This is a genomic window from Sphingobium sp. LMC3-1-1.1 (assembly GCF_040676285.1).
Taxonomy (GTDB): domain Bacteria; phylum Pseudomonadota; class Alphaproteobacteria; order Sphingomonadales; family Sphingomonadaceae; genus Sphingobium.
The window spans coordinates 113,546-167,979 of the sequence record NZ_JBEGHQ010000003.1 but is presented as its reverse complement, the minus strand read 5'-3'; the positions used below and the strand labels follow the sequence as shown (position 1 = coordinate 167,979).

Annotated in this window: 49 protein-coding genes (1 of these 49 cut by a window edge); 29 read left to right on the top strand and 20 right to left on the bottom strand. The window is 63.9% G+C overall.

From position 1 onward, the window contains the following. Positions 1–248 precede the first annotated feature (248 nt). Complete coding sequence (locus MRBLMC3_RS07635) at positions 249–1,736, top strand: lipopolysaccharide biosynthesis protein (RefSeq protein ID WP_363827274.1); 1,488 nt, start codon at positions 249–251, stop codon at positions 1,734–1,736. Positions 1,737–1,742: 6 nt separating this feature from the next. Here the strand turns inward: MRBLMC3_RS07635 and MRBLMC3_RS07630 are convergent, their stop codons facing one another. Beyond that, complete coding sequence (locus MRBLMC3_RS07630) at positions 1,743–2,171, bottom strand: CBS domain-containing protein (RefSeq protein ID WP_133654521.1); 429 nt, start codon at positions 2,169–2,171, stop codon at positions 1,743–1,745. A 74-nt stretch (positions 2,172–2,245) separates the two neighbouring features. On the opposite strand from MRBLMC3_RS07630, the gene MRBLMC3_RS07625 reads away from it, so the two are divergent. Both MRBLMC3_RS07625 and MRBLMC3_RS07620 read left to right on the top strand, forming a co-directional pair. Further along, positions 2,246–2,545 (top strand): hypothetical protein, encoded by a 300-nt coding sequence (locus MRBLMC3_RS07625; RefSeq protein ID WP_363827272.1) that lies wholly within the window; start codon positions 2,246–2,248, stop codon positions 2,543–2,545. Next, on the top strand, positions 2,538–2,912 hold the full coding sequence (locus MRBLMC3_RS07620) for an acyl-CoA thioesterase (RefSeq protein ID WP_133654519.1): 375 nt from the start codon (positions 2,538–2,540) through the stop codon (positions 2,910–2,912). Before MRBLMC3_RS07625 ends, MRBLMC3_RS07620 begins: the two co-directional genes overlap by 8 nt. Positions 2,913–3,006: 94 nt before the next feature. Here MRBLMC3_RS07620 and MRBLMC3_RS07615 read toward each other — a convergent pair whose 3' ends face one another. The 4 genes from MRBLMC3_RS07615 to hisS all read right to left on the bottom strand — a co-directional run bounded on the left by MRBLMC3_RS07615 (position 3,007) and on the right by hisS (position 7,377). Then, entirely contained in the window at positions 3,007–3,807 is an 801-nt protein-coding gene (locus tag MRBLMC3_RS07615) for a DUF4167 domain-containing protein (protein ID WP_363756444.1), read from the bottom strand. Between the two features lie 318 nt (positions 3,808–4,125). Continuing rightward, positions 4,126–4,953 carry a peptide chain release factor N(5)-glutamine methyltransferase gene (gene prmC / locus MRBLMC3_RS07610; RefSeq protein ID WP_363827269.1) on the bottom strand — a complete coding sequence of 276 codons (828 nt, stop codon included), beginning with the start codon at positions 4,951–4,953 and terminating at the stop codon, positions 4,126–4,128. Positions 4,954–5,008: 55 nt separating this feature from the next. Further along, positions 5,009–6,100: a peptide chain release factor 1 gene (gene prfA, locus MRBLMC3_RS07605; protein ID WP_414714632.1), complete on the bottom strand. Its 1,092-nt coding sequence runs from the start codon at positions 6,098–6,100 to the stop codon at positions 5,009–5,011. Then, positions 6,100–7,377, bottom strand: coding sequence for a histidine--tRNA ligase (gene hisS / locus MRBLMC3_RS07600; RefSeq protein ID WP_363827266.1), 1,278 nt, complete (start codon positions 7,375–7,377; stop codon positions 6,100–6,102). Before hisS ends, prfA begins: the two co-directional genes overlap by 1 nt. Before the next feature lie 152 nt (positions 7,378–7,529). Here hisS and MRBLMC3_RS07595 point away from each other — a divergent pair, with 152 nt between their 5' ends. Both MRBLMC3_RS07595 and ppa read left to right on the top strand, forming a co-directional pair. Beyond that, a complete protein-coding gene (locus MRBLMC3_RS07595; protein WP_363827263.1) occupies positions 7,530–9,449 on the top strand; it encodes a M61 family metallopeptidase in 1,920 nt (639 codons plus the stop codon). Positions 9,450–9,492: 43 nt separating this feature from the next. Further along, the gene (gene ppa, locus MRBLMC3_RS07590) at positions 9,493–10,026 is read left to right on the top strand and encodes an inorganic diphosphatase (protein WP_363739777.1); all 534 of its coding nucleotides are present in this window, start codon (positions 9,493–9,495) and stop codon (positions 10,024–10,026) included. Between the two features lie 92 nt (positions 10,027–10,118). Here ppa and MRBLMC3_RS07585 read toward each other — a convergent pair whose 3' ends face one another. After that, on the bottom strand, positions 10,119–11,582 hold the full coding sequence (locus MRBLMC3_RS07585) for a PLP-dependent aminotransferase family protein (protein ID WP_363756446.1): 1,464 nt from the start codon (positions 11,580–11,582) through the stop codon (positions 10,119–10,121). Positions 11,583–11,671: 89 nt separating this feature from the next. On the opposite strand from MRBLMC3_RS07585, the gene MRBLMC3_RS07580 reads away from it, so the two are divergent. Together MRBLMC3_RS07580 and MRBLMC3_RS07575 are read left to right on the top strand one after the other, a co-directional pair. After that, positions 11,672–12,274: a YczE/YyaS/YitT family protein gene (locus MRBLMC3_RS07580; protein ID WP_363827260.1), complete on the top strand. Its 603-nt coding sequence runs from the start codon at positions 11,672–11,674 to the stop codon at positions 12,272–12,274. Between the two features lie 127 nt (positions 12,275–12,401). Next, positions 12,402–12,908, top strand: coding sequence for a DUF1993 domain-containing protein (locus MRBLMC3_RS07575; RefSeq protein WP_363827257.1), 507 nt, complete (start codon positions 12,402–12,404; stop codon positions 12,906–12,908). 25 nt (positions 12,909–12,933) lie between these two features. Here MRBLMC3_RS07575 and MRBLMC3_RS07570 read toward each other — a convergent pair whose 3' ends face one another. After that, the gene (locus tag MRBLMC3_RS07570; protein WP_363739769.1) at positions 12,934–13,416 is read right to left on the bottom strand and encodes a hypothetical protein; all 483 of its coding nucleotides are present in this window, start codon (positions 13,414–13,416) and stop codon (positions 12,934–12,936) included. 85 nt (positions 13,417–13,501) lie between these two features. Between MRBLMC3_RS07570 and gyrB the strand changes: the two genes are divergently transcribed. From gyrB to MRBLMC3_RS07555, 3 genes are read left to right on the top strand one after another with little or no spacing between them, the layout of a single operon-like run. Continuing rightward, positions 13,502–16,009: a DNA topoisomerase (ATP-hydrolyzing) subunit B gene (gyrB, locus tag MRBLMC3_RS07565; protein WP_363827254.1), complete on the top strand. Its 2,508-nt coding sequence runs from the start codon at positions 13,502–13,504 to the stop codon at positions 16,007–16,009. Between the two features lie 4 nt (positions 16,010–16,013). After that, entirely contained in the window at positions 16,014–16,568 is a 555-nt protein-coding gene (locus MRBLMC3_RS07560) for a DNA-3-methyladenine glycosylase I (RefSeq protein WP_363827252.1), read from the top strand. 19 nt (positions 16,569–16,587) lie between these two features. After that, complete coding sequence (locus MRBLMC3_RS07555; RefSeq protein WP_363827289.1) at positions 16,588–17,094, top strand: membrane-like protein; 507 nt, start codon at positions 16,588–16,590, stop codon at positions 17,092–17,094. Positions 17,095–17,250: 156 nt separating this feature from the next. Here the strand turns inward: MRBLMC3_RS07555 and MRBLMC3_RS07550 are convergent, their stop codons facing one another. Beyond that, the gene (locus MRBLMC3_RS07550; protein WP_363739763.1) at positions 17,251–17,982 is read right to left on the bottom strand and encodes a hypothetical protein; all 732 of its coding nucleotides are present in this window, start codon (positions 17,980–17,982) and stop codon (positions 17,251–17,253) included. A gap of 229 nt (positions 17,983–18,211) precedes the next feature. Here MRBLMC3_RS07550 and MRBLMC3_RS07545 point away from each other — a divergent pair, with 229 nt between their 5' ends. The 6 genes from MRBLMC3_RS07545 to MRBLMC3_RS07520 all read left to right on the top strand — a co-directional run bounded on the left by MRBLMC3_RS07545 (position 18,212) and on the right by MRBLMC3_RS07520 (position 25,685). Continuing rightward, complete coding sequence (locus tag MRBLMC3_RS07545; protein WP_363739802.1) at positions 18,212–18,661, top strand: DUF3576 domain-containing protein; 450 nt, start codon at positions 18,212–18,214, stop codon at positions 18,659–18,661. A 111-nt stretch (positions 18,662–18,772) separates the two neighbouring features. Next, positions 18,773–21,289, top strand: coding sequence for a leucine--tRNA ligase (gene leuS, locus MRBLMC3_RS07540; RefSeq protein ID WP_363827249.1), 2,517 nt, complete (start codon positions 18,773–18,775; stop codon positions 21,287–21,289). A 103-nt stretch (positions 21,290–21,392) separates the two neighbouring features. Beyond that, positions 21,393–21,887 carry an LPS assembly lipoprotein LptE gene (gene lptE / locus MRBLMC3_RS07535; RefSeq protein WP_363739759.1) on the top strand — a complete coding sequence of 165 codons (495 nt, stop codon included), beginning with the start codon at positions 21,393–21,395 and terminating at the stop codon, positions 21,885–21,887. Then, positions 21,884–22,921, top strand: a complete 1,038-nt coding sequence (holA, locus tag MRBLMC3_RS07530; RefSeq protein WP_133654504.1) for a DNA polymerase III subunit delta — start codon at positions 21,884–21,886, stop codon at positions 22,919–22,921. Before lptE ends, holA begins: the two co-directional genes overlap by 4 nt. 97 nt (positions 22,922–23,018) lie before the next feature. Continuing rightward, positions 23,019–23,423, top strand: coding sequence for a peptide-methionine (R)-S-oxide reductase MsrB (gene msrB / locus MRBLMC3_RS07525; RefSeq protein WP_133654503.1), 405 nt, complete (start codon positions 23,019–23,021; stop codon positions 23,421–23,423). A gap of 171 nt (positions 23,424–23,594) precedes the next feature. After that, positions 23,595–25,685: a transglycosylase domain-containing protein gene (locus MRBLMC3_RS07520; RefSeq protein ID WP_363827246.1), complete on the top strand. Its 2,091-nt coding sequence runs from the start codon at positions 23,595–23,597 to the stop codon at positions 25,683–25,685. 80 nt (positions 25,686–25,765) lie between these two features. On the opposite strand, the gene MRBLMC3_RS07515 is transcribed toward MRBLMC3_RS07520, so the two are convergent. Next, positions 25,766–26,770 carry an aspartyl protease family protein gene (locus tag MRBLMC3_RS07515; RefSeq protein WP_363827243.1) on the bottom strand — a complete coding sequence of 335 codons (1,005 nt, stop codon included), beginning with the start codon at positions 26,768–26,770 and terminating at the stop codon, positions 25,766–25,768. Between the two features lie 257 nt (positions 26,771–27,027). On the opposite strand from MRBLMC3_RS07515, the gene rho reads away from it, so the two are divergent. Together rho and MRBLMC3_RS07505 are read left to right on the top strand one after the other, a co-directional pair. Further along, entirely contained in the window at positions 27,028–28,284 is a 1,257-nt protein-coding gene (gene rho / locus MRBLMC3_RS07510; protein ID WP_133654500.1) for a transcription termination factor Rho, read from the top strand. 121 nt (positions 28,285–28,405) lie between these two features. Further along, entirely contained in the window at positions 28,406–29,125 is a 720-nt protein-coding gene (locus tag MRBLMC3_RS07505) for a YjbE family putative metal transport protein (RefSeq protein ID WP_363739800.1), read from the top strand. 59 nt (positions 29,126–29,184) lie between these two features. Here the strand turns inward: MRBLMC3_RS07505 and MRBLMC3_RS07500 are convergent, their stop codons facing one another. Together MRBLMC3_RS07500 and MRBLMC3_RS07495 are read right to left on the bottom strand one after the other, a co-directional pair. Beyond that, entirely contained in the window at positions 29,185–30,153 is a 969-nt protein-coding gene (locus MRBLMC3_RS07500; RefSeq protein WP_363756460.1) for a quinone oxidoreductase family protein, read from the bottom strand. Positions 30,154–30,166: 13 nt separating this feature from the next. Next, complete coding sequence (locus MRBLMC3_RS07495; protein ID WP_133654499.1) at positions 30,167–30,865, bottom strand: dienelactone hydrolase family protein; 699 nt, start codon at positions 30,863–30,865, stop codon at positions 30,167–30,169. A 149-nt stretch (positions 30,866–31,014) separates the two neighbouring features. On the opposite strand from MRBLMC3_RS07495, the gene MRBLMC3_RS07490 reads away from it, so the two are divergent. The 7 genes from MRBLMC3_RS07490 (at position 31,015) to pepN (ending at position 39,502) form a co-directional block, all read left to right on the top strand. Further along, positions 31,015–31,275: a DUF6489 family protein gene (locus tag MRBLMC3_RS07490; protein WP_133654498.1), complete on the top strand. Its 261-nt coding sequence runs from the start codon at positions 31,015–31,017 to the stop codon at positions 31,273–31,275. A gap of 19 nt (positions 31,276–31,294) precedes the next feature. Then, the gene (gene mnmE, locus MRBLMC3_RS07485) at positions 31,295–32,578 is read left to right on the top strand and encodes a tRNA uridine-5-carboxymethylaminomethyl(34) synthesis GTPase MnmE (RefSeq protein WP_363827286.1); all 1,284 of its coding nucleotides are present in this window, start codon (positions 31,295–31,297) and stop codon (positions 32,576–32,578) included. 58 nt (positions 32,579–32,636) lie between these two features. Then, a complete protein-coding gene (gene mnmG / locus MRBLMC3_RS07480; protein WP_363827239.1) occupies positions 32,637–34,487 on the top strand; it encodes a tRNA uridine-5-carboxymethylaminomethyl(34) synthesis enzyme MnmG in 1,851 nt (616 codons plus the stop codon). Then, complete coding sequence (rsmG, locus tag MRBLMC3_RS07475; RefSeq protein ID WP_363827236.1) at positions 34,484–35,122, top strand: 16S rRNA (guanine(527)-N(7))-methyltransferase RsmG; 639 nt, start codon at positions 34,484–34,486, stop codon at positions 35,120–35,122. The genes mnmG and rsmG overlap by 4 nt, the downstream gene beginning before the upstream one ends. Then, positions 35,119–35,901: a ParA family protein gene (locus MRBLMC3_RS07470; protein ID WP_363739742.1), complete on the top strand. Its 783-nt coding sequence runs from the start codon at positions 35,119–35,121 to the stop codon at positions 35,899–35,901. The genes rsmG and MRBLMC3_RS07470 overlap by 4 nt, the downstream gene beginning before the upstream one ends. A 14-nt stretch (positions 35,902–35,915) precedes the next feature. Then, on the top strand, positions 35,916–36,818 hold the full coding sequence (locus MRBLMC3_RS07465; RefSeq protein ID WP_414714633.1) for a ParB/RepB/Spo0J family partition protein: 903 nt from the start codon (positions 35,916–35,918) through the stop codon (positions 36,816–36,818). Between the two features lie 86 nt (positions 36,819–36,904). Further along, positions 36,905–39,502 (top strand): aminopeptidase N, encoded by a 2,598-nt coding sequence (gene pepN / locus MRBLMC3_RS07460; protein WP_363827234.1) that lies wholly within the window; start codon positions 36,905–36,907, stop codon positions 39,500–39,502. Positions 39,503–39,511: 9 nt separating this feature from the next. Here the strand turns inward: pepN and MRBLMC3_RS07455 are convergent, their stop codons facing one another. From MRBLMC3_RS07455 to MRBLMC3_RS07440, 4 genes are read right to left on the bottom strand one after another with little or no spacing between them, the layout of a single operon-like run. Further along, positions 39,512–40,120: an ABC-type transport auxiliary lipoprotein family protein gene (locus tag MRBLMC3_RS07455; protein ID WP_363739798.1), complete on the bottom strand. Its 609-nt coding sequence runs from the start codon at positions 40,118–40,120 to the stop codon at positions 39,512–39,514. Positions 40,121–40,133: 13 nt separating this feature from the next. Continuing rightward, complete coding sequence (locus tag MRBLMC3_RS07450) at positions 40,134–41,096, bottom strand: MlaD family protein (protein WP_363739739.1); 963 nt, start codon at positions 41,094–41,096, stop codon at positions 40,134–40,136. A gap of 3 nt (positions 41,097–41,099) precedes the next feature. Further along, positions 41,100–41,948, bottom strand: coding sequence for an ABC transporter ATP-binding protein (locus MRBLMC3_RS07445; protein ID WP_363739738.1), 849 nt, complete (start codon positions 41,946–41,948; stop codon positions 41,100–41,102). Beyond that, positions 41,948–43,057, bottom strand: a complete 1,110-nt coding sequence (locus MRBLMC3_RS07440) for an MlaE family lipid ABC transporter permease subunit (RefSeq protein WP_363739796.1) — start codon at positions 43,055–43,057, stop codon at positions 41,948–41,950. Before MRBLMC3_RS07440 ends, MRBLMC3_RS07445 begins: the two co-directional genes overlap by 1 nt. Before the next feature lie 99 nt (positions 43,058–43,156). Here MRBLMC3_RS07440 and MRBLMC3_RS07435 point away from each other — a divergent pair, with 99 nt between their 5' ends. Then, entirely contained in the window at positions 43,157–43,831 is a 675-nt protein-coding gene (locus MRBLMC3_RS07435) for an HAD family hydrolase (RefSeq protein ID WP_363739736.1), read from the top strand. Positions 43,832–43,852: 21 nt separating this feature from the next. On the opposite strand, the gene MRBLMC3_RS07430 is transcribed toward MRBLMC3_RS07435, so the two are convergent. After that, a complete protein-coding gene (locus MRBLMC3_RS07430) occupies positions 43,853–44,794 on the bottom strand; it encodes a 2-hydroxyacid dehydrogenase (protein WP_363827233.1) in 942 nt (313 codons plus the stop codon). Further along, positions 44,791–46,128, bottom strand: coding sequence for a cystathionine gamma-synthase family protein (locus tag MRBLMC3_RS07425; protein ID WP_363827230.1), 1,338 nt, complete (start codon positions 46,126–46,128; stop codon positions 44,791–44,793). Before MRBLMC3_RS07425 ends, MRBLMC3_RS07430 begins: the two co-directional genes overlap by 4 nt. Positions 46,129–46,354: 226 nt before the next feature. Between MRBLMC3_RS07425 and MRBLMC3_RS07420 the strand changes: the two genes are divergently transcribed. Then, on the top strand, positions 46,355–48,766 hold the full coding sequence (locus MRBLMC3_RS07420; RefSeq protein WP_363827283.1) for a ligase-associated DNA damage response DEXH box helicase: 2,412 nt from the start codon (positions 46,355–46,357) through the stop codon (positions 48,764–48,766). Positions 48,767–48,829: 63 nt separating this feature from the next. On the opposite strand, the gene MRBLMC3_RS07415 is transcribed toward MRBLMC3_RS07420, so the two are convergent. Continuing rightward, a complete protein-coding gene (locus MRBLMC3_RS07415; RefSeq protein ID WP_363827227.1) occupies positions 48,830–49,390 on the bottom strand; it encodes a thiamine phosphate synthase in 561 nt (186 codons plus the stop codon). Between the two features lie 17 nt (positions 49,391–49,407). Between MRBLMC3_RS07415 and MRBLMC3_RS07410 the strand changes: the two genes are divergently transcribed. Next, entirely contained in the window at positions 49,408–50,154 is a 747-nt protein-coding gene (locus tag MRBLMC3_RS07410) for a YggS family pyridoxal phosphate-dependent enzyme (protein WP_363827219.1), read from the top strand. On the opposite strand, the gene MRBLMC3_RS07405 is transcribed toward MRBLMC3_RS07410, so the two are convergent. Beyond that, a complete protein-coding gene (locus MRBLMC3_RS07405) occupies positions 50,132–52,900 on the bottom strand; it encodes a TonB-dependent receptor (protein WP_363827217.1) in 2,769 nt (922 codons plus the stop codon). The genes MRBLMC3_RS07410 and MRBLMC3_RS07405 overlap by 23 nt on opposite strands. Positions 52,901–53,088: 188 nt before the next feature. Next, on the bottom strand, positions 53,089–53,748 hold the full coding sequence (gene pdeM / locus MRBLMC3_RS07400; protein ID WP_363827215.1) for a ligase-associated DNA damage response endonuclease PdeM: 660 nt from the start codon (positions 53,746–53,748) through the stop codon (positions 53,089–53,091). A gap of 53 nt (positions 53,749–53,801) precedes the next feature. Here pdeM and MRBLMC3_RS07395 point away from each other — a divergent pair, with 53 nt between their 5' ends. Continuing rightward, on the top strand, positions 53,802–54,434 hold the 5' portion of the coding sequence (locus MRBLMC3_RS07395; RefSeq protein WP_363827212.1) for a rhodanese-related sulfurtransferase. Its footprint extends 216 nt past the window's final position; only the first 633 of its 849 coding nucleotides appear in the window; the start codon lies at positions 53,802–53,804; its stop codon lies off the right edge, out of view.

Here is a 54,434-nt window from a genome sequence, read left to right as displayed (position 1 = left end):
AGAACCTCACAACATAAACCGGACAGCTATCCCACCCCGTTCCTTGCGTTCCGGGGGACCAGCGTCCGTCTATGTCGGCGACCGCCGCTTCCGCCGTCCCAGTGGGGCAGCGCCGCGTCGGTGAAGGGCATATATGGAGGGCTTCCCGAACCGTCAAACCCTTTTTGCAATTTTATTTCAGAATTTCTTGGGACTTGGCCGATAGGACGGATTCAGGGCGCATGGACGCCCGGAAAATGGGAATGACAATGGGTTTGCAGGACGCCGACGCGGATGACGCGGCTTTTGGCACAAGGATCAGAAGCGCGATTCTCTGGCGATCGGGAAGCCAGATCGTGGCGCAAATGGTGAGCTGGGTCGTCACGTTGGCCGTGATCCGGCTGCTCGATCCCAGGGATTATGGCCTGTTCGCCATGACCCAGGTGATCTTGAATTTCGCGACCTTTCTCAACGGCTATGGTCTGGTGAGCGCTCTGGTCCAGTCAGAGACGCTGGATCGCCATCGCCTGCGGCAGGCCTTCGGCATCATGCTGTTGCTGAACGGCGGGCTGGCGCTGATGCAGCTCGCCATCGCGCCATGGGCCGCGGACTATTATGACCAGCCCAAGGTCGCCGAACTGCTGCGTGTGCAGGCGCTGCTCTATCTTTCCACGCCCTTCATCTCCATTCCCGAAGCGATCATGGGCCGAGCGATGGATTTCCGGCGGCCTGCGCTGGTGAACCTGATCGCGGCCATGGCGTCGGCGGCGGTGGCGCTCACCGGCGCGCTGTCCGGCTGGGGCGTGTGGACCTTGGTGTTTGCCCCGATCGCTGGCTTCTGGGTCAAGGGCGTGGGCTATATGCTGGCGACCGGCTTCAAGCCGATTCCCAGCTTCGATTTTCGCGGCACCGGCGCGATGGTGGCCTATGGCGCGTCGCTGCTGGGCGGACAGCTTTTCTGGATCGTGCAGAGCCAGGCCGACATCTTCATCGGCGGGCGCGTACTGGAACCGCATCAACTCGGCCTTTACGCCGAAGCGCTGTTCCTGACGCAGATCTTCGTCAGCAAATTCATCCCGCCGCTCAACGACGTGGCTTTCCCCGCCTATGCGCGGATGCAGAAGGATCCGTCGCGAATCGCATGGTCCTTCTGCAAGGCGGTACGCCTGCTGCTGTTGATTTCCTGCCCGGTCTATCTGGGCATGGCAGTGACGGCCGGACCGCTGGTGGAAACGCTGTTCGGCGCCAAGTGGCGCGACATGGCGCCTTTCGTGGCGGTCCTGGCGCTCGCCATGCCGTTCATGACCTTGCAGGTGATGTTCGCTCCCGTCAGCAATGCGCTGGGTCGTCCGGGGACAACGGCGCGCATCGCGGCGGTCGGGGCGCTGCTGATGCCGGCCGCCTTCTTCATCGGGATCCGGTTCGGGGCGATCGGTCTGGCATGGGCCTGGCTTTGCGCCTTTCCGATCCTCACGCTCATCACCGCGCGGCTCGCGGGCGCGCCGATGGGGCTGCGGTTGATCGACCTGATGCGGGCGGCCGCGCCGGGACTGGGATGTTCGCTGTTGATGGCGGGGGCGGTGGTCGCCGTTGACCGGCTCCTGCCCGCGCTCCCCGCGCCCATCCGGCTGGGAATATTGGTGCCGACCGGCGCCCTTGCCTTCGGCGCGGCCTTGATGCTGTGCGCGCGGGGGACGTTGATGGAACTGGTCGCGCTGGTCACAAGGCAGGCGCCGCCGGTCGAAGTGCCCGCCTGAGGCGGATCAGGCGGTCTGGATATAATCGCGCAGAGCCGCCGCTTCCGATTCGATCGAATCGATGCGGAACTTCACGAGATCGCCTATCGACACCAATCCCACCAGCGTGCCGTCGACGACCACCGGCAAATGGCGGATGCGGCGCTTCGTCATCAGCGAAAGACAGTGGATGACAGGCGTCCGATCATCCGTGGTGATCGCCGGCGCGGTCATGATCTCCCCGACCGGGCGTTCCAGCACCGCCGCGCCCTCCTGCGCTACGCGATAGACCAGGTCGCGCTCGGAAAAAATGCCGACGACCGTGCCATCATCCACCACCGGCACGCAGCCGATCCGCCGTTCGGCCAGCCGTTGCACCACAGACAGGACTGTATCGCTCGATTGCACCTGGACGACATCCTGTCCCTTGCGCTTCAGAATCGTCGCGATCGTCATGATCCACCTCCCTGCCTGCCGACTAAATGCCTCGGTCCCTTGATGATCCCACTTTCACACCCCAAAGGAAAGGGATGACGCGCAAACAAGGCCTTGATGATCCAGAGATCGCCAGGATCGCATGGGGACGATACCGGCGGCTCATGGGATGGATGACGCTGGGCGGTGCGCTGTGCGTGGGCGCGGCGCTGCTTTTGCTGCATATGTGGGCCGGTCCCATGCCGATCCACATGATCATCGCGACAGTATTGGGCGTCTGGTTGACGTTCATGCTGGGCACCGGCCTGATGGCCCTGGCGTTTCTGTCCAGCGGAACGGGGCATGACGAACAGGTGATTGACCGGATGAAAGAAGAGGGGCCAACCGATGACTGACGAAAGAGGCGAAGTGGTGTTGCGGGTGGTGCCTCACATCACCGACATCAATGCCAATGGGCATATTTTCGGCGGTTGGGTGCTCAGCCAGATGGACATAGCGGGCGGCATCGTCGCCACGCGAATCGCACAAGGGCCCGTCGCAACGGTAGCGATTGAGAGCATGACCTTCATCGCCCCGATCCTGCTGGGGGATATCGTATCGGTCTATGCCCAGGAGGAAAGGCGGGGGCGGACGTCCGTCGCCATCCGCATCGACGTCATCGCGACGCGGGGACGACAGGGAATGAAGGTCGAACTGACGAGCGGACTGTTCACCTTCGTCGCCCTGGATGGAAATCACCGGCCGCGTCCGCTGCCGGCCTGATCTCCAAGGCTGCACCGGAAGCAAAAGGGGGACAGCGCGACGGCACTGTCCCCCTTTTTGGTCTCATTTCCGCCCGATCAGGCAGGAGCGAGCCTTATTCGGCCGCCTCCGCCGCGGGCCGGGCACGGCGGGTCCGCTTGCGCGGTGTTTCCGCAGCAGGCTCCGCATCATTGTCGGCGCGAGCGATCGAGGGCGGCAAAACCGCCAGATCCAAACCGCCCTGGCCTTCTTCCTTTGCCGCCGCCTTGCGGGGGCGACCGCGACGCGCGCGCGGCGCCTCTGCCTCGGGCTGCGGTTCAGAAGCGGGTTCAGCCGCGCGGAACGGTTCAGGCGCCACTTCCGGCTGCCGCTGTTCCACGCTTTCCTCGAACGGCGCTTCTTCTACCGATGGACGCTCCCGGCGCCGTTCGTTGCGGTCGTTCCGGTCGTTGCGTTCATTGCGATCGCGGCGACCCCGGTCGTTCCGCCCCTCGCGATAATCGCGCTGCTCGTCCCGACGGCGATCGAAATCCTGCCCGCGGTCGCTCGCCTGATCGGCGCGCATATCCTCGCCCGCTTCCTCGCCGACATCGAAATCGTCGAAACCATCGTCGAAATTATCGTCCCGGGGACGGAACCGCTGCTGCTGCTCCTCCTGACGGGCGCGATTGTCGGCCAGCACGCGGAAATAATGGTCGGCAAATTGCAGATAATATTCCGCATTCACCCGATCGCCCGTCATCTGGGCATCGCGCGCCATATTCCTGTATTTTTCAAGAAGCTGGGCCGCATTGCCGCGAGCGCGGTTGTCGATCCGGTTGCCACTGTCACCGCCGCCCCGATTGCCACCGTTGGGCCGGCCATTATTGTTGTTCCGGCCGCGATTCCGGCGACCGGCCTGCCTGTTGTTGATCAAGAGCTGATCCTTGCGTTCACTTTGCCATCATTCACGGAAAAACACTGTTCTGTCGCCATCCTTCAACACGGCCTGGCCATCAGGCCGGATAAGGCTCCGCCAGGCAGGGGCCGAGCGATCGGCCTATGCCCTTGACCTGCCAGAGGCGCTTGCGCAGCAGCGCCATCGTGACTTTGAAGGAGCGGGAAAACGGCCTTTTCTTGTCGCGGCCCCACGGGGCAGATCCTCAGGATAGTGCCGTCCCTAAGCTCCATGTAGTGGCTTCCCGGCCATAAACCAAGCAATTTTCGCTTGTGCCGGCGCAAATCCTTTGCGCGGTCAGGCGGATCGCCCCAGGGTCGCGACCAGGCAGCGGTCATGGCCGGCCAGATCGTGGCGGACCGCAACGCTAAGTCCTTGATCAGCAAGCAGGGCAGAGACGCTGTGCCGCTGATCATAGCCGATCTCGATCGCGGCCATCCCGTCCCGCGCCAGCAGCCGGGGCAGCATCGGCGCGATCCGGCGATAGTCGTCCAGACCCTCCGCGCCCGCGAAAAGCGCGCTTTCAGGTTCATGCAGGACATCGCCCGACAGCGCGACGTCGCGGGCGATATAGGGCGGATTGATGAGGATCAGGTCGAACGGGCCGTCCATTCCCTCCGCCCAGTCACCCTGGCGGAAATCGGCCCGTGGGCTGAGGCCCAGATTGTCGGCATTGCACCTGGCAACCGCCAGCGCAGCGGGAGAAATGTCGATGCCCACGCCGCTTGCCTGCGGCCATTGGCTGAGCGCGGCGAGCAGCAGCGCACCGGAGCCGGTACCGAGATCAAGAATGCGGGCGGGGCTTCGCGCGCCGAAATGCCCGATCGCGGCCTCGATCAGCGTCTCGCTGTCGGGGCGCGGGATGAGGACATCGGGCGTGACGTGCAGGCTGATCGTCCAGAAATCGCGCACCCCGGTGATATAGGCGATCGGTTCGCCGGTCAGCCGCCGCTGGAGCAGCAATTCGAAAGCGGGTGGGACGCTGAGGTCGCGCTGCCGCATCAGCAGTTCGTTGCGATCGATCTCCAGCGCGTGGGCCAGAAGCAGTTCGGCATCGAGCCGCGGGGTGGCGCTGATGGAGGAGAGGCGCTCGGTTGCTTCTCGCAGGGCGGGGGCAGCCCCCATGTTCGTCATTTCCACGATCGCGGGAAAAACGCATGTCGCTTGGCGGAGCGCAGCGTCACGCCACGCCGTCCAACTGGGCGAGACGCGCGGCTTCATCCTCTGCCACCAGGGCGTCGATGACCTCCGACAGGCCCGGTCCTTCCAGGATTTCCGGCAAGCGGTGCAGTGTCAGGTTGATGCGGTGGTCCGTCACCCGTCCCTGCGGGAAATTATAGGTGCGGATGCGTTCGGAACGGTCGCCGGAACCGACCATCGCCTTGCGCGCGCCGGCCTGTTCGCTCTGGGCGCGTTCACGCTCCATCTCGTATAGGCGGGCGCGCAGCACCTGCATCGCCTTCGCCTTGTTCTTGTGCTGGGACCGCTCGTCCTGCTGCGTCACGACGATGCCGGAGGGCAAGTGCGTGATCCGCACTGCGGAATCGGTGGTGTTGACGTGCTGGCCGCCCGCGCCCGATGCGCGATAGATGTCGATCTTGAGGTCACCGTCAGCGATCTGGACGTCGACATCTTCCGGTTCCGGCAGCACGGCGACGGTCGCGGCCGAGGTGTGGATGCGCCCGCCGCTTTCGGTGGCGGGGACGCGCTGGACGCGGTGGACGCCGCTTTCGAATTTCAGCTTGGCGAACACGCCGATGCCGGTGACGCTGGCAACCACTTCCTTGAACCCCCCGACTTCGGAGGCGTTGGCGGAGATCATCTCCATCTTCCAGCCCTGCGCGTCGGCATAGCGCTGATACATGCGGAACAGGTCGCCCGCGAACAGCGCGGCTTCGTCTCCGCCAGTGCCTGCGCGGATTTCCAGCATGGCCGGACGGGCGTCGGCGGCATCCCTGGGCAGAAGCTGGAGCGCAAGGGCACGCTCGGCGTCGGGAAGCTTGCCCTTGATGAGCTGCATCTCCTCCTGCGCCATTTCGCGCATCAGCGGATCGGCGTCCGCATCCTCGCCGCCCGCCATATATTCAAGCGCGCTCAATTCCTGGCGCAGGCGACGGACCTCATGGGCAGCCTTGGCCACCGGCTCGATCTCGGCATATTCCTTGGACAGCCGCACGAACTCTTCCGGTGCGAGGTCGGCACGCGTCATCGACGCCTGCACCTCGTCCCGGCGCGCCTCGATCTGCGCGATGCGTTCGGCGGAGATGTGCATCAGAGCGCCGTCAGCTTCCCTATCAGGGCGTCCAAGGCAACGGCTTCCTGCTCGCCTGTGCCGAGATTGCGTAAAGCCGCCTCGCCCCGCGCCAGTTCATCATCGCCCAGAATCACGGCCCAGGCCGCACCCGATGCATTGGCCCGCTGCATCCGCTTCTTCATATTGCCGCGATAGCCCATGTCGCACGCGACGCCGGCGCGGCGCAGATCCGCAATGATGCCGGTGGCCCTGATCTCCGCGGCTTCGCCCATGGGGATGACCGCGACGGCCGGTCCGGCGATCTCCGGCGCATCCACCAGCATAGCCAGCCGCTCGATCCCCGCCGCCCATCCGACCGCCGGGGTCGAGGGGCCACCGAGATTCTCGATCAGCCCGTCATAGCGCCCGCCGCCCAGCACCGTGCCCTGCGCACCAAGACGATCGGTGATGAATTCAAACGCGGTATGACGGTAATAATCGAGGCCGCGCACCAGCCGGGCATTGCGCTCCCACGCCACGCCTGCCGCGTCGAGGCCCGCCGTCACCTTCTCGAAGAAGCTGCGCGCTTCGTCGGTCAGATAGGCGTCGATGTCCGGCGCGCTGTCCGCCACCGGCCGGTCGCGAGGATCCTTGCTGTCGAGGATGCGCAGCGGATTACGGTGCAGGCGATCGATGCTCTCTTCCGACAATTCGCCGCGATGCGCCTCGAAATGGGCGATCAGCGCGGCGCGCCAGGCTTCACGGCTCGGCCCGTCGCCGAGCGTGTTGAGATTGAGCGTCACGCCTTCCGACACGCCCAGCTCACGCAGCAACTGGTCGGCCAGCACCAGCAGTTCCACGTCCGCGCCCGGCTCGCCTGCGCCGATGATCTCCGCATCAAGCTGGTGGAACTGGCGGAACCGGCCCTTTTGCGGGCGTTCGTAACGGAACAGCGGACCGTGGGTCGCCACTTTAAGCGGCGCATATTGCTGCCAGCCTTCGGTGATATAGGCGCGGGAGATGCCGGCCGTGAATTCGGGGCGCAGCGTGATGCTGTCGCCGCCGCGATCCTCGAACGTGTACATTTCCTTGGAAACGACGTCCGTGCTTTCGCCCAGAGAGCGGGCGAACACCGCCGTCGATTCGAACACGGGCACTTCCACCCGCTGGAAGCCGTAGAGCCTGCGTACCCGGTCGAAGGTCGCGACCACATGGGCGAAACGTTCCTGGAACGCTTCGCTCGTGCCGCCCAGCATGTCCTGCGTGCCGCGCACCGGATTAGGGGTCTTTGGGCGCGGGGTTTCGATCTTGGCCATGGGGCAGCGCCTTTAACGATAAAGACGCATCAAGGAAACGCGCTTTTTTGTCGTAAAATATGTCAAGTAGAGTTGGGGGTGGACGAGAGCGGAATGGCTCGCCATTCTGTTGTTATACGGTCGTTCGACCGAGCGCTTTTTCGGAGATGTTCATGATCCGCAGCCTTGCTGCCGCCCTTTTCCTTTCCACGGCGATCGCAACCCCGCTCATCGCGCAGGATGCGATCCGCTCCAAACCCACGGCGCTGCCGGTCGACAATGCCGCGCCGACGCCCAAAGATGCGCCCTATCCGGGCGGCGCCATCCGGCTGGAGGTCGACGCCACCGACACGGTGCAGCGCATCTTCCGCGTCAAGGAAACCATCCCCGTCGTCCAGGGCGGGCCCATGACGTTGTTGATGCCGCAATGGCTGCCCGGCAATCACGCGCCGCGCGGGCAGATCGAGAAGCTGGACGGCCTCAGCTTCACCGCCGACGGCAAGCCGCTGGCATGGAAGCGCGACCCGCTCAACGTCTTCGGCTTCGTGATCGACGTTCCGCAGGGGACGAAACAGGTCGTCGCCTCCTTCCAGTTCCTTTCCGCCACCCAGCCCAATCAGGGCCGCGTCGTCGTCACGCCCAAGATGCTCAACATTCAGTGGGAGTCGGTGTCGCTCTATCCGGCGGGTTATTATACCCGCCAGATCCCGATCCAGGCGACCGTCACCTATCCCGATGGCTGGCAGGCAGCGACCGCGCTGCGCGGCAGGAAGACCGGATCGACCGTCGCCTATGAGACGATCGATTATGAAGCCTTGCAGGATTCGCCGGTGTTCGCCGGCCTCTATTTCAAGCCCGTCGACCTTGGCCATAATGTGACGCTCAACATCGTCGCGGACGATGCCGACGAGCTGGATGCCAAGCCCGACCAGATCGCCAAGCACAAGAAGCTGGTCGATGAAGCGGGCGCCCTTTTCGGTACCTATCATTTCGACCATTATGACTTCCTGTTCGCCATCACCGACGAAATGGGCGGCATCGGGCTGGAGCATCACCGCTCCTCCGAAAATCAGGTGGAACCGGGCTATTTCAAGAAATGGGGCGATGGCGATGCGCTGCTGGACCGCAACCTGCTGCCGCATGAATTCACCCATAGCTGGGACGGCAAGTTCCGCCGCCCCGACCTGCTGTGGACGCCCGATTTCAACGTGCCGATGCAGGACAATCTGCTCTGGGTCTATGAAGGGCAGACGCAATTCTGGGGCTATGTGCTCGGCGCCCGTTCGGGTCTGTTCAGCAAGCAGGAAACGCTCGACGCCTATGCCCATATCGCGGCCAGGCTGGACACGGCGCGGGGCCGCGAATGGCGGCCGATGGAAGACACCACCCATGACCCCATCATCTCCGCCCGGCGTCCCAAGGGTTGGTCGAGCTGGCAACGGTCGGAGGATTATTACAATGAGGGCCTGATGATCTGGCTGGAGGCGGACGCGATCATCCGCCAGCAGACCAGGGGCGCCAGGGGCCTCGACGATTTCGCCAGGGCTTTTTTCGGCATCAATCCCGGCGACTGGGGGCAGGTCGTCTATAATCGCGGGGATGTGATCAAGACGCTCAACGCGGTCGCGCCCTATGACTGGGCCGGTTTCTTCCAGAAATATGTCGACAGCACCACCAGGGAAACGCCCAAGGGCGGCTTCACCCTGGGCGGTTACAAGCTGGTCTATGGCGACACGCCGGGCGCCATCACGAAGGCGGCCGAAGGGTCGGGCAAGTTCACCGACCAGAGCTTCGGCATCGGCCTGATCGTCAAGAATGACGGGGAGATCAGCAATGTCGTCTGGGACAGCCCGGCCTTCAAGGCAGGCCTTGCCATCGGTTCCAGGATCGTCGCGATCAATGGCGACGAATATTCGGGCGACGTTTTCAAGGCGGCGATCAAGGCCGGAAAGCCGCTGCAGATCATACTTAAGCAGGACAAATATTATCGCACTTTGACCCTCGCATATTCAGGCGGCCTGCGCTATCCGCGCCTCGAAAAGACAGGAGAGGGTGAAGGCAGCCTGGACCGGCTGCTGAAACCGAAAACATAATCACCCGTAGCGCCAACGCGTATCGAAAAAGGCTTGAAGTCCCATGAATATCGAACTGATCCCGGTCGGCGACGATCCGCCCAACAGCCTGAATGTCATCATCGAGGTTCCGGTCGGCGGCGAGCCCGTCAAATATGAGTTCGACAAGGCTTCCGGCGCGCTGTTCGTGGACCGCATCCTGCATACGCCGATGCGCTATCCGGCCAATTACGGCTTCGTGCCGCACACCCTGTCGCCCGACGGCGATCCGCTGGACGCGCTGGTCATCGCCCGCTCGCCCTTCGTGCCCGGCTCGGTCGTGCGCGCCCGTCCCATCGCCGTGCTGAACCTGGAAGATGAAGCCGGCGGTGACGAGAAGCTGGTCTGCGTGCCCGACAACAAGACTTTTCCCTATTACCACAATGTGGGTGAAAAGGACGATCTGCCCGGCATCGTGATGGAGCAGATCGAACATTTCTTCACCCACTACAAGGATCTGGAAAAGCAGAAATGGGTGCGGATCGGCACCTGGGGCGGCGCGGAAGACGCCCGCCGCATCACGCTGGAGGCGATTGAACGCTACAAGGCGGGCAAATAAGCCGACTGGCTGCAGCTTCTGCGAAAAAAGGGCCGCGCGGACATTCCGCGCGGCCCTTTTTCCATATGTCCAGGGGAGGCGGTGATCTCAGGTCAGATGAGCCGATCCGCCTCCAGCGCGGCGGCCACCGAATCACGACCGCGCGGCGTGCGGGCATGAAGCCGCGCATCGGCTTCGGCCAACCGCTCCACGCCCATCGTCAACTGCTCCTCCGGCAGGGTGAAGGGCAGGCGCAGAAAGCGCTCGAATGCCCCGCTCACGCCAAAGCGCGGCCCCGGCGCGACACGCACCCCGTGGCTCTCGGCAATGGCGGCCAGCGCCGTCGCCTCCCCCCGCGGCAGTTCCGCCCATAGCGACAGGCCGCCGGCGGGGGATTCGGCACGCCAATGCGGCAGGTGCCGCTCGATCAGAGCCAGCAGATGGTCCCGGCGTCCGCGCAGCATCGCCGCCCGTGGACCAAGTCCTTCATCACCGTCGATCAAATGCGCGACGGCAAGCTGTTCCACCACCGGGCTGGCCATGTCCATCGTCGTGCGCAGGCGGCCCAGCGCCGCCACGGTCTGAGGATCGGCGCGAATCCACCCGACGCGCAATCCACCCCAGAAGATCTTGCTGGCAGAGCCCAGGGTGATGACCTGCCGTCCCGAAGGATCATGCACGGCGACCGGCGGCGGCGGCATATTGTCCAGGCCCATTGCCGCCATGGTCTCGTCGATGATCAGCGGCATGTGGCTGCGCGTCGCCGCCGCCACCAATGCGCGGCGGGTGGCCGGGTCCATGCTGCGCCCGGTCGGATTGTGGAAATCCGCGATGATATAGGCGAAACGCGGGCTGGTCTGGCGAAAGGCCGCCTCCATCGCGTCGATGTCCCATCCCTGCGCCGGCAGGCCGACCGGCACCGGCACGACATGGGCGCGCTGCAGGGCCTGGATCGCATTATGATAGGTTGGATGGTCGATCACCGCCCGGTCCCCCGGCCCCGCCAGCCAGTGCAGCAGCAGCGAAAGTCCCTGCTGTGCACCATTGGTGACGATGATCTGGTCGGGACTGGTCGGGCATCCGCGCCGCTCATAATAGGCCGCGATCGCCCGGCGCAACGGCGGCAGGCCCAAAGGATCATAGCCCAGTTCGCCCAGAAAGGCGGGCAAGGCCTCCACCGCCAATTGACAGGCGCGACCAACGCCAGGCGCAGCCGGCAGTGCGGCATGGGTCCAGTTCAGTATATCCACACCATCGGTCAGTTCGATCTCCGGCAGGGCCTGTTCCATCCGGCCGGGCGGCAGGCGCGTGACGCTCCCCGATCCCTGCCGGCTTTCAAGGAAGCCCTCGTCGCGGAGCCGGTCGAAGGCGGCGGCAATGGTCGTGCGGCTCAGCCCCAGCGCGGCGGCCAGTTCCCGTTCGCCGGGAAGACGGACGTTCAGGCCGACGCGCCCGTCCAGCACCAGCATCCGCAGCGCCTGCGCCAATTGGCGATAGGCCGGTTCGGCGCTGCCCTCTGCACGCCAGGCACCCAGCAGGCGAAGCAGGGAAGGGGGCCGCAGAAGAGAAGTGGACATGGCAAAGGCTTCCGATCCAGAGAACGAAGAGGCCAGTTATCCGATAATGGCTGTTTTGTAAAAGGCCATTTTGCTCGATGTGAAAAGCCATGATGATGCCGCGCCGCCTTTTCCAGCTTTTCTGGGGCCTCAACCTTTATGGCTTTGCCATGGCCGTGATGCTGCGCGCCAATCTCGGCCTTGATCCCTGGGATGTGCTGCATCAGGGGCTCGCGTCGCGGCTCGGCCTGAGCTTCGGCATGACGGTCAATCTGGTCGGCGCGGCGGTCCTGCTGTTGTGGTGGCCGTTGCGCCAGCGGCCGGGCCTGGGCACCCTCTGCAACATAGCGGTGATCGGGACGGCCGTGGACCTCAGCCTCATGATCCTGCCGACGCCGGACGGCTATGCCATGCGCTGCATCTGGCTGGCGTCGGGGATCGTCCTCAATGGCATTGCGGGTGGCGCCTATATCGGCGCGGGGCTGGGACCGGGACCGCGCGACGGATTGATGACCGGCTTCTGCCGCCGGACGGGATGGCCGGTCAAATGGGTGCGCACCAGCATCGAAATCGGCGTGCTGGCGATCGGATGGCTGATGGGCGGCACGGTTGGGCTCGGGACTTTGCTCTATGCGGCGACGATCGGCTGGATCGTCCACCATGCCCTGCCCTTCTTCACCATCGCGCCGCGGGAAGCGCCCGTCCTCCTCTGAACCCTTTGCCCCCTGACCGGCCGGCACGGAGACCCGCCGGCCGGTCCTTTTATTTCACCTGGGTATCGACAGCGGCACCAGCCGCCATATCTATGGCATCCTATCGGCACGATATGAGGAGAGCCTAGTGGCCACCGATCTATATGATCTGACCGTTCCCGCCTTCATCCGGGGTCTGCGCAACCTGTCCGCGATCCTGGACAAGGCCGCCGCCTATGCCCAGGAAAAGGGAATCGATCCGCTGACCCTGACCAGCGCGAGGCTGATCGAGGACATGGCGCCCCTCACCGCCCAGGTCCAATTCGCCAGCGACAGCGCCAAGGGCGCGATCATCCGCATCGGCCAACTTGACCCGCTGCCCATGCCCGACACCGAACAGAGCTTTGCCGAGTTGCAGCAGCGGATCGCCAAGACGATCGCTTTCCTCGAATCCGTGCCTCGCGAACGCATCGACGGGCAGGAGGATGCGCAGGTCGTGCTCAAGACCCCACGCGGCGATTTCCCCTTCACCGGCCGCAACCATGCGTTGGGCTTTGCGCTACCCAATTTCTATTTTCATGTGACAACCGCCTATGCCCTGCTGCGCCAGGCGGACGTGCCTCTGGGCAAGCTGGACTATCTGGGCGGCATCTAGGCGCAGAACCTCGACGCTCTCTTCCCTAGCCCGCGATCAGCCGGATCGCGGCGCTCGACACCCAGCCGCTGGGGCAGGGGCCGTCATAGGGCTGCTTGCGATCCGCCGGTTCAGCGACGCCGCAATCGATCGGCGCCGTCGCATTGTCGGCCGGGGGTTCGGGAGCCAGCACGATCCCCAGCCACTTCTGGTCGAGGCTGCGGGTGCAGATCCAGGCGCGGCTGCCCTCCGCCATCCGGGCGGTTTCCCGGGCGTCGGCAAAGGGCGCGGCACGCACCGACGCGCCCCTGGCGCCGACGCGCACCGCCTGGCCCATGGCGCCGCAGGCGTCGAGGCGCGGACCGTCCTCTCCGATGGTCACGGGGCGGACGAGATGCGATTCCAGCCGGGTATCGGGCATCTCGTCCCGCGGCGCACCCGCCAGGGAACTGTTGGGCAGTTCCTCCAGCACGTCGCTGCTCTTGGAGCAGGCGGCAAGCATCAGGGCCAGGGCTAGGATCATGCGCATAGGCGCGTGATAGACCTTGCTTCGGGCAGGCGATAGCCGCCATGTTTCGCTTTAGTTTGCTGGACCTTTTCCCTATATGCTCGGCATGAGCGAGGAAATTCAGAACAGCCCCAACAACAACGCCTATGGCGCCGACAGCATCAAGGTCCTGAAAGGTCTGGACGCCGTTCGCAAACGCCCGGGCATGTATATCGGCGACACCGACGACGGCTCGGGCCTGCACCACATGGTGTTCGAGGTCAGCGACAATGCAATAGACGAGGCGCTGGCCGGCCATTGCGACCGCATCCTCATCACGCTCAATCCCGACGGTTCAGTCAGCGTCGAGGATAATGGCCGCGGGATCCCCACCGACATCCACAAGGAAGAGGGCGTGTCGGCGGCAGAGGTGATCATGACCCAGCTCCACGCTGGCGGGAAGTTCGAGAATACCTCGGACGACAATGCCTACAAGGTGTCGGGCGGCCTGCATGGCGTCGGCGTTTCCGTGGTGAACGCGCTCAGCGAATATCTTGACCTCCATATCTGGCGGGACGGCAAGGAGCATTATATGCGCTTTGCCTATGGCGACGCCGTCGCTCCGCTCAAGGTGATCGGCGACGCGCCAGAAGGCAAGAAGGGCACGCGCGTGACCTTCCTTCCCTCGACCGAGAAAGTGCCCGGCGACGGCGGCACCTTCAAGAACCACACCGAATTCGATTTCGAGAAGCTGGAGCATCGCTATCGCGAACTCGCCTTCCTCAATTCGGGCGTGCGGCTGTTCCTGGTCGATGCACGGCATGAGGAGAAGAAAGAGATCGAGCTGTTCTATGAGGGCGGCATCGCGGCCTTCGTAAAGTGGCTGGACCGCAACAAGCAGCCGCTGATGCCCGATCCCATCGCCATTTCGGGCAGCCGCGACGACGTCACCATCGACGTCGCGCTGGAATGGAACGACAGCTATTATGAAAATGTCCTCTGTTTCACGAACAACATTCCGCAGCGGGACGGCGGCACGCACCTTGCCGCGTTCCGCGCGGCGTTGACGCGGACGCTCAACAATTATGCGGACAAATCGGGGCTGCTGAAAAAGGAAAAGGTCTCGCTGACCGGCGAAGACATGCGGGAGGGGCTTACCGCCATCGTGTCGGTGAAGCTGCCGGACCCCAAATTCTCCTCGCAGACCAAGGACAAGCTGGTTTCGTCCGAAGTGCGCCAGCCGCTGGAAAGCCTGATGGCGGACAAGATGGCGGAGTGGCTGGAAGAAAACCCGCAGCATGGCCGCCTGATCGTGCAGAAGGTGATCGACGCCGCCGCCGCGCGCGAAGCCGCGAAGAAGGCGCGTGAACTCACCCGGCGTAAGGGCGTGATGGACATCGCGTCCCTGCCCGGCAAGCTGGCCGACTGTCAGGAGCGCGACCCCGCCAAGTCCGAACTCTTCCTGGTGGAGGGTGACTCGGCCGGCGGTTCGGCCAAGCAGGGACGAAACCGCCATAATCAGGCGATCCTGCCGCTGAAGGGCAAGATCCTGAACGTCGAGCGCGCCCGTTTCGACCGGATGCTGTCGTCCAAGGAGGTGGGCACGCTGATCCAGGCGATGGGCACGGGCATCCGCGATGATTTCAACCTGGAAAAGCTGCGCTACCACAAGATCGTCATCATGACCGACGCCGACGTCGATGGCGCGCACATCCGCACGCTGCTGCTGACCTTCTTCTACCGCCAGATGCCGCAGATCATCGAGGCGGGCCATCTCTATATCGCCCAGCCGCCCCTGTACAAGGCGACGCGGGGCCGGTCGGAGGTCTACCTCAAGAACGAAGCCGCGCTGGAACAGTATCTGGTCGACAATGGCGTTGAATCCATGGCGCTGGAAACGACCGGCGGCATGCGCTCAGGCGAAGACCTGCGCCACCTGATCGAACATGGCCGGCGGATGCGGGCGGTTATGCGTTATGTCCCGCGGCGCTACAATCCCGCAATCATCGAGGCGCTGGCGATCAACGCCGCGCTTGATCCGGAACTCAGCCAGGAGGCGCAGGCCGATCGCCTGGCCAACACCGTCCGCTGGATGGACGCGCAGGACGATGAAGGCAGGTGGAGCGGCCGGATCGCGGAGGAGGGCGGCTTTCATTTCGAGCGGCTGTGGCGCGGCGTCACCGACCACCATATGATCGAGGCAGGCTTCATCGGTTCGGCCGAAGCGCGCAAGCTGCACGCCATCGCGACCGAGGAAGCGGACAGCTATCGCACCGCCAGCCGGCTGGTCACGGCCAAGGCGGCAGCCGCCGCCGAGGATGCTGGAGAGGACGAACTACCGGTCGCGACCAAGGGTTCGACTGCGGTCACCCGACCCAGCGAATTGCTGGAGGCAATCCTCGCCGCCGGGCGCAAGGGACTGGCGATCCAGCGATATAAGGGCCTGGGCGAAATGAATGCGGAACAGCTTTGGGAAACCACGCTGGACCCCGATAATCGCTCCATGCTGCGGGTGGAGGTCGAGCAGGCTGACGTGGCCGACGAAATCTTCACCCGGCTGATGGGCGATGTGGTGGAACCGCGGCGCGAGTTCATCCAGGACAATGCGCTGAACGTCGCCAATCTGGACGTCTGATCCGATGGAGCAGGTCCGTTGCGGTTGGGCCGGGACGGACCCGCTCTATTGCGCCTATCATGACAGCGAATGGGGCGTTCCGGAACGCGATCCGCGGATGCTCTGGGAAACGCTCATGCTGGAGGGCTTCCAGGCGGGGCTGAGCTGGATCACCATATTGCGCAAGCGGGAAAGCTTTCGCGTTGCCTTTGCAGGCTTCGACCCAGACAGGGTCGCGGCATTCGGCGAGGATGATGTCGATCGGCTGATGGCCGACCCCGGCATCGTCCGGGCCCGCGCGAAGATCGAGGCGACGATCACGGGCGCTCGGATCTTCTGCGCGATGCGGGATGGGGGCGAGGATTTCTCGACCTATGCCTGGGGGTTCGTCGACGGCCAGCCGATCCGGAATGATGGCTTGACCTTCCCGGCCAGGACCGATCTTTCAGAGGCGATTTCCAGGGATCTCAAGCAGCGGGGCTTCAAATTTGTGGGGCCCACCATCGTTTATGCGTGGATGCAGGCGATCGGGATGGTGAACGATCATGCGCTGGATTGCTTCCGGCGGAATGAGGTCTGAAAAAGGCATGAGGCGGTTGCTGCCATTGGCCCTGGCCGTTGCGCTGGCGGGATGTGGCAAGGATGAGATGCCCGCGGCCAATGTCGCGCAATCTCATGCCTCCACACCAATCACCATGCCTGACCCGGCGCCGAACCAAGTTTCTGAGAATATTCCACAAAAGGTTCCACGTGGAACAGATGGAAGCGCGCCGGCCAACTCAGCGGAAGACTCTGCGGACGTCAGGCGTCCTGCGGAAAATGGCTATCGCGCTATCGGAACCGAGCCTTTCTGGGCGGTGACGGTGAAGGGCTCCACCGCCTTGCTGGAACGGCCCGACAAGGCGCCGGCCCGCTATGCGATATCGCGGAACGACGACGGGCGCGCCGTGCGGTTTATGGGCGAGGGTTTTTCGATGACCGTCACCGAAGGACCATGCAGCGATGGCATGAGCGATGCGGTCTGGTCTGACCGCGTAGCGCTCGCTTTCGGCGAAGGGACGCTGAATGGCTGTGGTGGCACACGCTATGATCAGGGTGAACCCTGAAGGCGCATCTTTGCCGATCGGCATGGGGAGCCCCGCCTGTCCTGCCCGAATGGAAGGGCGAGGTGCCAGAGGCCGGAACATAGTTCGGCTTAACCGGAATGAACAGCGGACACGGCAAAAGTCAGGGAAGGCAGGATACTGCCCATCCTGATCTTTTTAGAATTTGAAGATCGTGCCCAGATAAACGGCCTGCGCGTCCTGCCGATCATCGGTCATGGGCGTCAGCCGCCCGGCGAAGCTGTTATTATAGCGCACGCCCGCCGTGACGTTCAGGTTGCGCGTCAGCGAATAGGAGCTCGCCAGGTCCAGCGAATAATCCTTGTCCGCACTGGGGTTGCGGATCGTCGCGGCGGGTTCGCGGCGGCTCTCGATCAGCACCTTCGTGCTGAAACGATCCTTGCGCTCCTGATCCAGCGAGAAATTCCTGGCGCCTGCCATCGGCTCGACGGCGACCGGGTCCAGCTCCTTGCGACCGACGGTTTCGGGCAGGGCGAACTTGCGCCAGTTATGCGCGCTGTTGAGGCTGAAGGCGACCGGCGCGATATTCACCGCATCGATCGTCCGGCTAACCGCGACACGATCGTTCAGGTCGGCGGCACGGACCATGACGGTCACCGAACGCTGCCCGCTCAGCGATCCGCTGGTGGGGGTAAAGCGGAAATTCTGGCGACTCGCGGAGGCGGCGATCTTCGCATAAGCGGCCGCCAGGCGCGAATCCTTGGTCGTCGGTGTGAAGGAAGAAATACTGCCCAATGCGCCCAGCGAAACCGGGATTTCGGCGCGCATCCGCACGAGGTCGGTCGCGGCGCCGATCGCAGGAGACAGCATGAAGCCGGCCACGGCAACTGCCGAGCCTGCCAACGCCATATGTCCCCTTTTCAGGCCCATGATCCGAATCTCTTCCCCGCCGACTAGTTTTCTATCGTCCTTCATATAAGGAAGGCGCTGTAATTGGTAGAGCGCTACCCGTTTTTTGTCCGAGCTGTTGCACGGAACACACAGGACTCATTCCGGTTGCGCGGCGGGCCGTTGCCGCCATGTCCCGGAGTCCCCCTTGCCCATTGCCGCCGGTCCTCTATAGAAGCGAGGCATTTACTCGTTTGATGGGACAATAATGATGGTCCGCCGCTTTTCTTCGCGCCTTTCCTCCGGTCTGCTGCTGGCCGCACTCCTGCCGCTCGCCGCGTGCGGAGGCGGCGCCAAGGACCGCCCCAAGGCGGATCTCGCCGCATCGAAGGTGACGACCATCGGCGTCAACGCCTATCTGTGGCGCGCGAGCCTCGACACCCTGTCCTTCATGCCGATGGTGCAGACGGATTCGAACGGCGGCGTGATCGTCACCGACTGGTACGCCAATCCCAACAGCCCCAATGAACGGATGAAGCTGACCGTCTCGATCCTCGACCAAGATCTGCGCGCCGACGCGCTGCGCATCGCCGCCAGCCGTCAGGTCAGCCAGGGCGGCCAATGGGTCGACGCGCCAGTGCAGGCGGCGACGGTGCAGAAGCTGGAAGAGATCATCCTGACCAAGGCGCGCGACCTGCGCCGCATGGCGATCGCGGGCTGACCGCAACTTATATTCCATTCGGGCCGAGCCTGTCCAAGCCCTGTGCGTTTCTTCGGAATTACGGCCCTTCGACAGGCTCGGGGCGAACGGCAGTTGAGTTAAGGATCATCCATGCAAAGGCGCTTCAACCCGCTTGAGGCCGATGCCCGCTGGCAGGCCGTCTGGGACGAGAAGCAGACGTTCAGGGCGTCCGACAGCAGCGACAAGCCGCGTTCCTATGTGCTGGAGATGTTCCCCTATCCCTCCGGGCGCATCCATATCGGCCATGTCCGCAATTATTCGATGGGCGATGTGCTGGCGCGTTTCCGCCGGATGACGGGGCATGAGGTGCTCCACCCGATGGGCTGGGACGCCTTTGGCATGCCAGCTGAAAACGCCGCGATGGAGAAGAAGGTGCATCCGGGCGCCTGGACCCGCTCCAACATCGCGACGATGCGCGCGCAGCTCAAGAAGCTGGGCTTCGCGCTGGACTGGAGCCGGGAACTGGCGACATGCGAGCCGGATTATTACGGCCAGGAACAGGCGCTGTTCCTCGACATGCTCGAAGCCGGCCTGGTCTATCGCAAGGAATCCGCCGTCAACTGGGATCCGGTCGACATGACCGTGCTGGCGAACGAGCAGGTTATCGACGGCAAGGGCTGGCGGTCCGGCGCCCCGGTCGAAAAGCGCAAGCTGTCCCAATGGTTCCTCAAGATCACACAGTTCGCGGATGATCTGCTGGCCGGCCTCAAGACGCTCGACCAGTGGCCCGACAAGGTGAAGCTGATGCAGGAAAACTGGATCGGCAAGTCGGTGGGATTGCAGTTCCGCTTCAATCTGGATGCGCCAGTGGGTGGAATCGGGGAGCTGGAGGTTTTCTCGACCCGGCCTGACACGATCTTCGGCGCCAGCTTTGCGGCCGTCGCAGCGGATCACCCGATCGCATTGGCGCTGGCGGAAAAGGATGCGGTGCTCGCCGCCTTCGCGGAGGAATGCCGCCAGACCGGCACGGCCGCTGCCGAGATCGAAACCCAGGAGAAGAAGGGATACGACACCGGCCTGTCGGTGATCCACCCCTTCACCGGGCACAAGCTGCCGCTGTTCGTGGCGAATTTCGTGCTGATGGACTATGGCACCGGCGCCGTCATGGCGGTTCCGGCCCATGACCAGCGCGATCTCGACTTCGCGCGCAAATATATGCTGCCGGTCGAGCGCGTCGTCGCGGCCGAGGGCGATGAGCAGAAGGGCATTGGCGAGGAGGCCTATGTCGGCCCCGGCAGACTGGTGAATTCCGGCTTCCTCGACGGCCTGGGCGTCGAGGAAGCGAAGGCGGAAGTGATCCGCCGCGCCGAAGAGGGCGGCTGGGGCACCGGCACCACCGTCTTCCGGCTGAGGGACTGGGGCGTTTCGCGCCAGCGTTATTGGGGCACGCCGATCCCGGTCATCCATTGCGAGGATTGCGGTCCCGTGGGCGTGCCCAAGGACCAGCTTCCCGTGGTGCTGCCCGAGGATGTCGGCTTCGACGTTCCGGGCAATCCGCTGGACCGGCATCCGACCTGGAAGCATGTCGATTGCCCCCGATGCGGCAAGGCGGCGCAGCGTGAGACCGACACGCTGGACACCTTCGCGGATTCAAGCTGGTATTTCATCCGCTTCGCCAGCCAGCCGAAGGACAGGCCGTTCGACCGGGAAACCGTGGAGAAGTGGCTCCCCGTCGGCCAATATATCGGCGGCGTGGAACATGCGATCCTGCACCTGCTCTATGCGCGCTTCTGGACCCGCGCGCTCCAGCATATGGGGCAGTTGGGCTTTGCCGAACCCTTCACCGGCCTCTTCACCCAGGGCATGGTGACGCATGAGACCTACAAATCGCCCGACGGCGCCTGGCTCGCCCCGCAGGATGTGGAGCGGCAGGGCGACAAGGTCGTGATGATCGACGGCGGCGCCTCCGTTACGGTCGGCCGTGTCGAGAAAATGTCCAAGTCGAAGAAGAATGTCGTCGATCCCGATGACATCATCGCCCAATATGGCGCCGACGCGGTCCGCTGGTTCATGCTGTCCGACAGCCCGCCGGAGCGCGACCTGCCCTGGACCGAAGCCGGCATCGAAGGCTCCTGGCGCTTCGTCAACCGCCTGTGGCGCCTGTTCGGGGAGGCCGACAAGGTCGCCGACGGAGCGGACAAGGCGCTGGACCGCAAGCTGCACCAGACCATCGACGGCGTGGCGAAGGATATCGAGGCACTGTCCTTCAACAAGGCGGTGGCGAAAATCTACGAACTCACCAATGCGGTCGAAAAGGCGAAGCCATCGGCCAGCCGCAGCGCGGCGATCCGGGCGCTGGCCCTGCTGGTCGCGCCGATGACGCCACATCTCGCCGAGGAGGCGTGGGCGGACATGGGCGAGGAGGGACTGATCGCGGAAGCCGGCTGGCCCGCCGTCGATCCCGCGCTGCTGGTGGAGGATGAGGTCACCATCGCCTGTCAGGTCATGGGCAAGCTGCGCGACACCATCACCGTGCCCAAGGGCACGGCGAAGGAGGAACTGGAGCGCCTCGCCCTGGCCGCGCCCAATGTGGTGAGGACTCTGGACGGTGCTACGCCGAAGAAGGTGATTGTGGTGCCGGACCGTCTGGTGAATCTGGTCGTCTGAACTCCAGGCATCGGTTCGGGCCCCGCCTGTCGAAGCCCTGCGCTTCTCCCTGGGAGAGCACAGCCCTTCGACAAGCCCGGGGCCAACGGGTATAGGATTGCGCATGAAGCCTTTATTGCCGCTGCTCTTGCTTGCCTCCCTCTCCGCCTGCGGGTTGCGTCCCGTCTATGGCGGAGGCAGCCATGGCGCGGTTGCGCAGGCGCTGGGCCATGTCGAGGTGCAGCCGATCCAGGGCAAGGGCGGCTGGCTGGTGCGCAACGCGCTGAACGACCGGCTGGCGGCGATGACCGGCACCGGACCCAGCTACAAGCTGGTGGTGAAGCTGGACGATGACATCAGTGGCTTCGGCCTGCGTTCCGACGCCGCCGTCACGCGTGAGCGGCGGACCCTGCGCGCGCGCTACCAGCTTATCGACGGCGCCACCGGCGCGCAGGTTCTGGACGATACCGCCGGATCGGACGTTGGCATTGACGTCGTCTCCAGCGAATATGCGACGATCGCGGCGGAAGACACGGCGCTCGAACGGCTGTCCCAGACCATCGCGGACCAGATCATTGCCCGGCTCGCCCGTTTCGCAACGCGGGACAGGTCGCGTTGAAGGCCAATCGGGGCCAGATCGAAAAGGCGCTCGACGCAGCAGGCCAGGGGTCGGCCGCCGACTGCCGCTTCTTCCTGCTCTATGGCCCCGACGAAGCGGGTAGCACGGCACTCGCCCGACGGCTGGAGCGCTCCATGGGGCCGGACGCCGAGCGGATCGACCTGGACGGGCAGACGCTGCGCGACGATCCGGCGCGGCTGGCGGATGAAGCGGCGTCCTTCTCCATGTTCGGGGACAAGCGCTGGATCCGCATCACGGGCATGGGGGAGGAATCGCTGCCTGCCCTCAACGCCCTGCTGGAGGCGGAGGCGGCCGGCAATCCCGTCATTGCCATAGCAGGCGCGCTCAAGGGCACCTCGAAGCTGCTCAAGCTCGTGCTGGACCACAAGCAGACCATGGCCTTCATCTCCTACCAACCCGACGCGCGGGAGGCGGAGCAGATCGCCATCGCGATCGCGCGGGAAGGGGGGCTGCGCCTTTCGTCCGAACTGGGTCGCCGCATCGCGGACTTGGCCAATGGCGACCGCGCATTGATGGCGGGCGAGGTGGAGAAGCTGATCCTCTATCTCGATGCCGCCCCGGATCGCCCGCGCGAGGCGACGGAGGAGGCGCTGAACGCGCTTTCCGCCGATAATCCCGACAGCGACGCCGGGCCGCTGGTGAACGCGGTCCTGGGCGGCGACCTGCGCGGCATGCATCGCGAACTGGGGCGCCTGGCGGAGGCGGGGACGGCGATGGCGGCCGTGCTGCGCCCGCTGCTGACCCGCGCCATGCTGCTTGCCAACATCCGCGCCGACTTCGATGACAGCGGCAGGCTGGAAGGCGCGATAGAGGCGGCGGGCAAGGCGGTGTTCTGGAAGGAAAAGGGCGTCGTCACGCGCCAGGTCCGCATATGGGACGCCGGCGGTATCGCCCGCGTCATCCAGCGCCTCGCCCAGGCCGAACGGGCGAGCCGGTCCGGCAGGGGCCTGGGCGATCTCATGGTCCGCCACGAACTGCTCGCCATCGCCCGCCAGGCAGCGCGGGATCGGTAGGATCTGTCATGTCCCCGGGAAGGCAGGAACATGACGGCGCTGCGCGAAGCCTTCCTAAGCGCTTGATCGGACGGCCACCGACCGCCATATTGCCGGCATGGACAAGCTCAACCTGACCGACGCCGAATGGCGCGAGCGCCTTTCCCCCGAACAATATCATATCCTGCGGGAGGGCGGCACGGAACGGGCCTTCACCGGCAAATATAACGGCAACAAGGCCGATGGCCGCTATTTCTGCGCCGGCTGCGGCACAGAATTGTTCGATGCCGAGGAAAAATATGACAGCGGATCGGGCTGGCCCAGCTTCACCGCCCCCGTCGATATCGACGCGGTGGACGAAATCCGCGACAACAGCCATGGCATGATCCGCACCGAGGTCCGCTGCGCAAAATGCGGCGGGCATCTGGGCCATGTCTTTCCCGACGGGCCGGGCGTCAACGGCCTGCGCTATTGCATGAACAGCGCGTCGCTGGATTTCCAGCCGCGTGACGACGCCGAATAACGGTTCATCGCCGGTACAGCGGACTTTCTCTTGAAACCCTGGGCGATTCTGGTCGATGGCATCACTGGCGGCCGGCAAATCGCGGAAAACACAAAGACGCTGGAGATTTTGCGCGGCCTGCACGGCTTTTCCACTGGCCGCCTTTCCGTTTAGCGCATATCCGGGCGAACCATGGCACGATCAGGCAAGAGCAGCGAACCGCGGGGCAGAGTGAAGACATGGCTGGTGCGGGGTCTGAAGATCGGCCTTGTCGGCGGCCTCAGCGCGCTTGTCGCGATCGTGGTGGCGGTGGTGATCGCCTATCAGTCGCTGCCCGACTATGAATCGCTGAAATCCTCGCCCAATGGCCAGATGATCCGCGTCCACGCCGCCGACGGCAGCGTCATCGTCTCCCTGGGCCCCAGCTTCGGCCGCTGGCTGAGCTACGATCAGATCCCGACGGTGATGGTCGATGCCATGGTCTCGACCGAGGACAAGCGCTTTTATCTTCATCCCGGCGTCGATCCCATCGGCATGGCCCGTGCCGCCTGGGTAGCGCTGGAACGTCGCGGCAGCGGGCGGCGCTGGCAGGGCGCGTCCACCATCACCCAGCAGGTGACGCGCAACATCTTCCTCAACAACAGCTACAGCTGGGGCCGCAAGGTCCGGGAGATGGTCCTGGCCCTCGCGCTGGAGCGCAAATTCTCCAAGCGGCAGATCCTCGAGCTTTACCTCAACAAGGTCTATTTCGGCGGCGGCGCCTATGGCATCGACGCTGCCAGCCGGAAATTCTTCGGCCATCCCGCCACCAGCCTCGACCTTCCCGAAGCCGCGATCGTCGCCGGTCTGGTGAAGGCACCCTCCAGCTATTCCCCGACCGCCGACGCCGACGCCGCCAGGGGCCGGGCGGGCGTGGTGCTGGAACTGATGGAGGAAAACGGCAAGATCAGCGCGGCGGAGCGCGCCAATGCCGGCCTGGAAGCCGTCAAGATGGCCCCAGAACCGCCGCAGAACAGCGTTCGCTACTTCACCGACTGGGCACTGCCCCAGCTCGACACGCTGATCGACGAACCCAATGAGCCGCTGGAGGTCTATACCACCATCGACCTCGGCATGCAGAAGGCCGCGACCGCTGCGATCCAGGCCAATGTGCCTACGGGAACGCAGGGCGCCCTGGTCTCGCTGGACCGCGATGGCGCGGTACGGGCGATGGTCGGCGGACTGGACTATGTGAGTTCCAACTACAACCGCGCCACCACCGCGACGCGCCAGCCGGGGTCGGCGTGGAAGATCTTCGTCTACATGGCCGCGCTGGAGGCGGGCTATACGCCCGATACCGGTATCACCGACAGTCCGGTCGACATCAACGGGTGGAAACCGCGCAACAGCAACGGCCGCTTCTCCGGCGACATCGATATCCGCACCGCCTTCGCCTATTCGGTCAACACCGTGGCGGCGAAGCTGGGCGTGGAGGTGGGCTTCCCCACCGTGGCGGACATGGCGCGGCGCTTTGGCATCACCACGCCGATCAACACCCATCCCTCCATGGTGCTGGGCACGTCGGACGTGCGCCTGATCGACATGACTCGCGCCTTCGCCTCGATCGCGCGCAAGGGCGTGGCCGTGACTCCCTATGGCATCACCAGGGTGACGACCTCCGAAGGCCGCGTCCTCTACGAGCATCAGGATGACACCAGCCGGGTACTGGTCGCGCCCTGGGTCGCGGCGGGCATGACCGACCTGATGCAGACCGCCGTCAGCACCGGCACCGGCAGGGCGGCGCAGATCGGCCGCCCCGTCGCCGGCAAGACCGGCACCACCAGCAGCAACAAGGACGGGTGGTTCCTGGGCTTTTCCAGCGGCATCACCACCGGGGTCTGGATGGGCCGCGACGATGCGCACGCCGTCGGCGTTCTCCAGGGCGGCCGGGCACCCGCGCGTGCCTTTGCCGACTATATGAAGGTCGCCGTCGCGAAACGCCCGGTCGAACAGTTCGAAACCCAGGTGACTTTGCCCGAATGGCAGCTCGAACCGGATAACGAGGCCTATTATGGCCAACCCGACGGCGGGACCGAAGGCGGCATGATGGTCGATGAAAACGGATTGCCGATCGAGCGGGGACAACAGCCGCCCCAGGATGAGGCCCAGCCTGAAGACGGCCAGCAGGCCGCGCCCAATCCCGCCGACCGCCCGCAGCCGCCCCGTTTGGACCAGCAGTGGATCGACAATGTGCTGGGCCGCAACCGGCAGCAGCAGCAGCAACAACGCCAGAATGCGCCCTGATTGCGGCGCGGCATGCGTCTGCAAGGCCAGGGTTGCGCTACCGTAAAAAGCACCCCTGGGCGGTTTTCGGGGAAATCGCTCTAGCCTGCGGCCCTCTGCGCCGTCGCAAAGCGTTTCTGGTCGAGCAGCCCCGTGTCCGGCAGCAGGAAGTCGACCTTCCCCCGCCCGAAATCGATCGCGACCCGGTCGAACAACTTCAGCGCGTCGATGCCGAGCAGCAGCGCAGGCTTGTCCTGAAGCTCCAGTTCCGCGAAGGGCTGGGCATCGGCGAACATCACCGGCATCGCCCTGAGCATGACTTGCCCCATCCGCACCCGTTCGATCAGTCCCGCCTGGCCGAACAACGTCTCCCCGGTCACGCTGGTCAACGACACCAGCTTCAGCGGAGGCGCCTTCTTCTTGCGCAGCAGCCTGTTCATCAGCGCCATGTTGCCGACGCTGATCGATGTGCCGGTGTCGAGGATGATGCTGACCTTCATTCCGTTCACGTCGGAATCGAGCAGGATCAACTGCCCCTTTCGCCGCCGCGCCTCGACCACGATGACGTTGGGATCGCGCAAGCTCCGCTGGCTGCTGCTGATTTCCATCCGTCCTGTGCGAAAATTCATCAGCAGCCGCTTGGCATGGAGGCCGTCCAGACCCAGAAGGCCGGCAGCGCCGATATGCTCCCCCTCCAGCACGGGCGCCTCGATATCGTCCACTACGGTCTTGCCGAAGACCAGGCGCGGAACCGAAACGGTGTCCACCTCGGCCCGGCCGGTCATGCTGATCACCGTCACCCGCTCCCGCAGGGGCAGGGCGAGCCGTTCGGCCAAAGCGCGGGAAATGACCGTGCGTTGCGATCCGGTATCGACGACGAAGTTCCACGGACCCCTGCCGTCGATCTGGATGGGGATGGTGATGCGCGCGTCGTCGCTCGCAACGGTGCGGATCACGGCCGGCGGATCATCCGGGTCCAGAGCAGGACGGTCCTGCGCAACTGGGGCAGGACTGATGGCAGGAGGAGGACTCATGGGGGCAGGGCTGGCAAGCGCAGGACTGGCGATCACCATCGCCATGCCCAGAGCGGCGCGCCAGCGTCCCATCTCCCGTTCCTCCTTATTTTATCCCTGTATAGCATGGCCGCGCCGGTTCCGCCCATCCCATTTCATTGGCGGCAGGGCGCATATTCCCAATTTACCGCTCGCCCATGGCTCAGCCACCTTGACTTGGGCCATGTCGGATCGCTAAACGCCAAACATTCTATCCCGCCCGTCCGGCGCGGGTTCTCCCGAGTCATGAGCCGGGTCAGCCTTCCCCAATTTTACTTCCTCTGTTTCTCATTCCATCGGACTTCACGCGAATGCACCTCAAGGATCTCAAGAAAAAAGCGCCCGCCGAACTCGTGACCATGGCGGAGGAGCTGGGCGTCGAAGGCGCGTCGACCCTGCGCAAGCAGGACCTGATGTTCGCCATCCTCAAGGTCGAGGCCGATAATGGCGAACAGATCATGGGCGAGGGCACGATCGAGGTGCTGCCCGATGGCTTCGGCTTCTTGCGCAGCCCGGAGGCGAATTTCCTGGCCGGCCCGGACGACATCTATGTCTCGCCCAACCAGGTCCGCAAATTCGGCCTGCGCACCGGCGACACGGTCGAGGGCGAAATCCGCGCGCCCAAGGATGGCGAGCGTTATTTCGCGCTGACCAAGCTCATCTCGGTCAATTTCGACGATCCCGAAGTCGTCCGCCATCGCGTCAATTTCGACAATCTGACGCCGCTCTATCCGACCCAGAAGCTGGTTCTGGACACGCTCGACCCGACGATCAAGGACAAGTCGGCCCGGGTCATCGACATCGTTTCGCCGCAGGGCAAGGGCCAGCGCGCCCTGATCGTGGCGCCGCCGCGCACCGGCAAGACCGTCCTGCTCCAGAACATCGCCAAGGCGATCACCGACAACCATCCCGAAGTCTTCCTGATCGTCCTCCTGATCGACGAGCGTCCGGAAGAAGTCACCGACATGCAGCGCAGCGTGAAGGGGGAGGTCGTTTCCTCGACCTTCGACGAACCGGCACAGCGCCATGTCCAGGTCGCCGAAATGGTGATCGAGAAGGCCAAGCGTCTCGTGGAACACAAGAAGGACGTGGTGATCCTGCTCGACTCGATCACGCGTCTGGGCCGCGCCTACAACACCGTCGTGCCCTCGTCGGGCAAGGTGCTGACCGGCGGCGTGGATGCCAATGCGCTCCAGCGCCCCAAGCGCTTCTTCGGCGCCGCGCGCAATATCGAGGAGGGCGGCTCGCTCTCCATCATCGCCACCGCGCTGATCGACACCGGCAGCCGCATGGACGAAGTCATCTTCGAAGAGTTCAAGGGCACCGGCAACTCGGAAATCGTGCTGGACCGCAAGGTGGCGGACAAGCGCATCTTCCCGGCGCTCGACGTCGGCAAGTCGGGCACCCGCAAGGAAGAGTTGCTGGTCGACAAGGCCAAGCTCAGCAAGATGTGGGTGCTGCGCCGTATCCTGATGCAGATGGGCACCGTCGATGCGATGGAATTCCTGCTCGACAAGATGAAGGATTCCAAGACCAACGAGGATTTCTTCGACTCGATGAACCAGTAAGGGGCAGGGCGGTTGTGTCCCTGACGGACGCAGGTCGCCTTCGCTTCAAGCGCCATGTTTTTGGGGCCGTCGGACTTCGGTCTGGCGGCTCCGCTATTTTCAGGGGAACTGTCAGGCCGTGATGATCGACCTAATCGCAACCGCCGCAGCCGCGGCTCAGGGGATCGGCTCACCCGCCGATATCTGGGCCCATATCGTCAACGACTTCAGCAATATCGGCTCGCCCGCCGCGCTGGCGGCGTTCGGACAGGTGCTGATGATCGACGTGCTGCTGGCCGGGGACAATGCGATCGTCGTCGGCGCGCTGGCGGCGGGCCTCCCTGCGGAACAGCGCAAGAAGGTCATATTGATCGGCATCATCGCCGCGCTGGTCCTGCGCATCGGCTTCGCGCTGGTGGTGACGCAGCTGATGCAGATCGTCGGCCTGATCCTGGCGGGCGGGCTGCTGCTGCTCTGGGTCGCGTTCAAGATGTGGCGGGAACTGCACCCGAAACGGGGCGGCGACACCGCCGATACGAGCGACGACGACATATCCGGCCTGCGTCCTGCCAAAAGCTTTGCGGGCGCGGCCTGGGCAGTCGCGGTCGCGGACGTTTCCATGAGCCTCGACAATGTGCTGGCCGTGGCAGGCGCGGCGCGCGACCATCCGGGCATCCTGATCATCGGGCTTGTTCTTTCCGTGGCCCTGATGGGCATCGCGGCCAATATCATCGCCAAATATATCGAGCGTTTCCGCTGGATCGCCTATCTGGGCCTCGCCGTGATCATCTATGTCGCGATCAAGATGATCTATGACGGCTTCGTGGACCATCAGGTCGGCATATTGACGCTGTTCGCATAGTGCAGGCCGATCTGATCGGATCAGATCGGCCTACAGCTTGATCTTGCCGTGATGTCCCATCATGGGATCAGGACAGTGCTTCCCCTGGTTTGCCGCGCCTCCAGCGCGCGGTGCGCCTCTGCTGCATCGGCCAGGGCAAAACGCTGGCCGATGACGGTGTTCACCACCCCGCGCGCCATGCGGTCGAACAGTCTTTCGGCGGTTCGCGCCAACTCCTGGGGCGTAGCGACATAGTCATACAATGTAGGCCGCGTGACATAGAGCGACCCGCCCCGGCTGAGTTCCAGCAGGCTGATCGGCGGGACAGCGCCTGAAGCATTGCCATAGCTGACCATCATGCCGCGCCGCCTGAGAGAGGCGATGGACGCCGCCCAGCTATCCTTGCCCACGCCGTCATAGACAATATCGACGCCGCGCCCGCCGGTAAGCTCCCGCACGACGGACGCCAGGCCTTCAAGGGGTCCGGAGAGGCTGTGATCGGCTTCCACCGTCGCCGCCTTTTCCGGCGAACCGCAATGGGCGATCACGATCACGCCCTTGTCGCGCAGCCACGGCACCAGCACGGAGCCGACGCCGCCTGCCGCCGCATGAACCAGCGCGAACTGCCCTGGCTGCAGGGGCAGGATGTCCTCCGCCAGAAAGCAGCTGGTCATGCCCTTCAGCATCATGGCCGCCGCGTCCTGCGTCGTGACAACGTCCGGGATCCTGACCGCTTGGTCGGCCCTGACCATGCGGTGCGTGGCATAGGCGCCCAGTCCCACGGCACATCCCACCTTGTCCCCGACGGCAAAGCCGACCACCCCGGGGCCGATGGCGGCGACATGCCCCGCCCCTTCGGCCCCCAGGGGAGTTGGCAGCGGCGCGGAATAGAGGCCGCTGCGATAATAGGTGTCGATGAAGTTCAACCCCACGGCATCCTGCGCGATCAGCAATTCGCCTTCCCCCGGCAATCCGGGATCGAACGCCTCCCGCGCGATCACGTCTGGCCCGCCATGGCTGCGCGCCACCATCCGCCATGCCTGCGTCATGCCGGAATCCGATTCAGAGATGAGCGGCGAAGAAATCAGCGGTTCGACCGTCGGCCAGTTCCGCCGCCGCTTCATTGCGGCGCGCGCCCATTTCGGCGGCGAAACCATGATCCAGCCCTTCATAATCATGCAGGATCACATGGCGGTTGTCCTTCAGCCCTTCGTGCATCTTCTGCTGGACCTCGGGCGGGACAAAGCCGTCGGCAGTGGGGATATGCATCAGCACCGGCTTGCCTATGGCATGCTGTTCATTCAGCAACCCGTCAATGCCGACGCCATAATAGGCGACAAAGGCATCGCCGTCCGTACGGCAGGCCGACATGAACGCCAACCGTCCGCCCAGGCAATAGCCGACCAGACCGACCTTGGCATCTTGTCCCAGTTCCGCGCGGGCGGCCTTGATCGTCGCCTCAATGTCCCGAATGCCTTGATTCTGGTCGAATTTCTGGAAAAGGCCAAAGGCCGCCTGAAGATCCTCCGGAATATCGGCGTCGAGTTCGATATGCGGCTCCTCCCGCCAGAACAGGTCAGGCGCCAAAGCGAGATAGCCGGCCGCCGCCCAGCTATCGCATTTGCGGCGAATGCCTTCATTCACGCCGAAAATCTCCTGGATCACCACGATTGCGGCCTTGGGGGTTCCTTCCGGCCGGGCAACATAGACATCGAACCGGGCATCGCCCTCCAGCGTGGAAACGGGTGTGAATGCTGCCATGGGAAAATCCTTCCAATTCGTTCCGGGCCGCCATAATGGCGCTTGCAGGGCGAAGCGCAACCACCTCTGCCGTCAAAAAATTTGCGTTGCGCGCCCTTGTTGCGGCATGAGGCGTTGTAAAGGGCGGCCGCAGCAAGAGGTAGCAAGATATGAAGGTGAGCGTTGATGTCGACTGCACTCCTGCGGAGGCTCGGGCTTTCCTGGGGCTGCCGGATGTGACCCCCATTCACGAGAAATATGTAAAGACGATGCTGGACAGTTTCGATGGCGTAGCGAATGTCGAGCAGATGGAGACGCTGTTCAAAAGCTTTTCGCCACTTGGCGACGCCGGCATGCGCCTGTTCAAGCAGATGATGGACATTGGCCTGTCAGGAATGGCCGGTCAGAATGGCGACAAAAAGTCCGGCTGACCGATCTGCGACGGCGCCTGTGACGGACACCATCTATGCCCTGTCCAGCGGCGCTCCGCCCGCGGGCATCGGCGTCATCCGGATCAGCGGCCCCGCGGCGGGACAGGCGCTGCAGAGCATCGCCGGTCAGTTGCCGCCGCCCAGAAGGGCACGCCTGTCCTCCCTCCACGACCCGCGCGACGGCGCATTGCTCGACCGGGCGCTGACGCTGTGGTTTCCGGGGCCGAACACCGCTACCGGAGAAGATCTGGCCGAATTGCATTGCCATGGCGGCCGCGCCGTCATCGCAGCCGTGGAGGACGCACTGGGTTCCCTGGCAACATTGCGCCGCGCCGAAGCGGGGGAGTTCACGCGGCGGGCCTTCACCAATGGCCGCATGGACCTAAACGCCGTGGAGGGCCTCGCCGACCTCCTCGCGGCAGAGACGCAGCAGCAGCGGCGGACGGCTCTCCTGATGGCGGAAGGTCATTTTTCGCAGCATGTGGAGGGCTGGCGACAGACATTGCTGAACCTTTCCGCAATGACCGAAGCGGCGCTTGATTTTTCCGACGAAGATGATGTCCCGGAAGAGAATATCGACCTGCAAATCCGCCGCGATATCAGTAATTTGGCATTGGACGTCGAAGCCGTGCTCGCATCCCCCTCTGCGGAAAGATTGCGCGACGGCGTTCGCGTGGTTCTGGCCGGTCCGCCCAATGCAGGGAAATCGACCCTGCTCAACCGCCTTGTAGGGCGCGATGCTGCCATTGTTTCCGACGTGGCGGGAACCACGCGCGACCGGATCGAGGTGCCTGCTGCTCTTGGCGGCAGCGCCTTTCTCTTCACCGACACGGCGGGCCTGCGCGATCGCACCAGCGACGCCATAGAGGCCATCGGCATGGACCGTGCGCGTGACGCACTGGCGGCGGCCGACATCATTCTCTGGCTCGGGCCGGCAGCGGATATCCCTCGGCCGGATGCGATAGTGATCGCCGCCCAATGCGATCGTACCAAGGGGGAGGATCGTCCTGGCCTTGAGCTGTCCGCTGTGACGGGGGAGGGGATGGATGCTCTGATATCCATTTTGCTGGACCGCGCCGCTGCTCTCTTGCCGGGTGAGGGGGATTACGCACTGCATCGGCGACAGCGCGATGCAGCGGCGTTGTTGCATGCGCATCTGACGCAGGCATATGGATCGGATGATCTGCTGATCGTGGCGGAGGAGTTGCGGCAGGCGCGCACGGCTATTGACCAGCTAACGGGGCGGGCCGGCACAGAAGACATGCTTGACCGCCTGTTCGCCGGCTTCTGCATCGGAAAATAGCCATGTTCCACGTGGAACAGTTTTGACCGGAGCGCCCCAATTCTGTTAAGGGGCGCGCATGCGAACAAGCTATGACGTGATCGTGGTCGGCGGCGGCCATGCGGGCTGCGAAGCGGCGAGCGCTGCGGCGCGAAAGGGCGCGTCCGTCGCCCTGCTGACCTTTGACAAGGCCACGGTCGGCGCCATGTCCTGCAACCCCGCCATCGGGGGCCTCGGCAAAGGCCATCTGGTGCGAGAGGTCGATGCGCTGGACGGGCTGATCGCCCGCGCTGCCGACGCCGCCGCGATCCACTATCGCATGCTCAACAGCAGCAAAGGCGCAGCAGTCCAGGGGCCGCGCATCCAGGCGGACCGCAAGCGCTATCGCGCCGAAATTCATCGACTGCTCGCCGCTCAGCCGGGACTTCATATTGTCGAGGGTGAGGCAGTCGGACTGCTGCTGACCATGGGCGCGATTGCGGGCCTGAGCCTCGCCGATGGAAGCACGCTTCATGCTCCCACAGTCGTGCTCGCGACCGGCACATTTCTGGGCGGCAAATTATTCCGTGGTGAAGAGGCGCTGACCGGCGGCCGCACAGGGGAGAGGGCGGCAACGGCCTTGGGAGTTCAGCTTCGCGCCCTGGACCTGCCAATCGGAAGGCTGAAGACAGGGACGCCGCCACGGCTGGATGGCCGGACCATCGATTGGGCCCGGCTGGAGGCGCAGCCATCGGATAGCGAAGGCTGGACTATGTCGGCCCTGTCAGCATCCCGCACATTGCCGCAACTCAGTTGCGCGATCACGCGCACCAATGACCGGACGCACGCAATCATCCGGGACGGTCTGGGTCGCTCGCCCCTGTTCAGCGGAGCGATCGAGGGGCGGGGTCCACGCTATTGCCCCTCCATCGAGGATAAGGTGACCCGCTTCGGCGACCGCGACGGACACCAGATATTTCTCGAACCGGAGGGGCTCGACGATCATCTCGTCTATCCCAACGGCATCAGCACTTCGCTGCCCGCCGATGTGCAACTGGAAATGGTAAGATCCATGACCGGACTGGAAAGGGCCGAGATCGTGGTGCCGGGCTATGCCGTGGAATATGACCATATTGATCCGCGCGCCCTGGACGCAACGTTGGAAGTTCACGCCATTTCAGGTCTCTTCTGCGCGGGGCAGATCAACGGCACGACCGGATATGAGGAAGCAGCGGCGCAGGGACTGATTGCCGGGATCAATGCGGCGGCCAAGGCGATGGCGGATGAACCGCTCATCCTCGATCGGGCAAGCAGTTATATTGGCGTAATGATCGACGATCTCGTCCTGCAGGGCGTCACCGAACCCTATCGCATGCTGACCGCCCGGGCCGAATATCGCCTGCGGCTGCGCGCCGACAATGCGGGAACCCGGCTGTCGAAAATCGGGTTCCGCCATTCCGTTTTGGGGCCGGAACGCTCAGCCCATTATATTCGGCGCGACCAGGACCGTGCCGCGGTGAACGAGGAACTGAGCCGTTCCTTTTCGGCAACGGAGATGGCGAAGTCCGGCGCGACGGTCCGGCAGGATGGCGCACGCAGGACCTTGTTCGAATGGGCACGTTTTCCGGAAGTCGGGCGCGCCCTGCTTTTCGATCTCGCACCCGTTCTGTCCCGAATAGCGCCTGACCTGCGCGACGAGATATTGGAGGACGCGCATTATGCGCCCTATCTCGAAAGGCAGGAGGCCGAGATAGCGGAAATGCGCCGCAATGAACGAGTGGTCATCCCGGCGGATTTTGATTTCGCCTCCATCGGCGGCCTGTCGACGGAAATGATCGAGCGGCTCAACCTTGCTCGCCCGGACACGCTGGCCGCCGCCGGGCGCATCCGCGGGATCACGCCTGCAGCCCTGGCAGCCGTTCTTGTTCACATCAGGCGGCGCGCCGCGTGACGGAAGAGGAAGCACGGCAATGGCTGCAAGTGCGTTTCGATGTTTCACGTGAAACATGGCAGCGCCTCGAACGCTATGTGGCCATCCTTCTGGAGGAGATGGGTCGCCAAAATCTCATTGCAGAATCGACCCGCCCCCAGATCTGGTCCCGCCATGTCGCTGATTCAGCACAATTGATTCCGCTCGCCGGGAACTGGCAGGGTCCGTGGGTCGACCTGGGATCGGGCGCCGGCCTGCCGGGCGTTGTCGTCGCCATCCTTTCCCAGACTCCCGTCCAGATGGTGGAATCCCGGCGCAAGCGGATCGACTTCCTCAATTCGGTCATCCAGGCCCTCGATCTTCCGAATGCGAGCGTCTTTGGCGGCCGCGTGGAAGCCGTGCCGCCCATGACGGCAGCGGTCATCAGCGCCCGTGCCTATGCGCCCTTACCCAAACTTATCGACTCGGCGGCACATCTGGCTGGCGAAAAAACGATATGGGTGCTGCCAAAAGGACGAAATGCGCAGAATGAACTGGAGGCCGCGACTCGATCATGGCAAGGTGTGTTCCACGTGGAACGCAGCGTGACCGATGCCGATAGTGCCATCATCGTCGCGCAGGCGATCCGATCCGCCAGGAGGAAAGCCCGAGGATGATCTGTATTGCGATAGCCAATCAGAAGGGGGGCGTCGGGAAGACCACCACCGCCATCAATCTGGCCACCGGGCTGGCCGCTACTGGACTGCGCGTCCTGCTGGTCGACCTTGATCCTCAGGGCAATGCATCGACCGGGCTTGGCGTCAATCAGGCCGATCGTGTCCAATCCAGCTACGACCTGCTGGTCGGCAATTGCGCGCTGGAAGATGCGATTATCAGCACCCGCGTGCCCAAGCTCGACATCGTCCCTGCCACGCAGGACCTTTCCGGCGCGGAAATCGAGTTGATCGAATATGAGGAGCGGACGCATCGTCTGGAACGGGTGCTCACAGAAGCACAACCAGGCCGCTGGGACATCTGCCTGATCGATTGCCCGCCATCGCTCGGCCTGCTGACCATCAACGCGATGGTCGCGGCGCAATCGCTGCTCGTCCCGTTGCAATGTGAGTTCTTCGCTTTGGAGGGACTGTCCCAGCTTCTTCAGACCGTCGAACGCATTCGTGGTCGTTTCAATCCCGGCCTGTCGATCATGGGCGTTGCGCTCACCATGTATGACCGACGCAATCGCCTGACAGATCAGGTGGCCGACGATGTGCGGGCATGCCTTGGCGACCTGGTATTTTCCACGGTCATCCCGCGCAATGTCCGATTGTCGGAGGCGCCCAGCCATGGCGTACCGGCGTTGATCTACGATTTCCGCTGCTCGGGATCGGAAGCCTATATGCGTCTGGCGCGTGAATTGATCGCGCGCCTGCCCCGGCAGGAGGTTGCTGCTTGAATAACGACAATGCAATGAAGTCGGCGAAGCGTCCCCATGGTCTTGGTCGCGGACTGTCCGCCCTGCTCGGCGATGTGGCGCGGGAAGAGCCTGTCGCGCCGACCTCTGTGATGCCGCCCTCCACCAAGGCGATCCAGAGCATTGAAGTGGCGCTTATACAGCCGCATCCGGAACAGCCCCGTCGCCATTTCGACGAAGGGGCGTTGCAGGAACTGGCCGAAAGCATCGGCAAGCGCGGCGTGATTCAACCGATCATCGTCCGTCCCCATGGCGGCGGCTTTCAGATCGTCGCGGGGGAACGCCGGTGGCGCGCCGCGCAGCGCGCTCAGCTTCATCGCATCCCCGCCATTGTGCGCGATTTCGACGAAGCAGAGACGCTGGAAATCGCGCTGATCGAGAATATCCAGCGCGAAGACCTGAACCCCATCGAGGAAGCGGAGGCCTATCGCAAGCTGATCGCCGAGTTTCAGCACAGCCAGGAAGCGCTCGGGCGCCTGGTCGGCAAGTCGCGCAGCCATGTCGCAAATCTGATGCGCCTGCTGGATCTGCCCCGGCCCGTCCAGCAGCAGGTGATCGAACAGAAACTCAGTATGGGCCATGCCCGCGCGCTCATCGGCGCGCCCGATTGCGAAAATCTTGCGCGCACCGTCGAAACCAGGGGCCTGTCCGTTCGCGATACCGAACAACTCGTCCGCCGCGCGAAGAAGGGCGATGACGCCCCCGGTCGCAGGCGTGGCGTCGCCATCAAGGAAAATGATCCGGACATCGCGGCGCTGGAACAGCATCTCGCCGACATATTGGGCGTAAAGGTCGATATAGACTATGCGCAGGGCGGCAGCGGCATACTCTCGCTGCATTATTCCACGCTCGACCAACTGGACATGCTATGTCAGCGCCTCTCGGGCGAGCGCATCTGACAGCCCGGTAAAAAGAACCGGTGCGCAGCCGCATTTAGCTGCGGCGGCCACTGGTCTTTTCGCCTTCAACTGCCTAGCCTGATCGCATGGCAGACAATTCATCCTCTCTCACAATAGCCCATGTCACCCGTCGTGAGGACTATCGGCCGCCGGACTGGCTGGTGCCTGAAATCGCGCTGGATTTCGACCTGGATGCCGCGTCCACGCGCGTCCATGCGACATTGTCGGTCACGCGGAACGGCGATCACGACCAGCCGCTGAAATTGGATGGCGACGGCCTCCTGCCGCTTGAAATCAGGGTCGACGGCGCGGTTCTTGCGACCAACCAGTGGTCCATGGAGGGCGGGACGCTGGTCATCGCACTTTCCGGTCCCTCCCATATCGTTGAAACGTTCGTGGAGATCGCCCCCCAGGACAACAGCAAGCTGATGGGGCTTTACGCCAGCGGCGGCCTGCTTTGCACCCAATGTGAGGCCGAGGGTTTCCGGCGCATCACCTTCTTTCCTGATCGGCCCGACATTCTGTCGCGCTATTCGGTGCGAATGGCGGCGGACAAGACGCTCTATCCGGTTCTGCTCGCCAATGGCGATCCGGTGGAGCAGGGGGAACTGCCCGATGGCCGGCACTGGGCCCGCTGGAACGATCCCTTTCCAAAGCCCTGCTACCTGTTCGCGCTGGTCGCGGGCGACCTGGCCTGCAATTCCGACCATTTCATCACGATGAGCGGGCGGGAAGTGCGGCTGGGCATCTGGGTCAGGGAAGCCGACCTGCCCCGCACCGCCCATGCCATGCAGGCGCTCAAGAACAGCATGGCATGGGACGAGCGGGTCTATGGCCGGGAATATGATCTGGACGTGTTCAACATCGTCGCCGTAGCCGATTTCAACTTCGGCGCGATGGAGAACAAGGGCCTCAACATCTTCAATTCGCGTTACATATTGGCCGATCCGGAAACCGCGACCGACATCGACTATGATGGTGTGGAAGGCGTTGTGGCGCATGAATATTTCCACAACTGGTCGGGCAATCGCGTCACGTGCCGCGACTGGTTCCAGCTCAGCCTGAAGGAAGGCTTCACCGTCTTTCGCGACCAGAATTTCTCCGCCGACATGGGGTCGCATGCGGTCAAGCGGATCGAGGACGTCCGTATCCTGCGCGCCGCGCAGTTCCAGGAGGACAGCGGACCGCTCGCCCATCCGGTTCGGCCAGAATCCTACATGGAAATCAGCAACTTCTACACTGCGACCATCTACAACAAGGGCGCGGAACTGATCCGCATGATGGCGCTGATGCTGGGGCCGGAGCGTTTTCGTGCCGGAACCGACCTCTACTTCAACCGGCATGACGGGGAAGCCGCAACCTGCGAGGATTTCGTCCTGGCTATGGAGGAGGGGGGTGAGATCGACCTCAGCCAGTTCCGCCTCTGGTATCAGCAGGCCGGCACGCCGCATGTCCGCGCCTTGCTCCACCATGATCCCGCTGCCCAGACCGTAACCTTGCTACTCGAACAAACGGTTCCACCGACTCCAGGGCAGCCCGAAAAGCGGCCCATGGCCATCCCTCTCCGCACCGCCCTTTTCGACCCGGAAACCGGCCGGAACCGGGGTGACGAGCTGCTGATGCTGAGGGAGACGCGCCAGAGCTTCACTTTCGAGGGCTGGACGACAGCGCCGATCCTGTCCATCAATCGCGGCTTTTCCGCGCCGGTCATTGTCGAAACCAACCGCAGCCAGGCCGATCTTGCCTTCCTGTCTGCTCATGACGACGATCCCTTCGCCCGGTACGAGGCCATGCAGCAACTGATGGTCAATGTGCTGGTCGGCCGCATTGGCGGGCAGGCGGTCGATGAAGAGGCGGTGATCGCCGCGATCCGCAACACCGCCGACGACCCGCTGCTGGACCCAGCCTTCGTCGCGGAGGCGATCCGCCTCCCAAGCGAAGCCTATCTGGGCGACCAGATGGCGGTGGTCGATCCCGACGCGATCCACGTCGCGCGCGATGCGCTGCAAAGGCGCATAGGTACCGAACTGGAGCCGCTCTGGCGCGACATTCACGCCAGGACCAAGGCCAATGCCTTCGCCCTGTCGTCAACCGCCAAGGGCGCGAGGAAGCTGCGTAACACGGCTCTTCTCTATCTGGCGGCTTCCGGTGCGACGGATGGTCCGGCTGTCGCCTTCGGCCAGTTCAGCGAGGCCGACAACATGACCGAACGGCAGGCGGCGCTCGCGACATTGGCGAACGGCACCAGCGCGGAACGGGAAGCAGCGCTCGACATCTTCTACAACCGCTACCGCGACGATGCGCTGACGCTCGACAAATGGTTCCAGACGCAGGCCTTCGCCTTCCATCCGGACACGGTCGACCTGGTCGAGGAACTGGGCAGGCACAGGGACTTCACCCTGACCAATCCCAACCGGGTAAGGGCGCTTTATGGTGCCTTCGCGGGCAACCAATGGGCCTTTCACCACCGTTCGGGCAAGGGCTACCGCTTGATCGCGGACTGCATCATCGCGCTCGACAAGCTCAATCCACAGACCGCCGCGCGCCTGGTGCCGCCGCTGGGGCGCTGGAAGCGCTTCGATGAAGGACGTTCGGCGCTCATGCGGGCGGAATTGCAGCGTATCCTGCTCCAACCCGGCCTCTCAAAGGACGTGACGGAACAGGTCAGCAAGAGCCTGGAGTAACGGAGATCCCTACCGCCCCGAAGCCTCCAGCCAGGCCGCGACATCGGCTGCGACCTTGTTGGCGGCGGCATTGAGGGGCGCTCCGACGCTGTTCGCGTCTATCTTGCCCCCGACCGGGGCCGTTGCGGTGAAGCGCTGCTTGGCGATGGCCGTGCCACCCGGTCCGGTCAGCATGGCGTCATAGGTCACGACCGCGCTGTTGCTCGCCTCATCCACGCCGAAATCGACCAGTTCGCCCATCAATCGCTGCCCGGCATCGGCGGAATATTGGCCGGGGTCGAGCACGATGCGATTGCTCGTCGCGGCGATGGTCTCGGCCAGCAGCTTCTGGAACAGATGGCGCGGCGTGTCGGCCCATTGCACCTTGGTCACATAGGCGACCGACGTAGGCGAGGTGATCACCGGAACACGCACCGTGTCCAGCATCTTGGGCGCTTCGGGATCGGCCACGGTGATGGCCGCGGCCGAAGACGCGCTGCGCAGCGTACCCGGCGCCACCTTCTGGGCGGCGTTCAGCGACAGCAGCCGCTCCGGCGGCTTGCCGCCGAAGGACACGCAACCGGCCAGCATGAGAGCACCGAGGGCCACCGGCATCAGGCCAAGTTTCCTGTGAAACATCATCATGTCCCTCTTATCGCTTGTAATCGGGCAATTTGGGCGATCCGACGATCGATCCCGCACCCTGCTGATCCAGTTTTTCGGCCACGCCCCGGAAGGAGCGCGACATTTCGCGCAGATCGCGAACGAGCTGGTTCACCTCCGGCATGGTCTGATTGCTGAAGGCGCGAACGCCCGGCTGCGCCTCTGCAATGGTCTTGTCGAGTGTGTCGATGCTGTGCGTCGCGGACTGGATGCTCTTGCGCAGGTCCGCCAGCAGCGGGCGGCCCTCATCATTCACCATGGCGTCAGTAGAAGCGGCCAGCTTGCCGATCTGCTCGGCCGCTATACCGGTGCGCTGCACGGCAATCCGGGCTTCGGCAAGGGTCGCCGCGATTTCCGGGCTGCGATCAGCCAGCGAGCCGGAAATCCGCTCCACATTGGCCAGGATGCTGGCGATCGATTGCTGGTTCTTGTCGTTCAGCAATTCCGTCAGCCGCTCGGTCAGGGTCGATAGCCGCTCGAGCAATTGCGGCGCATTGTTGAGCAGTTCGCCGAGCGCTCCCGGCTTGGTCGGGATCACCGGCACGCCGTCGGGGCAGGAGGCGAGGGGGTTTTCTGCCGGGCAGGTGATCGGCCGCGCGCCCTTGACCGCACCGTCCAGCACGATTTCCGACACGCCGGTAAAGCCCACCCCGGCAATGGTCGCGGTCGTCCCCTGCAGGACCGGCGTCCCTTCCTTCACCGAAATGCGCACCTTCACGAAGCCGGGATCACGCTTCCACAGTTCGATCTTCTCCACCTGTCCGGAGGGGACGCCGGAATAATTGACGCTCGATCCCTTTGCGAGGCCGTTCACCGACTGTTTGAAGAAGATGTCATATTCCATATTGTCGCCCTGGGAGAGGCGCGAGAACCAGAAAGCCGCGATCATGATCGCCGCCAGCAACAGCAGCGTGACCGTGCCCACCAGCACATGGTTGGAGCGGGTTTCCATATCCTATCGCCTCTTGTCCTTTTCGCGGGCAACCGCCGCCGTCGCGGCGCGCCCGCGCGGGCCGTTGAAATATTCCTGGATCCACGGGTGATCGGTGGCCAGCAGTTCGTCGATGGTGCCGACCGCCGTCACCTTCCTGTCGGCCAGCACCGCTACCCGGTCGCAGATCGAATAGAGCGTGTCGAGATCATGGGTAATGAGGAAGACCGTAAGTCCCAGCGTCTGCTGCAATTTTCGCGTCTGATTGTCGAACGCCGCGGCGCCGATCGGGTCCAGCCCGGCGGTGGGTTCGTCGAGGAACAGCAGATCCGGGTCCAGCGCCAGGGCTCGGGCCAGACCCGCGCGCTTCTTCATGCCACCCGATAGCTCGGCGGGATATTTGGGGCCGGCCTCAGCCGGCAGGCCGGTCATGCGAATCTTGTAGGCGGCAATCTCGTCCCGGAGCGTTGCACCGATATTCGGATAATATTCGCGAATCGGCACCTCGACATTTTCCGCCACGGTCAGCGTGGAGAACAGCGCGCCACCCTGAAAAAGCACGCCCCAGCGCTTGCGGATGGCCAGGGCTTCGTCATCCAGCCGACCGATCATGGATTCGCCGAAAACATGCACCTCGCCCTCGTCAGGCGTCTGGAGGCCGATGATGGATCGCATCAACACCGACTTACCCGTGCCCGATCCGCCGACCACGCCCAATATCTCGCCCTTGCGCACGTCGAGGTTCAGCCCCTCATGCACGACCTGATCGCCGAAGCTGTTGCGGAGATTGCGGACCGATATGGCGATGTCGTCACGCTCCAGCGCCTTTTCGACCCGCTCTTCTTCCGCGCTTATCGCTTCTTCGGGCGTCATCAGTTCCAGCCTACCCAGGTGAAGAAGACAGCGAAGAAGGAGTCGAGAACGATGACGAGGAAGATCGCCTGTACCACTGCCGCTGTCGTGCGCAGACCCACTTCCTCGGCATTGCCCTTTACCTGCATGCCCTGGAAACAGCCCGCCAGCGCGATGATGACCCCGAAGACGGGCGCCTTGATCAGGCCCACCCACAGGTCATGGATCGGCACCACCTCCCGCAGGCGCTGGACAAAGGTGATGGGCGGAATGTCGAGCGACACCGCACAGAGGAAGCCGCCGCCGATGATGGCGACGATGGACGAATAGAAACCCAGAAGCGGCATCATCACCACGACGGCCAGGGTCCGCGGCAGCACCAGCGCCTCCATGGGCGACACGCCGATGGTCCGCATGGCGTCCACTTCCTCGGTGAGCTTCATCGTCCCCAATTGCGCGGCGAAGGCTGAGCCGGAACGGCCCGCGACCATGATCGCCGTCATCAGCACGCCGAGTTCGCGGAAGGTGAGGCGGCCGACCAGGTTGATCGTCAGCATCTCCATGCCGAACTGGCGAAGCTGTACCGAGCCCTGCTGGGCAATGACGATGCCGATCAGGAAGCTCATGAGGCCGATGATGCCCAGCGCCGAGACGCCGACCACCTCGAAACGCTGGACCACCGCATTGATGCGGAAGCGTCTGGGATGACGGATGACGTTCCAGGTCGCGACCAGCGTGCCGCCGAAAAAGCCGAGCAGGCCGAGCAGGGTGCTGCCGGCATTGACCACAGCCTCACCGATCTGGCCCACGACCCGCTGCCAGGGCGGCACATAATCCGGTCGGATGTTTACCGGCTCGTCGACGCGGCCGACCGCCGCGATCAGCCTTTCCGCATCGCACCTGTCGCCTGTGATCCTGCAGTTCCAGCGCTTGATCGTGCGGTACAATATCCAGGCGCCGATCGTGTCCATATGCTCCACGTCGGACAGGTCGATGATGTCGACCGGCCCCTCCACGGCATCCAGCCGCTCGGGCAGATGGTGAAGACAGGCAATGGACAGATTGCCCGAAAGCCGAATGACCGTCTCGCCGTCGCGGACTTCCTGGGCAAGATCAGCGGCTTTGTTCATCAAGGCGGAGATGTGGTCCATTATCGGTTGCACGGCAAGCCGAAACGGCCCATCCGCACGGTCAAACGAAGGGACGCCCTAAAAAGTTTCGGACATGGCATGACGCACAGGCTTGCAATCTACGATATGGACCGGACGGTGACGTTCAGCGGCACCTATACCGGCTTTCTGCTTCATGTCGCCAAACGCATGGCGCCTTGGCGTCTGGCCTTGTTTCCAGCCGTGATCCTGCTGATGCTGGCCTATGTTCTGAAACTGATCACGCGTCAGCGACTGAAGGAACTGAATCAGGCGCTGATGATCGGCCCCAATGTCGAGCGTGCCCGGCTGATGCCCCATGTGGAAAGCTATGCGGCGAAGGTGATCGCGCATAATGTCCGTGCCGGTGCCCTGGCGCAGATCGCGAAGGACAGGGCGGATGGGTATCGGCTGGTGCTGGCCACGGCCTCCTATCGCCTTTATGTCGAACCGATCGCCCGCAGGCTGGGGTTCGACGCGGTGATCGCGACCGATCATCTGAGCCAGGATCTGCGCTATGTCCGCGCCAGGATCGCAGGCGAGAATTGCTATGACACGGGCAAGCTGCGGATGATCAAGGCGTGGATGGCAGCCGAGGCGATCGACCGCACGCAGGCGCATATCCGCGCCTATTCCGATCACGTCTCCGATGCGCCGATGCTGGAGTTCGCTGACTTGGCCATCGCCTCCAACCCTCATAAGCCGCTGGCGAAACTGGCGGCGGAACGGGGGTGGAAGCGGGTGGACTGGGCATAAGGGAAACCACGGGCGCCGCGATTATCGCTGCGCCTCCAGGACGGGTGAAACCAGCGGCTCCCCCGAAAAAAGCGCGGCAAGGTTCGCCAGCAGCAAATCCGTCATGCGTCCGACCGCCTCGCGGGTAGCGCCGCCCATATGCGGCGTCAGCACGACATTGGGCAATTCGGCCCAGCGCGCTGCCGGCGTGGGCTCTCTCTCGAACACGTCCAGCGCTGCCCCGCCAAGCCGTCCATCGCCCAGCGCCGCGATCAACGCATCCTCGTCCACCAACTGTCCCCGCGCGACATTCACCAGCAGCCCGTGCGGCCCCAATGCATCCATCACGCCCGCATCGATCATCCCGCGATTTTCCTCCGTCGCCCTGGCGGTGATCACCATGACGTCACTGTCGCGAGCGAGCACCTTCAGGTTCTCCGCCCTTGGCCAGGGCAGTTGCGGCTTTTCCCGCGGGCCCCACCAACCCACGTGCATACGCAACAGGTCGGCTCGCTCTGCCAGGGCGATGCCGATGCTGCCCATGCCGACGATCCCGATCCGCGCGCCCCCCATCGATCGGGTGAGCCTCTTCGTCCCCGCCGTCCATTGACCCGAACGCACCTGCCGGTCGCCCGCCAGTATCTGCCGCCTGTGCGCAAGGATCAGGCCCAGGGCATGATCCGCCACATCGGCCGCATTGGCGTCCGCCCCGTGGGTGACGGCCACGCCTCGCGCCCGCGCCCAATCAAGGTCGACCCCGTCATAGCCCACGGTGAAGCAGGCAATCAGCCGCAGCGCCGCCATCTGCTCCAGCATCGCGGGGTCAAGCCGGTATTCACCCGCCGTCACCAGCACTTCGGCTTCCGCCAGCCGCGCCCGCCCGCTCTCCTCCCACAGGGCCAAGGCCTCATAGCGGGGGGAAAGCGCATCCAGCAGCGGCGCCAACAGCGGCTGCCCCACCAGGATCAACGGCGTGGCCGTCATCCGCCGATCCCCTCCACCGCCCGCAAAGCCTGCGCGAAATCCGCGATCAGGTCGTCCGCATCCTCGCAGCCTATGGAGATGCGCACCATATTGTCACCAATCCCCAGCGCCTTCTTCCTTTCGGCGGGCACGGAGAGATGCGTCATGGCCGCCGGATGACTGGCCAGCGTTTCGGTTCCGCCCAGGCTGACGGCGAGCTTCGCGATCTTGAGCGCATCCAGGAAAGCAAAGGCCTCCGCCTCGCCCCCTTTCAGATAGAGCGAGAAGGTCGATCCCGCTCCCGTGCAGTGCCGGCGATAAATGTCCGCCTGCCGTTCCGTTTCGGGGAAGCCGAGATAGACGACCTTCTCCACCTGGGGCTGGTCCTTCAGCCAGGCGCAGACCTTCGCCGCATTCTCGCCCGCCCGGCCCATGCGCAGTTCCAGCGTCTCAAGGCTGCGCAGCAACATCCAGGCCGAATGCGGGTCCAGGATCGTGCCGATGGTGTTCCGCATCAACCGGATCATATTGATCAGCGCATTGGACCCCAGCACGCCGCCGGCGACCAGATCGCTATGCCCGCCCGCATATTTGGTGAGGCTGTAGATGACGAGATCGGCACCATGGCTCAGCGGATGCAGCCAGAGCGGCCCCAGAAATGTGTTGTCGATGGCGATGGGCGGGCGATATTCTTCGCCTGCGAAGGAAAAGTCGCGCCGCGCAACTACCGCCTCCAGATCGACGAGAACATTGGTCGGGTTGGCCGGACTTTCCAGATAGATCACCGCCACGCGGCCCAACGCCCTGGCCCTCTCGATCACCGCGCCGATCTCCTCCTCCGTCGCGCCCGCCGGAAAGTCCAGCCACTGCACGCCGAATTTGCCGAGGATGCGGCCGATCAGCGATTCGGTCGCGGCATAGAGCGGTGCGGAATGCACGATCACATCGCCCGGCTGCACCAGCGCAAGCAGGGTGGTCGCGATCGCGGACATGCCGCTGGAAAACAGCAGGGCATCCTCCGCCTCTTCCCAGACCGACAGTCGGTCCTCGGCGATTTCCTGGTTCGGCCCGTTAAAGCGCGAATAGACGAGACCCTCGGCGCCACCGGGTCGGATTCCCGTTACACCTTCAAAATGCCGCTTGCCGGCCGCCGCGCTTTCGAAAGCGAAGGTGGACGTCAGGAAGATCGGCGGCTTCAGCGAGCCCTCGGACAGGGTCGGATCATAGCCATGGCCCATCATCAAGGTTGCGGGCTTCAGTTTGCGACCCTCGATCTCCATGATCGGTTGCTTGGGTCGGCGGCGGTTATGGGTAGGTTCCGCCCCAGTGAGGTCGGCTTCGGTTTCGCCGGTCATCGATGATCTCCTGCATGTCTGCGGCATCTGCTGCGCCGCTGTGATGAGGAGGAGTGTAACGCCTTTCGGGGGTGGGGAGCCAGAGCCGATTTGTTAGATTATTTCATGGAACCAAACTTAAATTACGGGCCACATGGTGCTCGGCAAAGGGGGAGCAGGGGAGCGTTCACGGCAAGGCCGCGTTGAACGGGATGACGTTCCTGTGTTCCCATCCTACATGTTCCTCATGAACCAACGCCTGTCCGAACCGCTGGAGCGATGGTTCGCCGCACGAGGGTGGACGCCCCGCCGCCACCAGCTCGACATGCTGACTGCGGCCCGATCCGGCGCTCACGCGCTGCTGGTGGCGCCTACCGGCGCGGGCAAGACGCTGGCCGGTTTCCTGCCGACCCTTTCCGACCTAATCGAGAATCCGACGGAGGGTCTCCATACCCTCTATGTCTCGCCGCTCAAGGCATTGGCGGTGGATGTGCGCCGCAATCTCCTGACGCCCATAGAGGAGATGGGCCTGCCAATCCGCGTGGAGACCCGCACGGGCGACACGCCGTCCGACCGCAAGGCACGCCAGCGCGCCCGCCCGCCGCAGATCCTGCTCACCACGCCGGAGTCGCTTTCGCTGCTGCTGAGCTATCCCGACAGCTTCCTCATGTTCGCGAACCTGAAGACGGTAATCATCGATGAGGTTCACGCCTTCGCCACCCAGAAGCGGGGTGACATCCTCAATCTTTCCCTCTCCCGCCTCCAGAGCATCAATCCCGGCCTTCGCCGCGTCGCGCTGTCCGCCACCGTCGCGGATGTCGATGCCTATCGGGCCTGGCTGGCGCCCGATGGCGATATTGGCACCGTCACCCCGGTCATGGGCGAAGCGGGCGCCGACCCCCATGTCACCATCCTCATTCCCGAAGGACGCATTCCCTGGTCCGGTCATTCCGGCAAATATGCCGCACGGCAGGTGATGGAAGAGATCGAGCGCCGCGCCACGACATTGGTCTTCTGCAACACTCGCGGCCTGGCGGAACTGATCTTCCAGGAACTCTGGTCGGTGAACGAGGCGAACCTGCCCATCGCCATTCATCATGGCAGCCTTTCCATCGAGGCGCGGCGCAAGGTGGAGGCAGCGATGGCAGCCGGCAAGCTGCGCGCGCTCGTCGCCACGGCCTCGCTCGATCTGGGCGTCGATTGGGGCAATGTGGATTGTGTCATCCAGATGGGCGCGCCGAAGGGCAGTTCGCGCCTGCTCCAGCGCATCGGCCGGGCCAATCACCGTCTCGACATGGCGTCGGAAGCCATACTCATTCCCGGTAACCGCTTCGAATATCTGGAAGCCCGCGCCGCTCTGGATGCGGTGGAGTCGGGCGAACGAGACGCCGATGATTTTCGTCCGGGCAGCCTCGATGTCCTTGCCCAGCATGTGATGGGCCTTGCCTGCGCCGCGCCGTTCCGCGCGGAAGAGTTGCTGGCGGAAGTGCGATCGGCCACGCCCTATAGTGCGTTAACGGACGAAGCCTTCGCCAATGTCCTTCATTTTATCGAGGGCGGCGGCTATGCCCTGCGCGCCTATGACCGCTTCAAGCGGCTGACACTCGGTCCCGACGGCCTGTGGCGCGTCTCCCATCCCCGCTTCATCCAGCAGCACCGCCTCAACGCCGGCATCATCGTCGACCAGCCCGCGCTGGCCGTCCGCTTCGCCAATGGACGCAAGCTCGGCACGGTGGAGGAGGGGTTTGCCGCCGCCCTGAGCCCCGGCGACTGCTTCTTCTTTTCCGGGACGGCGCTGGAGGTGGTGCGCATGGACAGCGCCGACCTTATCGTCCGCGCCACGTCGAAGCGGGCGCGAATCCCCAGTTGGGGCGGCACCCGCATGGCCATGTCCACACGACTGGCCGACCGGGTGCGCCACTTCCTGGCCGAACCGGGCCAATGGTCGCGCTTTCCTGACGATGTGCGCGAATGGCTGGAAGTTCAGAAATATCGCTCTGCCTTGCCGGAACCGGGACAATTGCTGGTCGAGACCTTCCCGCATGAGGGCCGCCACTATCTGGTCTGCTACAGTTTCGAGGGCTGGAACGCGCACCAGTCGCTGGGCATGCTGCTGACGCGCCGCATGGATGCGCAAGGTTTGATGCCCATGGGCTTCGTCTCCAACGACTATGCGCTCGCCGTCTATGGGTTGAAGCCGATCACGGATCCGCAAAGCCTGTTTTCAGCCGACATCCTCGATCATGAATTCATCGAGTGGGTGGAACAATCCAGCCTGCTCAAGCGCGCCTTTCGGGACGTGGCCGTCATTGCCGGCCTGATCGAACGCCAGCACCCCGGCAAGCGCAAGACGGGGCGGCAGGTCACTTTCTCGACCGACCTCATCTACGACGTGCTGCGCAAATACCAGCCCGACCATCTGCTGTTGAAGGCCGCTTGGGCCGATGCGCGGGCGCGGATGACCGATGTGGGCCGATTGGGCGACCTGATCGACCGCGCTTCGGCCACCATGCTGCATATCGATCTCGACCGGGTAAGCCCGCTTGCTGTCCCGGTGCTGATCCTCATCGGACGCGAGCAGGTCGCGCAGCATGAGGTGGAGGACGCCCTGCTGATCGAAGCGGAAGCATTGGTGGCGGAGGCGATGCGTACGGACTGAAGGGACGAAGATCCCCGGTCACGACTGCATTCCTCCATTGGCTTGAGTGCGCCTTCACGGTTGTCAAAGCGACAGGCCGTCGATCGCCGCCCAGCCGGATGCACCGATGCCCGTCAACATCCCTTGATGTGCCGCGCGCACTCCACCCAGGGCGACCACCGGCATGGGGGCCAGTCGGGCCAGAGCCGCGAATCCCTTTCGCCCCAATATGGGTGAGCCGGGGTGGGAGCGCGTCGGGAAAAGTGGCGAGAGAAGGACGAAATCCGCCGAAAAATGCGCCGCTTGCACCATCTCCCGCCGGTCATGCACCGGTCTGCTGTGGAGCAGCGGCTTTGCCGCCCGGCGCCGGTCACGTCCATGCCAGCCATCGGCGTCCCAGGCCTGCGCCTGTATCGCCGTGCCGCCCAGCATCAGCACCAGTCGCCGGCTTCGGGCTATTTGGGCGATCCGGTCGAACAAGGCCCGGCGCCGTGATACGATGGTGCGATAGTGCCGGAATATGATCCCCGCCCGGCCCTTCGGCAGACGGGCGACAGCCGCCAGCAAGGCGGTCTCCTCAACCCGTTCGTCGGTCATCAACCAGATCATCGGCAGTTTTTTACGGTGGCGGCGCTGCATGGCCATCGCCTATAGCAGCCGCCATGACGACCGACAGCATTGAAGCCGCGGAACGGCTCGCCGCGAACCGATTGGCCGGGATAGGTGACGCCATGGGCCGAGCCGCCCGCCTTACCGGGCGCACCGCCGAGGACATCACCCTGATCGCCGTGTCCAAGACGCAGGCGGCAGACGCCATCCGCCCGCTGATCACGGCGGGCCAGCGGGTCTTCGGGGAAAATCGCGTGCAGGAAGCGGAAGGCAAATGGCCGGCGCTTTACGAAGAGCATGAAGGCCTTCAACTGCACCTGGTGGGTCAGCTTCAGTCAAACAAGGCGGCCGATGCCGTCGCGCTGTTCGACGTCATCCATTCGCTTGACCGGCCATCGCTGCTGACGGCGCTGGCCAAGGCCATGGATGCAGCGGACAAGCGCGTGCCCTGTTTCATCCAGGTCAATATCGGTGCGGAACCGCAAAAGGGCGGTTGTCCGATCACCGACGTACCGGCGCTGATCCGGCTGGCGCGTGAGGCGAACATTCCGCTGTTGGGACTGATGTGCGTGCCCCCCGCCGAGGGGGAGCCCGCGCCCTTTTTCGCCCTGCTCGCCAAGATGGCGCGGGAGGAAGGGCTGGAGCAGCTCTCCATGGGCATGTCGGGCGATTATGAAACCGCGATCATGCTGGGCGCAACGCACATCCGCATCGGCACAGCCCTGTTCGGGGAGCGCCCTGCCGCTCGCCCGACACCGGGGAGCGGCAGGGGCATGATCAGAAACTCCCGCGAAGGGTGACGCCATAGGTGCGGGGTTCGGCCAGATAGGCGGAGATCAACTGGTTCGCCATCGGTGCGCCCAGGGCGAACTGGCCCGTAGTCGAGGTGGACGGGCTGCTCGACTGGAGCGGGCTGCTGAAGGCGACCTGGGTATAATCCTGGTTGAAGATGTTCTGACCCCAGAATTCCACCGCCCAGCGCTGCTGCGGCCCACGAATGCCGACGCGGGCGTTGAATACCGCATAGCCGTCCTGCCGCTTTTCCGGGAACAGGTCGGACCCGGTGTTGAAGTCGCTGCTCATGCGCCCGTCGACGTAGAAGAGCGCCGACAGGCCGTTTGAGCCAAGCGGCGGCGTCCAGGACGCGCTGACCGTCGTCACCGCTTCAGGCGCCTGGGAGTTGATCGATCCCGGCAACAGGAACAGCGCCGGATCCAGGGGTACCGTTCCGTCGCCGCTGCCGACCAGTCGGTTGGCGAATTTGGCGCGGGCATAGGTGAATCCCCCCGACAGGCGCACGTTCCGTACCGGCGTAGCCGACAGTTCCAGCTCCACGCCCTGGCTGATCAGACCCGGCCCGACATCGCCGCTGGCGCAGGTCCGCGCCGCCGTCAACGCGCCATCGCAGCCATTGATGTTCTGCACGACGAAGCTGGTGCCGTTGAAGGTGTTCAACTGGAAATTCTTGAACTCCTGCCGGAAGGCGGCGATGTTCGCGCTCCATTTGGGCTGGCTATATTTCAGGCCCACTTCAAACGCATCGACCTTTTCGGCCGCGAAGCGCAGGCTGGTCACATCGGCGTTGGTGCGCGGCGCGAATACGGCCGGGACCGGATTCAGACCGGTCGATCCAAGCTGGAAGCGATCGAGATTATATCCGCCCGCCTTGTAGCCCTTGGAATAGCTGCCATAGACCAGCAGTTCGTCGATCGGCTTCCATGACAGGACAGCGGTGCCGGAAAACTCCCCATCGGTGATTTTGTCGTTGAGGTCGAGCGCGTTCAGCCCGGTGGAGCCGTTGCCCAGGCAGCCCAATGTCAAAATACCGCCCGCCAGCGTACCGGCCGAGGTGTTGCGAAGCAGCGGATTCGTGGCGATGCTCGACAGCCCGGAGGCCTGCAACGCCGCGCAGGTCGCATTATTATTGTTGAAATCGGCTGAGAAACGCTTGCTTTCATGGGTGTAGCGCAGACCCAGAGTCAGATCGAGCTGCTTGGTGATATGCACGATATTATGGGTGAACAGCGCCCAATTCTCGCTCTTCTGATGATAGAGCGAAGCGACATCCCCGGTCCCCGACGGAATCGCCGCCAAGGCCCGCAATCCATTGCCGAGACCGGTGGAAATGATGCTCGCCTGCGTCGCGCCCACCGCCGGAGTCAAACCTGCATTCAACTGCGCCTGCGTACCGCTAATCAGCGCCTGTGTCGCCAGGCCGCTGCCGCAAGCGCCGAGTTGCGCGGCGGTCAGGTTGCTGTTGACGCTCGCCCCCGCCATCAGACGGCAGGCCGCGAAACGCCCATAGTCCGCACCGAAGCGGATATTATCTTCCAGCGCCAGCTTCTCATGGGCGTAATAGCCGCCCACCAACCAGTCGAGCACCTCGCCAAAGGCAGATCCCTGCGCCCGCACTTCCTGGGTGAAGGTACGGAACTGGCGATAGGTGTTGGGATCGCGGTAGAGCAGGTCAGCCCCGCTATAGTCGTAATCGCCGTAATCCTGGCTCTTATAGTTGCGATAGGCGGTGATGCTGGTCAGCTTGGCGCCGCCCAGATCATAGTTGATCTCGCCCGAAATGCCCCAATCCTTGAGCTTGCTCACATAATCGCGGCCAGCCGTGATGTGGAGGTTGCGGTCATAGGGATCGACGGGGAATGTGCTGCCCTGTCCCGCCAATATAGCCGCGATCCGGTTGAAGGGTGCCGTGCTGTAGCCCCCTCCGGCAACCGGGCGGCGTTCCCGCGTTTCGATATAGGCCGCACCGCAGCAGCTTTCATCGCGATGGGTATAATCTCCGATCAGGCGGATGGAGAGCGCGTCATTCGGCTCGAACAATGCCTGCCCGCGCAGGAAATAACGATCGCGATCGTTGGTCTCGCCCACCTTGGCGCCGCTGGCGTTCACCAGGTCGTAGAAACCGTCCCGCTTCGACCACACCCCGTCCAGGCTCAGCGCCAACTGGTCGCTGACCGGCCCGGTGATGCGGCCCGCCAGCCGCCAATAGTCATAATTGCCATAGGTGATTTCAGCCTTGCCGGCGAGCTTGAACTCCGGCGCCTTGCTGATGATGTTGATGAGGCCGGCGGAGGCGTTGCGGCCGAACAGCGTGCCCTGCGGTCCGCGCAGCACCTCGACCCGTTCGATCTCGCCCAGTTCGTTGAGGCCGGCGCCGGTGCGCGATCGGTAGACGCCGTCGATGAACACCGCGACGGAGCTCTCCAGACCGGGATTGTCGCCGACCGTGCCAATGCCGCGGATGCGTGCCGAGGCGTTGGCCTCCGTCCCGGTGGAAGACAGCAGCAGCGAAGGAGCCAGTTGGTTGAGCGCGCGAATATCCGTCGCGCCGCTATTCTGCATCGCCTGCGCGGTCACCGCCGACACGGCGATCGGCACGTCGGACAGAGGACTGGCGCGCCGCGTCGCCGTGACGATGATGTTGACGCTTTCCGGATCGATCGCTGTTCCGCTGTCCTGCGCCCATGCGACCGGAACGCTGCTGCCCAATGCCATGGCACCGGCAGAAATCAGCCAAAGGCTCTTCTTCATGATGATGCTCCCTCTCCTTTGCCGCGCGGTTTGGCGCCGCGTCGAATTATGGTCGAACTATGCTGCCACAGCGGGGTGAAGGCAAGATATGCCTGATTTTCAGGGGCTTTTGCGCCAGATAGTGACCGGATTCTCATAGGCTGTAACGTAGAGGTCACAGCTTAAATTCCGGTTTCCGTAACGGCGGCCTATATTATGGGAAAGCGCAGCAGCCGGTCGGCGACCGGCACCAAGGCAGCTGCCTCCGATCCCATCACCCGCCGAATCGCGCCATGACTGGCATCCAGACCGCCGGTCAGCGCGCCCAGGGCAGGCAGAATCAATTTGGTCCGCGACCCGACGAAGCAGCGCCGCGACACATGGCGGCCCCGCACCGATAGGCGGAATTTGGGATGATAATGCCCTGATATCTCCGGCAGCGGGTCCGCCGGGTCCGCCTCATGCCGCAGCCAGATGCCGTCCACCTGCATATCCGCGCAACGCCTGCCGCCAGGCGTCTGCGCCATGCCGACATCGTGATTGCCCGTGATCCAGACCCAGTCGACCCTGTCCGTCAGCAGCGCCAATCTTGCCCGTACCGCGGGGTCAAGCCGCGCCGCCCCATCGGCGTCATGGAAACTGTCGCCCAGCGACCAGACAGCCCGTGCGCCGGTCCGTTCGACCAGCATCTCGATCATGTCGAGCGTGGCATGGCTGTCGTGCGGGGGCAGGAATTGCCCGAACCGCGCGAACCAGCTCGCCTTTTCGAAATGCAGGTCCGCTACCAGCAGGGCGGAGCGCGCCGGCCAGAAAAGCGCAGCCTCCGGCAATGCCAGAAAATCGTGACCCGCGAACGAAAGGGGAACCATAGCTTGCCTATGCGCCCTTGCCCCGCTGCTTTCAAGAGGGCGAGGAAGCGGCTATGGGCGCTGGCATGGAATCCGCTTTCACCATCGCTGCGCTTTACCGTTTCGCGTCCTTCGACGATCCGCAGGCGATTGCCCGCGATCTGCGCCTGCTCTGCGCAGAAATCGGTACCTGCGGCACGCTGATCGTCGCGGGAGAGGGGATCAATGGCACGGTGGCCGGCAATGAAGCTGCCATTGGAAGGCTGGTGACGCATATCCGTGCCTTGTCCGGCTGCGCCGATCTCGACGTGAAATATGCCCATAGCGATACAGCGCCCTTCGCCCGCATGAAGGTGAAGGTGAAGGCAGAGATCGTCACGATGGGCGCTGCCGATCTTGATCCGGCGCATCAGGCGGGCAAGCATCTCGATCCGGCGGCATGGAATGCCCTTATCGCCGATCCGGACACCGTCGTGATCGATACGCGCAACGGCTATGAAATATCGGTCGGCAGTTTCGAGCGCGCGATCGATCCGGGTACCCGCTCATTTCGCGATTTTCCCGCATGGTTCGACGATTTCGCCGAAAAGCTCCGCGAGCAGGGCCGAAAACCGCGCATCGCCATGTTCTGCACGGGCGGCATCAGATGCGAGAAATCGACCGCTCTGGTCCGCACGCGCGGCTTTGAGGAGGTCTATCACCTGCGC

Coding starts and splice junctions, on each gene's coding strand:
- MRBLMC3_RS07495 (WP_133654499.1), bottom strand. CDS start 30,865: ATGGCAGCATTCACACCCGTTTCCACGCTGGAGGGCGATGCCCGGTTC.
- MRBLMC3_RS07505 (WP_363739800.1), top strand. CDS start 28,406: ATGATCGACCTAATCGCAACCGCCGCAGCCGCGGCTCAGGGGATCGGC.
- MRBLMC3_RS07625 (WP_363827272.1), top strand. CDS start 2,246: ATGACGCGCAAACAAGGCCTTGATGATCCAGAGATCGCCAGGATCGCA.
- MRBLMC3_RS07620 (WP_133654519.1), top strand. CDS start 2,538: ATGACTGACGAAAGAGGCGAAGTGGTGTTGCGGGTGGTGCCTCACATC.
- pepN (WP_363827234.1), top strand. CDS start 36,905: ATGGCAGACAATTCATCCTCTCTCACAATAGCCCATGTCACCCGTCGT.
- MRBLMC3_RS07465 (WP_414714633.1), top strand. CDS start 35,916: ATGAAGTCGGCGAAGCGTCCCCATGGTCTTGGTCGCGGACTGTCCGCC.
- prmC (WP_363827269.1), bottom strand. CDS start 4,953: ATGGGGGCTGCCCCCGCCCTGCGAGAAGCAACCGAGCGCCTCTCCTCC.
- hisS (WP_363827266.1), bottom strand. CDS start 7,377: ATGGCCAAGATCGAAACCCCGCGCCCAAAGACCCCTAATCCGGTGCGC.
- MRBLMC3_RS07595 (WP_363827263.1), top strand. CDS start 7,530: ATGATCCGCAGCCTTGCTGCCGCCCTTTTCCTTTCCACGGCGATCGCA.
- pdeM (WP_363827215.1), bottom strand. CDS start 53,748: ATGGTTCCCCTTTCGTTCGCGGGTCACGATTTTCTGGCATTGCCGGAG.
- MRBLMC3_RS07405 (WP_363827217.1), bottom strand. CDS start 52,900: ATGAAGAAGAGCCTTTGGCTGATTTCTGCCGGTGCCATGGCATTGGGC.
- MRBLMC3_RS07580 (WP_363827260.1), top strand. CDS start 11,672: ATGATGATGCCGCGCCGCCTTTTCCAGCTTTTCTGGGGCCTCAACCTT.
- MRBLMC3_RS07570 (WP_363739769.1), bottom strand. CDS start 13,416: ATGCGCATGATCCTAGCCCTGGCCCTGATGCTTGCCGCCTGCTCCAAG.
- ppa (WP_363739777.1), top strand. CDS start 9,493: ATGAATATCGAACTGATCCCGGTCGGCGACGATCCGCCCAACAGCCTG.
- MRBLMC3_RS07445 (WP_363739738.1), bottom strand. CDS start 41,948: ATGACGCCCGAAGAAGCGATAAGCGCGGAAGAAGAGCGGGTCGAAAAG.
- MRBLMC3_RS07450 (WP_363739739.1), bottom strand. CDS start 41,096: ATGGAAACCCGCTCCAACCATGTGCTGGTGGGCACGGTCACGCTGCTG.
- MRBLMC3_RS07585 (WP_363756446.1), bottom strand. CDS start 11,582: ATGTCCACTTCTCTTCTGCGGCCCCCTTCCCTGCTTCGCCTGCTGGGT.
- mnmG (WP_363827239.1), top strand. CDS start 32,637: ATGCGAACAAGCTATGACGTGATCGTGGTCGGCGGCGGCCATGCGGGC.
- msrB (WP_133654503.1), top strand. CDS start 23,019: ATGGACAAGCTCAACCTGACCGACGCCGAATGGCGCGAGCGCCTTTCC.
- MRBLMC3_RS07635 (WP_363827274.1), top strand. CDS start 249: ATGGGTTTGCAGGACGCCGACGCGGATGACGCGGCTTTTGGCACAAGG.
- MRBLMC3_RS07425 (WP_363827230.1), bottom strand. CDS start 46,128: ATGACCGGCGAAACCGAAGCCGACCTCACTGGGGCGGAACCTACCCAT.
- MRBLMC3_RS07520 (WP_363827246.1), top strand. CDS start 23,595: ATGGCACGATCAGGCAAGAGCAGCGAACCGCGGGGCAGAGTGAAGACA.
- MRBLMC3_RS07410 (WP_363827219.1), top strand. CDS start 49,408: ATGACGACCGACAGCATTGAAGCCGCGGAACGGCTCGCCGCGAACCGA.
- gyrB (WP_363827254.1), top strand. CDS start 13,502: ATGAGCGAGGAAATTCAGAACAGCCCCAACAACAACGCCTATGGCGCC.
- MRBLMC3_RS07500 (WP_363756460.1), bottom strand. CDS start 30,153: ATGACGCAGGCATGGCGGATGGTGGCGCGCAGCCATGGCGGGCCAGAC.
- leuS (WP_363827249.1), top strand. CDS start 18,773: ATGCAAAGGCGCTTCAACCCGCTTGAGGCCGATGCCCGCTGGCAGGCC.
- MRBLMC3_RS07515 (WP_363827243.1), bottom strand. CDS start 26,770: ATGGGACGCTGGCGCGCCGCTCTGGGCATGGCGATGGTGATCGCCAGT.
- lptE (WP_363739759.1), top strand. CDS start 21,393: ATGAAGCCTTTATTGCCGCTGCTCTTGCTTGCCTCCCTCTCCGCCTGC.
- MRBLMC3_RS07420 (WP_363827283.1), top strand. CDS start 46,355: ATGAACCAACGCCTGTCCGAACCGCTGGAGCGATGGTTCGCCGCACGA.
- MRBLMC3_RS07630 (WP_133654521.1), bottom strand. CDS start 2,171: ATGACGATCGCGACGATTCTGAAGCGCAAGGGACAGGATGTCGTCCAG.
- MRBLMC3_RS07415 (WP_363827227.1), bottom strand. CDS start 49,390: ATGGCCATGCAGCGCCGCCACCGTAAAAAACTGCCGATGATCTGGTTG.
- MRBLMC3_RS07490 (WP_133654498.1), top strand. CDS start 31,015: ATGAAGGTGAGCGTTGATGTCGACTGCACTCCTGCGGAGGCTCGGGCT.
- MRBLMC3_RS07470 (WP_363739742.1), top strand. CDS start 35,119: ATGATCTGTATTGCGATAGCCAATCAGAAGGGGGGCGTCGGGAAGACC.
- rho (WP_133654500.1), top strand. CDS start 27,028: ATGCACCTCAAGGATCTCAAGAAAAAAGCGCCCGCCGAACTCGTGACC.
- MRBLMC3_RS07430 (WP_363827233.1), bottom strand. CDS start 44,794: ATGACGGCCACGCCGTTGATCCTGGTGGGGCAGCCGCTGTTGGCGCCG.
- MRBLMC3_RS07560 (WP_363827252.1), top strand. CDS start 16,014: ATGGAGCAGGTCCGTTGCGGTTGGGCCGGGACGGACCCGCTCTATTGC.
- MRBLMC3_RS07550 (WP_363739763.1), bottom strand. CDS start 17,982: ATGGGCCTGAAAAGGGGACATATGGCGTTGGCAGGCTCGGCAGTTGCC.
- MRBLMC3_RS07440 (WP_363739796.1), bottom strand. CDS start 43,057: ATGAACAAAGCCGCTGATCTTGCCCAGGAAGTCCGCGACGGCGAGACG.
- MRBLMC3_RS07435 (WP_363739736.1), top strand. CDS start 43,157: ATGACGCACAGGCTTGCAATCTACGATATGGACCGGACGGTGACGTTC.
- MRBLMC3_RS07455 (WP_363739798.1), bottom strand. CDS start 40,120: ATGTTTCACAGGAAACTTGGCCTGATGCCGGTGGCCCTCGGTGCTCTC.
- MRBLMC3_RS07545 (WP_363739802.1), top strand. CDS start 18,212: ATGGTCCGCCGCTTTTCTTCGCGCCTTTCCTCCGGTCTGCTGCTGGCC.
- prfA (WP_414714632.1), bottom strand. CDS start 6,100: ATGCACATCTCCGCCGAACGCATCGCGCAGATCGAGGCGCGCCGGGAC.